We start from the raw sequence: 48,737 nt of genomic DNA on the forward strand, positions 1-48,737 counted from the left end.
CTTACGACCGTGGCCCTCGGTGCGGTCGTAGTACTTCGCAGTGGCCTCCTGCCAGGGCAGATGGCGACAACGGCCGTACAGGGTGGGTTGGTTGAACACCTCAACTGACCAGCCCATTCACAAAATCACGGCGACTTTGCAAGAGCCCTGGGCGGGCACCTCGTCTCATTCCGTCGTCCACAGGCCTTCTATCGCCTGGTGGGTTCAAGCTGAACAACGAGTTTCCGCACATATAAAGTCCTCCGGCCGGATGATCAGACCTTCTGGAGCGAGCTTCAGACACTCGGGGCGATAACGAAATATCCGATGCCTGGCACATACCATTCAACTGTGATCGAAGACACCGATTCTCTAGAGAGTGCTCAGACGGCTGACGCCGCTGGGAGTTCCCTGTCGAGCCGACGCGATCTGCTCAGAACGGCGGTTGCCGCGGCCAGCGCCGCAGGTTTCACCAACGCACTCGCGGGCGGGCAGGCCTCGGCAGTCAATTCCTTGTCCGCGTCAGGCGCCTTTCGGCGCCGTCTGTACCACCCGCATCCTCCACGGGCATCGGGAGGCACACTCGATCCGTCATCTGTACCCAAGTACCGGACGCCGCTGTTTCTTCTCTCGAGGATGCCCGGCAGCGGCCCACACTCCTACCACCTCGCCATCCGCCAGTTTCGGCAGCAAGTGCTGCCGGCCGGGATGCCAGCTACCACAGTCTGGGGTTACGGGGCTGTGGGCCACCAGCGCTCCTTCCATACGCCGGGCCTGACCATCGAAGCCCGTGTGGATCGACCGATCTCCGTGACGTGGGTCAACGAACTCGTCACCTCGCGCGGCTTCTATCTGCCCCACCTGTACGCCGTGGATCCCACATTGCACTGGGCAAACCCTCCTGGCGGAAGAGCCGGGCGCGATTCGCGGCCCAAATTCGCCACCACCCCCGGGCCGTACACAGGACCGGTGCCCATCGTGACCCATCTGCACGGTGGGCACAGCCGGGAAGAGAGTGACGGATACCCCGAAGCCTGGTACCTGCCGGCAGCTCGTGACATCCCTAGTAGCTTCGCCCGGGTAGGCACCTATTATGATCGGTTCGCCGAACAGTTCCGCCACCGTTACGGCGTCCGTTGGCGCCCGGGGACGGCAACGTTCGAGTACAGCAATGATCAGCGTCCCGCAACTCTCTGGTACCACGATCACACTCTGGGCATGACCCGGGTGAATGTCTACGCGGGCCTTGCCGGTTTCTATCTGCTGCGAGGCGGACACGCCGATCTCCCCTCGGGAGTACTTCCCAGCCCGGCGCCGGGGCCAGTCGGTGTTCATGGTGCCACCCCCTACGAAATCCCCCTGGTGGTTCAGGACAAGTCGTTCAACGCGAACGGCTCGGTCTTCTTCCCCACCAGCCGCGCGTTCTTCGGGGACACCCCGCCGGACGGCCCGTGGATTCCCCAGACCGACATTCCGCCCATCTGGAACCCGGAATTCTTCGGCAACACGATGGTCGTCAACGGGAACACGTGGCCGGTATTCAACGTGGAACCGCGGCGGTACCGCCTGCGCATCCTCAATGCAAGCAACGCCCGTACTCTCATCTTGAAGATCGCGCCCAATCCCACGGCCCCCAGACCCGTCAGCCCTTCATTGCCGTTCTGGCAGATCGGGAACGACCAGGGATTCCTGCCGGCACCGGTCCAGCTGGATCGGCTCCTACTGGCTCCCGCAGAGCGCGCCGACGTGGTCGTTGACTTCACCGGCACCTCCGTTGGCACTGGGCTCTACTTGATCAATGAAGGCCCGGACCAGGCGTACGACGGCGGCGAACCGGTCACCGACTTCACGCCGGCGGATACCTCGACCACAGGGCAGGTCATGAAATTCGCTGTCGTTCCCCTTGCCTCCACCGACACCACTGTCCCTCCGCCACAGATCACGCTTCCTCCGGTCCCGGCACTTCCCAGGAGCCGGAGGGTCCGCAGGCTCTCACTCAACGAGGAGGACTCTGCATACTTCGCCAACGCCCCCACGATGGACACACTCGGAACGGTTACGCCGAGTGGCTCAGCCACCCCGCTCATGTGGGCAGACCCGGTCACCGAGACGCCCGTGAAGGACGAAACCGAGATCTGGGAGCTCTACAACTTCACCACTGACGCACACCCTATCCACGTTCATCAGATCGGCTTCCAGGTCCTTGACCACCAAGCCATCGGGGGCGGCACACCGTCCCCCCCGAAACCCGGGGAAAGCGGATACAAGGACACCGTGATCGTACTGCCAGGTGATGTCACCCGAATCAAGGTTCGCTTTGACATTGCGGGACGGTACGTCTGGCACTGTCACATGACGGATCATGAGGACAATGAAATGATGAGGCCATTGCAAGTGCTTCATCGGCGGTAACCGGACAGGTGGCCCTGTAAACATTCACTCAGGCTGAACTGACAGTGTCTGCATGGCTGCTGACGGGCCGTGATCCCTGCGGTATGCCGAGAGGATGAGGTATGCGCAGGCGGGCGGGTACACGCCCGGGGAGCAGGCGGCGCGGGAACGGTTGAGGCTGGAGGCGGCCGAGCGGTTCGCGCGCGGGGATGCGACGGCAGAGTTCGCCAGGGATGTGAGGGTCACCGCTCGTTCGGTGCTGCGGTGGCGGCGGGCGTGGGAGTCGGGCGGGGCGGGGGCGCTGCGCTCGAAGGGGCCCACGCGGGTGGAGAGGCTCTCCAGTGGGCAGTGGGCCCGGTTGGAAGCCGAGTTGAAACGGGGCCCACTGGCCCACGGGTTCGAGGACGACCAGCGCTGGACGCTGGAGCGGATCAAGCTGCTGATCGGCCGGTTGTTCCATCTGGGGTACACGGTGCAGGGGGTGTGGAAGCTGCTGCGCCGGCACGGCTGGAGCTGCCAGGTGCCGGGCCGTCGAGCGGGACGAGGCCGCCATCGAGGTGTGGAAGGAGCAGGTGTGGCCGCAGGTAAAACAGCGGCGGCGGACCCGCGCATCGGCAGCAACAGCGTGGGACAGGAAGGCCCCACGTACTCGCCCGACGGCAAGCAGCTGTGGCTGGGCCAGACCGACGGCTACACCAGGTTCACGGTGAACCCGGACGGCACGGTCACCGATCCGGTGCCGGTCAAGATCCCGGCGGACGGGACCAAGCACGCCCTGGTCGGCGAGGCGGTCTTCTCGTCCGACGGCTCCACCGTGTACTCCGCGGTCAACGGCCAGAACCGGGTGGTCGCCATCGACGCGGCGACCGGCGCCGTCAAGCAGAGCTGGGCCGTGGGCAACGCCCCGCGCGACATGGTCCAGGCAGGCGGCAAGCTCTACGTCAGCAACGAGGGCGGTCGTCCGGCGAAGCCCGGCGACACCACCATGAACTCGTACGGCACTCAGGTTCCGGCCAACCCGAAGACCGGTGCCACCACCACCGGCACGGTCAGCGTCATCGACCTGGCGAACCCGGAGGCCGCCCCGGCGAGCATCGACGGCGGTCTGCACCCGACCTCCCTGTACGCCAAGGGCAGGGCGCTGTTCGTCACCAACACCGCCACCAACGACGTGTCGGTCATCGACACCGCCAAGGACAAGGTCGTGCAGACCATCGACACCCGGCCGTGGCCGGAGGCGTCGGTGGGCTACGAGCCCAACGCGGTGACACTCACCGACGACGGTCGTCTGCTGGTGACCCTCGGCTGGGCCGACGCGGTCGCCGTCTACCGGTACAAGAGCCCGCAGGAGCCGGTCGGTTACGTCGGCCTGCTCCCGACGGACTACTTCCCTGCGGAGATCACCACCGTCGGCAAGCAGGTGCTGGTCTCCAACACCCGCGGCATCGACGCCCGCCGGCCCACCAACAGCGCCGGGCACGGCACCCACGACACCACGTCGAGCGTGCAGCGCTTCACGCTGCCGGACGACAGCGTCATCAGGTCGCAGACGGCCAAGGTCTTCAAGCAGAACGGCTGGAGCCCCGGCTCGGTCAAGCTGGCCAGGGGCAAGAGCCACGCCAGGCCGGTCCCGGTCCCGCAGCGGCTCGGCGACCCCTCGACGATCAAGCACGTCTTCCTGATCGTCAAGGAGAACCGGACCTACGACCAGGTCTTCGGTGACATCGCGGAGGGCAACGGTGACCCCTCGGTGACGCAGTTCGGCGAGAACGTGACGCCGAACCAGCATGCGTTGGTCAACCAGTTCGGGCTGTACGACAACACCTATGACATCGGCACGAACTCAGCCGAGGGCCACAACTGGCTGATGCAGGCCGACGACCCGGAGTACACCGAGTCCTCGGCCGGTGAGTACGCGCGCAGCTACGACACCGAGAACGACGCTCTCGGCCACCAGAAGTCCGGCTTCCTCTGGACCGGTGCACAGGCGGCGGACAAGACCGTGCGGGACTTCGGCGAGTTCCAGTCGATCGAGAGCAAGCCGGCCGACGCGTCCTGGCAGAACCTGTACTGCGACGCCAAGAACATGGACGCGACCGGGCAGGACACCGCCTACCCCATACAGACGGGCTCGGCCATCCCGTCGCTCAACGACGTGTCGGTGCCGGGCTTCCCGATGTTTGACACCAGTGTTCCGGACATCTACAAGTACGAGGTCTGGAAGCAGGACTTCGAGAAGAACGGTCCGGCGAACCTGAACATGTTCTGGCTCTCCAACGACCACACCGGTGGTCCGGCGGGCCCGGCGGCCCAGGTCGCGGACAACGACCTGGCGGTCGGCAGGATGGTCGACGAGATCTCGCACAGCAAGTACTGGAAGGACTCGGCGATCTTCGTCGTCGAGGACGACTCCCAGGCCGGCCTCGACCACGTCGACGGCCACCGCGCCCCGATCCAGATCATCAGCCCCTGGGCCCGGCACCGTCGACAGCCACTACTACTCGCAGATCACGATGATCCGCACCATCGAGCAGATCCTCGGGATCCACCCGATGAACCAGAAGGACAGCGCGGCCAGCCCGATGGCCGGGGCGTTCACCAGGAGGCCGGACTACACGCCGTTCACGGCGCTGCCCAACCGGACGTCACTGACCGATGGTCTGAAGACCCCGCCCTCCTGTGGTGTGGACACCCCCGCGCCGCAGGACCCCAAGGCGGCGGCCGTGCCGTCGTCGAAGGTGCCGTCGGCCATGCAGCAGCTCGCGGCGAAGTGGGAGAGCTGGAAGTCCAGGCAGCGGCTGACCGGGCCCCACGCCGTGCCCGACTACGCGAACCCCGCGCAGATGAACCACCTCACGTGGTAACAGACGCACAACTGGGCCAAGCCGTACCCCGGCGAGAGCAGGATCTACGCCCCGAACGACGTGCCGGGCGCCTACCTCCCGTCGCCGGAGTCCGACGGCTGACGGCTGACTGATCGACTCAAGGGCCCCTGACCGGTGTCACCGCCGGCCAGGGGCCCTTCCATCCCCCGAGCGGCGCACACCGGAGCGGGACGCCCACCGACGTGAGCGAGGCGTTGCCGCTCCCCGTGCCCCCGGCGACGGCACTCGGAGGTGCCATGGCCGCATCTCCCGTCCCGCGCCACGGCCGCGTCTCTCCTCCCGTGCCCCGGCTCCCCCCAGGGCCCTCGGCCGAGCGGGTGTCCTCCGGCGTGCCGGACGCCGGCTTCACGAGAGGAGCCGCGGGCGCCTCCTAGCCTCGGCGGCATGCTGGGGCTTCCTGCTCATGTCCGCGTCTGTCTGTTCGACCTCGACGGCGTTCTCACCCGGACTGCGAAGGTGCACGCGGCCGCCTGGAAGGAGATGTTCGACAGCTATCTCCGCGACCGCGCGACACGTGAGGGCACCGAGTTCGTCCCCTTCGACGCGGTGGACGACTACGACGAGTATGTGGACGGGCGGCCCCGCGAGGACGGCGTGCGCACGTTCCTCGCCGCACGTGGGGTGCACCTGCCCGAAGGAGCACCGGACGACCCGCCGGAGACGGAGACGGTGAACGGACTGGGCAACCGCAAGAACGGCCTGGTGCTGCGGCGGATCCGCGAGGACGGAGTGGAACCCTACGAGGGCTCGGTCCGCTTCGTCCACGCGGCGCGGGACGCCGGCCTGCGGTGCGCGGTGGTGTCGTCCAGCGCGAACTGCCGGGACGTCCTGGCAGCGGCCGGCATCGAGGACCTGTTCGAGGAACGGATCGACGGAGTGGTGGCGCACGAGCGCGGCCTGCGTGGCAAGCCCGCCCCGGACACCTACCTGGAGGCCGCCCGCCGGCTCGGAACGGATCCGGCCGACGCCGCGGTTTTCGAAGACGCCCTGGCCGGCGTCGAGGCCGGGCGAGCGGGACGGTTCGGCGTGGTCGTGGGCGTCGACAGGGTGGGCCAGGCGGATCAGCTCCGGGCGCACGGGGCGGACGTGGTGGTCCGTGACCTGGCCGAACTTCTGGAGTCGCGGTGATCACCCATCCCAGCTTCACGGTCGAGCCGTGGTGCCTGCGCGAGACCGAGCTGAACCTGGACGTGCTCGCCCAGAGCGAATCGGTGTTCGCCCTGTCCAACGGACACATCGGATGGCGCGGCAACCTCGACGAGGGAGAGCCCCACGGGCTGCCCGGCGCCTACCTCAACGGCGTCTACGAGCAGCATCCGCTGCCGTACGCCGAAGCGGGATACGGGTATCCCGAGTCCGGCCAGACGATGATCAACATCACCGACGGCAAGGTCATCAGGCTGCTGGTCGACGACCACCCGTGCGATCTGCGCTACGGTCAGCTGCTGGACCACGAACGGGTTCTGGACTTCCGGTCCGGTGTGCTCAGCCGCACGGCGCGGTGGACATCGCCCGGCGGTCGCACGGTCCGGATCACCTCACAGCGGCTCGTGTCCTTCGCCCAGCGCGCGGTGGCCGCGGTCGTGTACGAGGTCGAGCCGGTGGACGGACCGACCACCGTGGCCGTGCAGTCCGAACTGGTCGCCAACGAACCACTGCCCCGCGTCGAGGGCGATCCGCGCGTGGCCGCGGCCATCGAGTCCCCCCTGAAGGCCGAGGAGCACTTCGCGCAGGACACCCACCTACGGCTCGTGCATTGCACCACGCGCAGCGGACTACGGGTGGCGGCAGCGGCCGACCATCTCGTCGAGGGGCCCGAGAGCACGCGCTGGACGGCGCAGAGCGAGCCCGATGTCAGCCGTCTGACGGTGACCGCGGACCTGGTGCCCGGGCAGCCGCTGCGGCTGGTCAAGTTCGTGGCCTACGGCTGGTCGGGGGAGCGCTCGCTGCCGGCCGTGCACGATCAGGTCGACGGAGCGGTGGCGGCCGCGGTCAGCACGGGCTGGGACGGGCTGGTCGCCGCGCAACGGGCGTACTTGGACCGCTTCTGGGCCGGCGCGGACGTCGAGGTCGAGGGCGACGCGCAGATCCAGCAGGCGGTGCGGTTCGCGCTCTTCCACGTGCTCCAGGCCGCGGCCCGCGGTGAGAACCAGGCCATCCCCGCGAAAGGCCTGACCGGAACCGGGTACGACGGGCACTCCTTCTGGGACACCGAGTCCTACGTGCTGCTGGTCCTGACGTTCACCGCGCCGGAGGCCGTCGCGTCGGCACTGAGATGGCGGCACCGGATGCTGCCGGGGGCGCGGGAGCGCGCGGGCCAGCTGGGCCTGTCGGGAGCGGCGTTCCCCTGGCGGACGATCGACGGTGCCGAGAGCTCGGCCTACTGGCCGGCCGGCACGGCTGCCTTCCACATCAACGCCGACATCGCCATGGCCGTCCTCCGGTACGTCGTGGTGACCGAGGACGAGGACTTCGAGCGCCGTGAGGGGCTCGACCTCCTCGTGGACACCGCCCGGCTGTGGCGTTCCCTCGGACACCACGACGCGGAGGGCGTCTTCCACATCGACGGGGTCACCGGACCCGACGAGTACAGTGCCATCGCCCGCGACAACCTGTACACCAACCTGCTGGCCCGGCAGAACCTGCTGGCCGCGGCGGCGGTGGCCACACGTCATCCGGACCGGGCCGCCGAACTCGGTGTCGACGACGAGGAGACCGCAGCGTGGCGGGACGCCGCTGCTCGCATGGCGGTGCCGTACAACGAGACTCTCGGCGTGCACGAACAGTCGGCCGGGTTCACGAGTTTCCAGCGCTGGGACTTCGAGGCGACCCCGCCCGAGAACTACCCGATGCTGCTGCACTACCCCTACTTCGACCTGTACCGCAAGCAGGTGGTGAAGCAGGCCGATCTGGTGCTGGCGATGCTGGAGTGCCCGCACCTCTTCTCCGACGACCAGAAGGCGCGCAACTTCGCCTACTACGACGCGCTCACCGTCCGCGACTCCTCCTTGTCGGCGTGCTGCCAGGCGGTGCTCGCCGCCGAGACCGGGCATCTGCGTCTGGCGTACGCCTACCTCGGCGAGGCTGCGCTGATGGATCTGGAAGATCTGGAGCACAACACCCGTGACGGGCTGCACATCGCCTCCCTCGCGGGAACGTGGATCGCCCTGGTCGGGGGTTTCGGCGGCATGCGCCGCTACGTCGACGACGGAAAGCCGGACCTGCTGGCGTTCGCACCGCGCCTGCCGGAAGCGTTGTCCAGGGTGGCGTTCACCGTGCTGGTACGCGGACGCAGGCTGAAGGTGGACATCGGCCCGTCCCATGCGAGTTACCGGCTGGTGGAAGGTGAACCGCTGGTCGTGCTGCATCACGGGGAACCGATGACCGTGACCACCGGCGCTCCGGTGGAGCGGCCGGTGCCCCCCGCGCCCGTACGGCCCGAGCCGCAGCAGCCGCCGGGCCGCCGTCCGGTGGCCCGGCTCACCGGGGAGGAGCCGCAGGCGGAGACATCGGACCAGGTGCGCTGATCGGACGAGCCGGTGACGCGGCCCGTTCCGATGTCCCCGGCGCGGCGCAACGGCCTTCAGAATGTCAGTGCCCAGCTGTTGAGCGTGCCCGTGTCCTGCGCGTACGTGTCCTGCACCCGCAGCTTCCAGGTGCCGTTCGCGGTCTCGCCGGAGGCGTTCACCGTGTAGGTGGCCCTGACGTCGTCGGCGGAGTCCGAGCTGCTGGAGGCCTTCAGCCGGTAGGCCGAACCGTCCGGCGCGACCAGGTCGATGACCAGGTCACCGCGGTAGGTGTGGGTGATGTCGACCGCCACCTTGAGGGTCGAGGGGGCGTTTCCCGTCAGCCCGCTGACGCTGAGGGGGGACTCGATCGCCGAGCCCGCGTCGGGAATGGCGATGGCCGGGGTGCTGGTGAAGGTGGCGCCACCCGTGCCGCCGGAACCGCTCACCGCCTGCACCGTCCTGGCCGCGTCGGCCAGGCCGGCACCGCAGCCGCCCGAGCAACTTCCGGGAATCGGACGGGCGTTGGCCTTGATGGCCGACTCGATCTGGGCCGGGGTCAGCGCCGGGTCGGCCGACTTCATCAGCGCGACGAGGCCCGCGATGTGCGGGGTGGCCATGCTGGTGCCCTGGTAGTAGGCGTACGACTCGGTCGAGGGGGTCTTGGTGCCGGAGTTGAGCGTGGACAGGATGCCGTTCGCGGTGCCGGTGCTGGTCTGGCCGCCGGGCGCCGAGATGTCCACGAGGGAGCCGTAGTTCGAGTAGGAGGCCTTGGCGCCGGAGCGGTTGGTCGCGGCGACCGAGATGACGTTGTTGCAGTTGCCCGGGGAGTGGTTCGCGACGTTGTCGTTCTCGTTGCCCGCGGCCACGACGACCGTCGTGCCCCGGTTCACGGCCGCGTTGATGGCGCTCTGGGTGGCCGAGGTGCAGGCGCCGTCGCCGCCGAGGCTCATGTTGATGACCTTGGCGACGTTGGCATTGGCGGGCACACCGGAGACGGTGCCCCCGGACGCCCAGGTGATGGCGTCGATGATGTCGGAGTCGTAGCCGCCGCACTTGCCCAGCACGCGGAGCGGGGAGACCTTCGCACCGTAGGCGATACCGGCAACGCCCTTGCCGTTGTCGGTGACCGCGGCGATGGTGCCGGCGACGTGCGTGCCGTGCCAGGAGGAGGTGCCGGCCGGGACGCCGGAGCCGCAGTCGCCCGCGGCGTACCAGTCGCCCGGGTCGGCCGGGTTGCTGTCGCGGCCGTCGCCGTCCACGGAGACAGCGGTGTCGGAGATGAAGTCGTAGCCGCCGACGACGTTCGCGGCCAGGTCGGAGTGTGCCACGTACCCGGTGTCGATGACGGCGACGGTGACGCCGGATCCGGTGGACAGGTCCCAGGCGCCCGGCACGCGCATACCCGCGGTGTCCTCGGACAGGTCCCACTGCTTGCCGTACTCGGTGTCGTTCGGCGTGGCCATCGGCTTGTTGAGCCGGTCCGGTACGACGTAGGCGACCTGCGGGTCGGCCCGGTACTCGGCGACGACGTCGGCGAGGTCGGCCGTGGTGGCGTTGCCGCCGAGGTCGACGAGGGCGGCGCCCGTGCCGAGGCGGCGCCGGAAGTCGACGTCCTCGCCGGCCTCCTTGCCCTTGGCGACGGCGTCGGCCTCGGCGGCCTTGTTGGAAGTGGCCTCGGAGGCACCCGACTTGTAACCGACGATGAGGCGTTCGGCCGGGGTGGTGGGGGTGGCCTCGGTCCGGGCGGCGGCAACCGCGGCGTCGCCGGTGGCGCCGTCCTGAGCGGTGGCTGCGGTGGCCGTGGCGGCCGTGAGCAGAGCCGCGGAGACCGCGGCGACGGATATCAGCTTCCGTCCGGTGGCGGGAACTGTACGCAAGGGTATGCCTTTCGCGACCGGCTCCGGGCAGCCCGGAGCGGCGGTGGGGATGTGCTTCGGCGTCGAAGCGCAGGGGGGGTGAAACCGAAAAGCGGTGCAGATGGCCGACCGTGTGCGTGTGCGGACCCGTCCGGGGTTACCTGTGGGTCAGCTGTGCAGGAACGATAGGCAAAGCGACGGTCAAAGGGGTACAGGGATAACCCTCGATCTGGCCGGTGATCGACCCTTGATGCCCGGGCTGTCGGCGGTCGACGAGCGCGCCGGTCATGGACGGGACCAGCCAGGGGCGTCGGCCTTGGGGCGGGTTGAGCGGCTGGGTGCGCCGTGTGCGAAGCCGTAGCGTTCGCACCGAGGTTTTGCCGTTCCGTGGTTGCCGCCCGCACGGGTCCGTCAGACTCTTGGTCACCATGCCGTCGGGCAACTGGTTCTGCTGGTCACGGGGGTGCAGAGGCCCCCCGCGCTGAGCGGGGAATGTTCATGCATCTCGAGTTCCGGCACCTCCGTATCCTGCTCACCGTCGCCGAGGCAGGCAGTATCCGCAGGGCCGCCGCACGGCTTCAGCTCTCTCAGCCGGCCACGAGCGCTCAGCTGAAGCGGATCGAACACGAGCTGGGCGGCCCGCTCTTCATCCGCAGTGCCGAGGGCGTGAAGCCGAACGAGAACGGACAGTACGTCCTGCGCTGCGCCCGTGATTTGGTGGACGGCTTCGACCGGCTGCGCGAGCACGCGCGATCGGCGGCCGAGGCGGACAGACAGGCCACCGCCCCGCTGAGGGCGGGCGGAACCGCGGGCCCCCTGGTGTCCCTGCTGGTCTCGGCCCTCTTCGAGCTCGTCCCGGAACGCCGGCTCACCATAGATGCCCGCCGTTCCGTGCACACCCTGGCGAAACTGCTGAGCCTGTCGAAATGCGACATCGCGGTGTTCGGTGAGTTCCCGGGCTTCCCGCTTCCGGTCGGCGAGTCGGTGGCGACGCGCACCCTGCTCCGCGAGCCGGTCTTCGTCCTGCTCGCCGAGGACCACCCGCTGGCGCGCCGGGAGGTGGTCGGCCTCCATGAGCTGGCGGACGAGGACTGGGTCATGCCGGAGGCCGACGAGAGCGGTGTGCACGCGTACCTTCATCTCACCTGTCAGGCAGCCGGGTTCACTCCGCGCATCGCCCATGTGACGCCGGACCTGTCCGTGGCGCAGATCCTGGTTGCCGGCCGGCGTGCCGTCTGTGGCGTATGGCCGACCGCCGAAGTCTCCGCCCAGGGCACCGTGCAGCGGCCGCTCGTGGACGTCCCGTTCCACCGGCGGCTGCTACTGGCCTGGAACACGGAATCGGTTCCGCCCGAGCTCGCGGACGCGGTTTGCGAGCTTCTGCTGGCCGCCTATCTGACGCTGGTGCGGCAGCGGCCGCAGTATCTGGCCTGGTGGGAGGACGGGGGCGAGGAGTTCGCCCTCGGCGAGCGCATGTGACCGGCCGGGCCAAGGCGGCCCCTTGCCCTATAGCTCGGCAGTTATATCCCAGATGAAGTCACGTCAGGGACATGTCACCTACTGAACACTTCGCGTCAACGTCCAAGGACGTCGTCACCCCACGACGAGCGAAGGAATCACCCCACCATGTCCCGTCCTCTTCTTGCCCTTTCCGCGATGGTCGCCGCCGGTGTCATCACCACGGGCGCGATGGCCGTACCCGCGCACTCGCAGACCGACGCGGTGCAGCGCGGAGCCTCCGTCCGCGACACGGCGATATCCCAGGCCAGGGCGAACGTGACCCGGCACGCCGACACCTTCGGGTTCGGCCCCGGCCAGAGACTCAAGGCGAAGGACGTCGTGATCGACGCCGACGGCACGCAGCACGTCCGCTTCGAACGGACCTACCGCGGCCTCCCTGTCGTCGGCGGTGACTTCGTCGTCCACCAGAAGGCCGACGGCTCGCTCAAGGGATCCACCCGCGCCAAGGCCCACAAGGTCGCGCTGAAGTCCGTCGCCCCCGCTGTCGACGCCAAGGGGACCGCGGCCGGCGCCCTGAAGCGCTCGCACGGGTTGGTGCGCAACGCCAAGTCCACCCCCGAGCTGATCGTGTGGGCCGCCGACGGCACCCCCCGCCTGGCCTGGCGCACCACCGTGCAGGGCTTGGGCGACAAGGGCCAGCCGCACGGCGAGGTCTTCGTCACCGACGCCACCACCGGCGCGGCGATCGAGAACTACGACGCCGAGCGCGAGGCGACCGGCACCGGCCACTCCGAGTACACCGGTGACGTCGGCATCGACACGACCCAGCAGGCCGACGGCACCTTCGCCCTGATCGACCCGGTGCGCGGCCACATCACCAAGGACGCGCACAACCTCTCGTCCTCGTCCGTGAAGAGCTCCTCCGGCACCCTGTTCACCGACGCCGACAACATCTGGGGCGACGGCAAGAAGTTCTCCACCGACCGCGCCACCGCCGCCGTCGACGCGCACGTCAACACCGCGAAGACGTTCGACTACTACAAGACGACCTTCGGCCGCAACGGCATCAAGAACGACGGCCGCGGCGCCACCGTCTTCGTCCACGTCGGCACCAACTGGGACAACGCCCAGTGGTCGGACTCCTGCTTCTGCATGCTGACCGGCGACGGCGACGGCACCACCGACCCCGAGCAGGTCGACCTCGACACCATGGGTCACGAGATGACCCACGGCGTCACCTCGGCCACCGCCAACCTGCGCTACAGCGGTGAGTCCGGCGGCCTGAACGAGGCCACCAGCGACATCCTCGGCACCATGGTCGAGTGGTATGCCAACAACCCGGTCGACACCCCCGACTACCTCTTCAGCGACCAGTCCACCCCGCCGTGGCTGCGCCGCTTCGACAAGCCGTCCCTGGACGGGGGCTCCGCCAACTGCTGGTCCAAGTCGGTCGGCCGGCTGGACGTGCACTACTCCTCGGGCGTCGGCAACCACTGGTTCTACCTCGCGAGCGAGGGCAGCGGCGCCAAGACCATCAACGGCGTCTCCTACAACAGCCCCACCTGCAACGGCTCCACGGTCAACGGCATCGGAAACAAGAAAGCCTCCGCCATCTGGTACCGGGCGCTGACCGTCTACATGACCTCCACCACGGACTACAAGGGTGCCCGCACCGCGACTCTCAACGCGGCGAAGGACCTCTACGGCGCCACCAGCCCCGAGTACGCCACCGTGGCCGCGGCGTGGAGCGCGGTCAACGTTCTCTGACGCTCTGACGCTCTGACGCACTGACGCTCTGACGCACTGACGCACTGACGCGCCGCCTGATCCGGCGGGTGCCGGCCCGGACGACGACGAGGACGTATGGCCGTCGCCCGGGCCCATGCGACGCCGGGTTCCCCGTCCGGGCACCTGGTGGGTGCTGATGCCGGTTCCCCTGAGGGCGTGCCGCTCTCGCACGGAGAGCGGCAGCCGGTGCCGAAGTGCTCCTGGGGTCATGTCCTCCGCTTGCCGTCGTCGGGGGAAGCCGGATCAGCCCAGAAGCCGCACTGGTGGTCGGTCGCGAAGGCCGTCGAGGTGTGGGTGTGTCCCGGCGTGAGGGTCAGGACGGTGTGCCGGGCGCGCGCCGGTGGCCATCGGGTTTCGCCGACGACGTCGGGAACGCCGGTGCGGGCGAACGCGGCCCACCGGCGCTTCATGTCGTCGGCGAGGGTGGTCTGCACGGCGGTGAGCGGTCGGTCGGCCATCGTGAAGTCGTGCAGGTAGGCGAGTTCGGCGCTGTGTGCGTTCGCCATGTCCAGGCCCGGGACCTGGGCTCCGAAGAGGGTGGGCGAGTGCGGGTCGTCGAACTCGTACACGTACGTGGGTACTTGACCGGCGAACGTACGAGCCGTGCTGAGGGTGTGGCAGGCGAAGGTGGAGTCGGTGAGTACCGCGGACAGGGCGTCGTACGGACTGGGGTGTGCCGCCACGGGATAGCGGGCCAGGACCTGCTGTGCCGCCGGTCCGTAGGTGGCGTCGATCTGCTCGGTGTACTCCTGCGCGGTGAGCTGTGGCTGCGTGAGCGCGACGAACAACCGGCTCTCGGCCCGGGTGCTGCCGATGAGGATCGGCACCTTGTTCCACCTGCCGGAGGCGATGGCCTCGGACGGTTGGGCGGGCAGCAGGCCGTCGCCGAACGCGGGTCCCGAGGTGGGATGCGTGCGAGCGGCGGCGATGAGACCGGTGGCCGGCGCACTGCGGAGGCAGGCGGCGCGGGTGCCGGGGTCGGGACAGCCGGCCGCGTCCGCGAAGGCCCTCGCCTCCTCGGCGGCCTCGGCGGCGCTGGGAGCCCGGAGCATGTCGCACGGGCCGCTCTGGAGGATGGCCCGGGAGAACAGTCCCGTGGTCTGGGGTGAAGTGAGCATGGCGCAGATGGAGGCGCTGCCCGCGGACTGGCCCCAGAGGGCGATGTCAGCAGGATCGCCGCCGAACGCGGAGATGTTGGCGCGTGTCCAGTGGAGGGCCGCGATCTGGTCCATCAGCCCGTACGATCCGGAGCGCGGAGTGTTGTCGCGGGAGAGTTCCGGCAGGGCCAGGTACCCCGCTTGTCCGAGCCGGTAGTTGATGCTCACGACGACGCTGCCGGTGAGTTCAGCCATGGTGCGGCCGCCGAACTGGGTGCCGGTGCCCTGGCTGTAGCCGCCGCCGTGGATCCAGAACAGCACAGGCAGACGGTCACCGGGGTGCGCGTGGCGCGGCCGGTACACGTCCAGGTAGAGGCAGTCCTCACTGACGTTGTCCGGATCTCGGAGCCCGAAGGGCGAGAACTGCAGGCACGCCGGTGCCTGACGGACGGCATCCCGTGTCCCGCTCCATCGTGCGGGCCGTTCGGGGGGACTGAACCGGAGGCTGCCCACCGGGGGAGCGGCGTACGGGACGCCGAGGAACTCATCGGCCTGGCCGGCGACCTGACCGGCGAGTCTGCCCTGACCGGTGGTGACGACAGGGCGGGGCAAGGGGGCCGCCTGGGCCGGCGTGGCGGTCGCAGGCTGCGCGCAGAGCGCTGCGATGGCGAGTGCCAGAGCCAGAACTGCCGAGGCGAGGGACGAGCGGGACCTTTGCACTTCTCCTCCATGACGTGTGGTGCACGTGACAGTGGATGGGTGGTACGGACGCCGGCTCTCCTCCCGGGCGGGCCGAAATGCCAAGGAGGAGGGGCCGTGTGCGGTGCCCGGCTAGGGGCGCAGTCCGCCGAGCAGGGCCGCGGTCCTGGCGAAGTCGGCAGTGCCGGTGTTCCAGTTGGGGGAGATGGGCGTGATGGACACCTTGTCAGCGCTGATCGCTTCCACGTCACCGCCCTTCCGGGCGGGCTCGGAGACCACGTCGACGTTCACTTTCCACGTTCCGTCACCGGAGTCGGTGTAGTCGGCCTCGAGGACCGGCTGCGGATCCTGGGCGGTGACGGAAACCCCCAGGGCGGTTCCCTTGCCGTCGGGACCGACCACCGGATGGTTGACGTTCAGACCCACGCCCTCGGGCAGCAACCGCCTGTCCTCGGACCGGTTCCTCAGGCGTTCGATGAGCTTGACCGCGAAGTCGTCGGTGGGCCGCATGGCGTTGAGGATCGGCCCCGGCACCGGGGCAGTCAGCCCGCCGGTGCTCACCGCTATGGCGGGCACACCCCGTTCCAGGGCGGCCACCGCGCCGCCCACCGTTCCGGAGTGGGTCGCGAGGGCGGCGACGTTGGGCCCGAAGTTGGTGCCGGAGACCACGAGGTCCGGCGCGCGGTCGGCGAACACCTCGGACAGACCGAAGGACACCGAGTCGCCGGGAGTGCCGTCGACGGCCCACACCCGGGGCTCGGGATGCTTCACCGTGACGCTGGTGCCGCTCATCATCTTCGTCCCGGTGCCGCTCTGGTTGGTGAGCGGGGCGACGATGGTGACGTCGTAGCCCGCGTCGGTGAGCCGCTGCTGGAGCATGCGGATTCCCGGGGCGTCGTAGCCGTCGTCATTGGTCAGCAGGATGCGCAGCGGGCCGTCCGGTGCGGTCTTCGGCGCGGCGCTCGCCGACACCGTTCCGGCGAGGGCCGGTGCGCACAGCAGCAGAGCGGCCAGAGGGAGAGAGCGCGTGCGTCGCAAGGAGGGCTCCTTCGAAGGAGAGAGGGAGAAGAGAAGAAGGGAGGAGAGAGACGGAGGAGTACTGAGGCGGAGGAGTACGAGGACCGGCGGGCACGCCCCCCGGCACGCGCCCGCCGGGGTTCCTGGGGCGGCTGGTGTCAGCGCACTCCGCGGATCGGGAGGATGGCCAGTGCGCCCACCAGGGACAGTCCGCCGCCGATGAGGAACAGCGGGGTGTATCCGCCCAGCGCGGTGACGACCGCCGACGCGACGAACGGGGCGATGATCTGCGGGCCGGCATTGGCGATGTTGAGGACGCCCATGTCGCGGGCGGCGTCCTCCGCGCGGGGCAGGACCAGCGTGACGACCGCGGTGTCCACCGCCATGAAGCACCCGAAGGCGAGCCCGTTCAGCGCACTGAAGCAGAGCATGCCTTGCCAGGTCGGGCTGATGACGGGGATCGTCGTCACGAGGCCGGCGAGCGCGGCCGACAGGCCGACAAAGATCTTGCGCCGGTTCCAGCGGTCGGACAGCAGACCTCCGACCACCGTGGACACGGCCATCGCACCCATGGACACGGGCGTGAGGATCGCCATCGCCTCGGTCGGGGACAGGCCCACGGGCAACTTGATGTGGTCGTCGAGGATGTAGAGCTGGTATCCCACGACGGAGAAGTAGCCGAGCACCATCAGCGCCCGTCCGATGAAAGCCCACCGGAAGTCATGGTTGGCCAGGGCGGACAGGAAGGCGGCCAGGCGTTCGCGCCGCGGGACGGCAGGCAGGGGCTCGCGCCGCGGTACGTCGCGGCAGAAGCCGGTGAGCAGCAGTGCCGCGCCGGCGACCACCGCTCCGAACACCAGGTAGCCCACCTGGAGCCGGCCGGCTGTCTGCGAGGCGATCAGCACGCCGACAGTGCCGCCGATCGGCAGGCCAAGTCCGACGAGGGCGGAAGCGGTCCCACGACGCTCGGGGGCGATCCGGTCGGGCACCACGGCGGTGACGGCCGCCTGGTAGACGTTCATGGTCGCCTGGACCAGGCACCATCCGGTGCCCACCAGCAGCACGGTGCGCACACTGCCGACGAACGCCAGCCCGGCGAACGAGGCGAGAGCGCCACCGAGGATCCACGGGTTCCGGCGGCCGGTGCGGTCCGACAGGGCACCCGCGATCGGGTTGAACGCGGTGGCGAAGACCGAGCTCACACCGCCCACGATGCCCAGGATCGTGACCTTGTGGGCCGGGTCGATCTGGGCGATCTGGGTCGGCAGCAGTACCGCGCCGACGCCCATGTACACGGCGAGCATCGAGGAGTTGGCGAGCAGGAGGAGCAGCATGAGACCACGCCGGCGGGGCTCATGTGCCACTTCCCTCGTCTTCGGCTGGATCAGTTCGTCGGTGGTCATCGTCGACCACCGGTGGTGCGGGCCGCGTATTCCGCGCGGCAGGGCGTGGGGCAGGACATGTCGACTCCTCGAGCGCGGAGCTGAGAGCTGGACGGGGACGTGAGGCGGCGAACGCCGGATGACGTGTGTGCTGGACACCCGAGGAGCGAGCAGTTAGTTACACGTGTTGCTTCCGTCGGGTACGCCTTGTGTAGCAGGTGTGGCGCAATTTGAGTAGTGCTCGGACGGATTTATAGGGCACCTGTGAGAGTCGGTCGCCACTACGTGTGTTACACGTGCAGCTGTCTTCCCGCGCGCTTCTGCACAGCGCGGCAGTAGGGTCGGCGTTGGCTCGAAACCGCTCTCCATGGCGTCCCGTCCGACTGTTCCGCGGCGTCACTGGCGCAGCTGCCGTCCGGCAGGACTCGCCGCGACCCGGTGCCTGCGCCGCTGTGGTGCGGGGTCATGCATACACATTTATTGACGACCGTCGGAAAAGCTGAATAATCTCGCAGTCCGGCGCGGTGCGGTCCTGCCGTGCCCACGACCCGGCCCGCTGTGCGGCCCTCGGTGACGACGCCGACGTGGCCCTCGGCGAGGGCGTCGACGCGTCGGATGAATCGCTGATCAAGGAGGACATGCATGACTGACATGCAAAGTCAGGATCCCCCCGTCGTGCAGTTGTCGACCGGCCGACTGCGCGGGGGCACCGAGGGCGGCGTCGCGGTCTTCAAGGGTGTGCCGTACGCCGCACCCCCGGTGGAGGACCTGCGGTGGCGCGCCGCGCAGCCGCATCCCGGCTGGAGCGGTGAGCGGGACGCGACCGCGTACGGTCCGAGCTCTCCGCAGATGTTCATCGAGGGTGGTGACCCCGTCCTCGGCGGACACGGCTCCCCGCCCTTCGACGAGGACTGCCTCACGCTGAACGTGTGGACACCGGCGCCCGACGACGCCCGCCGGCCGGTGTTGGTCTGGATCCACGGCGGTGGGTTCGTCTCCGGTTCCGGATCGTTGCCCATCTACTCGGGTGAGACCTTCGCGCGCGACGGGGACCTGGTGGTCGTCACCCTCAACTACCGTGTCGGCCCCCTCGGTTACCTGTCATTCGATGACGGGACCAGCGCCGAGGCGCGGCCCGCCAACCTCTGGCTCACCGACCAGCTCGAGGCCCTGCGCTGGGTGCGCGACAACATCGTGCACTTCGGTGGGGACCCCGACAGCGTCACCGTCGCCGGTCAGTCGGGCGGTGCCGTCTCGACGGCCGCCCTGGCCGGGCATCCGGAGGCCCGGACACTGTTCCGGCGGGCCATCCTGCAGAGCCCGCCCTTCGGTCTGCACATCCCCACCCGTGACGAATACCGGCAACGGGTCGAGGCTTACCTGGAGTTCGCCGGCGTGAAGGACGTCGACGAACTCCGTCACCTGCCGTGGCCCCGGCTCGTCGAGGCCGCCGGGAGGCTCTTCGCGCACACCGCGCGCTGGGGATACTGGCCCACCCCGTTCCTCCCGGTACGGGACGACGTCACACTCTTCCGCCATCCCGCGGAGACCCTCCTGCACGACGCGGCGGCCGACATCGACGTCCTCATCGGCTGGACCCGGGAAGAAGCCAACTTCGGCTTCGCTCTCGACCCGGGATACGCGAAGTCGACGCGCGATCAGGTTCTGGGCCGCATCGCGGAGCGCTTCGGGGAAGGTGCGGCAGGCGATGTGTACGACGAGTACGCCCGGACCCGCCCCGGCGCACGGCCTGCCGACGTACTCATGGACCTGATCACGGATGAGCTGTTCCGCGTGCCCTGCGTGGAACTGGCGGAGGCCAGAGCGGCCTTGGGGCGTCCCGTCTGGGCGTACCAGTTCGACCTCCCGACGCCGGCCCACGGGGGCAGGCTCGCCGCCGCTCACTGTCTGGAGCTTCCCTTCGTCTTCGACAACTTCGACAGCTGGTCACATGCTCCGCTCGTCGAAGGGGTGGATCCGGTCGTCGGGGAGGGGCTGGCGAAGGCCATGCATCGGGCGTGGATCGCCTTCGCCCGGACCGGCGACCCGAACCATGCCGGTCTGCCGGCCTGGGAGCCGTACCGGTCGCAGGCCCGTACCACCATGTGTTTCGACGCCGTCACCCTTCCGTTGGGCGACCTCGCCGGGCACGCCCGACGCCTGCACGGTCGACGGGCGCCGACCTCGTAATCACCGCAGTCACCGAAAGGTCTCCCGGATCCGGTGTTACACGTGTAACGTCGCTGTCGGCCGCGCGGAGGGGAGCAGCGGCCAGGCCGGTCCCGAGCGCCTGACCAGCTCGGGACCGGCCTCTTGTCGATACTCAGGCTCACGAAACGGAAGACGTACCCATGGCCCACAACGTGACGGCCCGGCCGCGCACCCTCACCGCTCCCGACGGCACCACCTTCCGTGACCTGAACGGCAATGGGGTGATGGAGCCCTACGAGAACCCGCGCCTGTCGGTGGACGAGCGTGTCGCCGACCTCCTCGGCCGCATGACCCTGGAGGAGAAGGCCGGCCTGATGTTCCAGACCATGATCACGATCAATCCGGACGGATCGCTGGTGGAGCCGGAACCCGGGGCGGCCGACGACGATCCGATGCGAGCCTCCACCCGCGCCATGGTGACCGGCAGGCTCATGAACCACTTCAACCTCTTCGGCGCGGCGGCCCCGCGCCGCATGGCCGAGTGGAACAACCGTCTCCAGGACCTGGCCGCGACGAACCGCCTCGGGATCCCGGTGACGATCTCCACCGACCCACGCCACGGTTTCGTCGACAATCCGGCGGCCGGCGCCCACACCGAGGGGTTCTCCCTGTGGCCCGAGCCGCCCGGTCTGGCCGCGACAGGGGACGAGGAACTCGTGCGCCGGCATGCCGACATCGTCCGCCGTGAGTACCTCGCCGTGGGCATCCGCCTGGCCCTGCATCCCACGGCCGACCTCGCCACCGAGCCCCGGTGGGCCCGCATCCTGGGTACGTTCGGCTCCGACGCCCAGGTGGCCGCACGCATGGTCGCCGCCTACGTCCGTGGCCTCCAGGGCGACACGCTCGGCGTGCACAGCGTGGCGGCCATGACCAAGCACTTCCCCGGGGCGGGCCCGCAGAAGGGCGGAGAGGACGCCCACTTCCCCTACGGCCGCGAACAGGTCTACCCCGGCGGCAACTTCGACTATCACCTGATCCCCTTCGAAGCCGCTTTCGCCGCGGGCACCTCGCAGATCATGCCCTACTACGGCATGCCGGTCGGAACTCAGTACGAAGAGGTGGGCTTCGGCTTCAACAAGGGCGTCATCACCGGGTTGTTGCGCGAGAAGTACGGCTTCGACGGTGTCGTCTGCACCGACTGGGGCCTGGTCACCGACAGCCGGATCTTCGGTTCTCCCTTCCCCGCCCGCGCATGGGGCGTGGAGCATCTGGACCGGCTCACCCGCGTGGAACGGATCCTCGACGCAGGTGCCGACCAGTTCGGCGGCGAGGCCGCGCCCGAGCTCGTCGTGGAACTGGTCCGCACGGGCAGGATCGGCATCGAACGCGTCGACGCCTCCGTGATCCGCCTCCTGCGCGAGAAGTTCCTTCTCGGTCTCTTCGACGACCCGTACGTCGACCCGGACGCCGCCCAGGAGATCTGCGGCTGCGACGAGTTCACCGCCGCGGGGCTGGCCGCCCAGAGCCGGTCGATCACGATTCTCAAGGACCGCCCGAGCGAGGCGGCCGAGCCGATCCTGCCCTTGAGTGCCGGCATCCGGATCTACGTCCAGGGCATCGACCCCGAGGTCGCCGGGCGGTACGCCACCGTGGTGGACCGTCCGGAGGAGGCGGATGTCGCGCTGGTCCGGATCGCCACTCCGTACGAGCCACGGACCGAAGGCTTCGAGAACTTCTTCCACGCGGGCCGCCTCGACTTCACGGAGGAGGAACTGCGGCCGTTGCTGGCGACCGCCGCGGCCGCGCCGACCGTCTTCGACGTCTTCCTCGACCGCCCCGCGATCCTTCCCGAGATAACGGACAGGGCGGCAGCCCTCGTGGCCGACTACGGCGCCTCGGACGTCGCCCTGCTGGACGTCCTCTTCGGCCGGACGAAGGCCGAAGGGCGGCTGCCCTTCGAGCTCCCCCGCACCATGGACGCCGTCACCGCCGGCCATGAGGACGTACCCGACGATTCGCATGACCCGCTCTTCCCGTACGGCCACGGGCTGGACGTGGAACCGCGCACGCAGTGAACGGACTCTGCCGGAGCGGGCGTCGCCGGACGGAAGAGCCGTGTCCGGCGACGCCCTCTTCGCGGGGTGGGCTACCAGCCGCCGAAGGAGTTCCACCATCCCCAGCGCTGTGCCGGCGCCTCTCCCGGCACACGGTCGTCGCGCCGCTTGGCCGGCGCCTCCACGACGGTCGGGGGAGGTGCGACCGTGCCGGGCCCGGCGTCCGCCGGGTGGGGCGCGGAGAACACGACGGGCAGCTCCGTCGGGGCCGCGCTCCACAGTGAAGCCCGCCGGACGGCGCCCTCCGGGAAGGCGGGGCGGATGCCGGGGAGCCGGTCCAGGAGCACCCCGAGCGCCGTCTCGGTGATCAGGCGAGCCGCTTCCTTGGCGGGGCAGCCGTGCGAACCGGTGCCCCAGGCCAGATGCGCCCGCGTGCGGGAGGCCGATGCGTCATCGAGTTCCGGGTCGGTGTTGGCGGCCGCCAGACAGGGGATCACCAGGTCGCCGTCCCGAATGCGGCGCCCTGCCAGGACCACGTCCGCGGTCGCCCACCGGCCGGCCACGTTCGGCACCGGTGCGCCCGAGCGCAGTGCGTGCTCGACGATGTGGGGCACCACGCTCGCGGTGCCCGTCGCCAGGCTCGGCGCGTCGTGGCTGAGGAGAAGCTGTGCAGCGCTGCCGATCCAGCTGATGGTGCTCTCGGCACCGATCAGGACGAGAGCGAGCAGGTTGTGCGCGACCTCGTCATCGGTCAACGGAGTCTCCTGGGCCAGCCATGAGGTGAGGTCGGGTCCTGGCCTGACGCCGCGTTCGGCCACCAGTCGGCCGAGGGCCTCCAGCAGTTCCGCCTCTGCCGACGGGGCCCCGGGGAAGGCGTTCACGACGGTCTGGAGCAGGAGATCGAGAGTGGTGAACGAATCCTCGGACACGCCCAGCAGATGGGCGAACACATGCCACACGAGAGGCCGGGCGTAGTCGGCCATGAGGTCGGCGCCGGCCCGCGCCGCCCAGGCGTCCACCAGTGCGTTCGCCCGGTGCCGGACCAGCCGGTTCAGCTGTCTCATGTCGATGCGGCCGAGAGCCGCGGTCATGGCACCCCGGTGCCGCAGATGCTCTTCCCCGTCGAGCCGGGAGGCGGCGGGGCGAGGACCGAGCAGGGGCAGCAACGGTGTGTCCCTCGGCAGCAGTCCGTGGAAGACGGCGTTCCAACGGTGTGGGTCGCTGGAGTAGAGCTCGGCGTTCCAGATGACCTCCAGCACTTCCCGGTGGTTGAGCACCAGCCAGGCGGCGACGCCCGGGGCGATCTCCACCGCGGCGACCGGTCCACTGCGTCGGCGCAGACAGGCGTACGCGGCGTCGAGGTCCTGTTCCTTCGCCGGGCCGTGCAGCGGGGTGAGGCCCGGGGCGTACGGGCAACCGGGCGCGGAGCCGGTGTGGCTCGATGGTTCCATCGGACTCCTTCGGTGGTGTCTGGGCTGGTCCGGCGGCGTACCGGGAACGCCGCTCAGTAACGCGTGTAACCTGGAGGTGAGCCGGTCGGACGACCGGCAGGAACGTGGAAGGACGTCATGGGCCAGGAGCCGACCGCACCGGCAGCCGTCACGAGCGCGGACGTGGCGCGTCTGGCGGGGGTGTCGCGGGCGACCGTGTCCTTCGTCCTCAACGACACACAGGCGCACCGGGTCAGCGCCACCACACGTGCCCGGGTCCTGGCGGCAGCCCAGCAGCTCGGCTATGTACCTCATGCCGCCGCACGGTCCCTGCGCGCCGGCCGCAGCAACCTCGTCCTCATACCGGCGTCCGTCTCGGCCGTCGGCAGCCTGGTCAGCGCCTGGATCGACGACCTGCAGAGCGAACTGGAACGGCACGGCTACATCACCGTGCTGCATGCCGGGCGCTTTTCCGACGCCGTGAGCGCCGCCCGGGCCTGGGCCGAACTGCGCCCGGCTGCGGTGATGGCCCTCGACGGTGACAGCCTGACCGACCAGGCCGCCGAGGTCCTGAGCAGGGCCGGAGTGCGGGGCGTGATGGCCTTCGCCTCCCGGGAGGTGAAGGGCGTCCACACCATCGACTTCGATCACGCACGCGTCGGCGCACTCGCTGCCGAGCACCTCGTCGCCCGCGGGCGGCGGCACATCGGCGTGGTCATGCCGCGGGAGCGCGGCCTTGCCGCCTTCGCCCGGCCACGCCTGGCCGGCGCCCAGGCCGTCGCCGCCCGCAGCACCGCGGCCGTCACGGCGGTCGAGATGTCCTACACCCACGACTCCGCAGCCGAACTGGCCGAACGGTGTTCCGAGTTGGAACTGGACGGCGTCTTCGCCTACAACGACGAGTACGCGGCGCTGCTGCTGCACGCGCTGCGCAGCAAGGGGTTCTCCGTCCCGGACGAGATGGCCGTGGTCGGCGCCGACGACCTGGTGCTGTCGGCCCTGCAACAGCCGCCCCTGACGACCGTCCGACTGGACCTGCCCACGCCCGCGCGGGTCGCCGACGCCCTGCACGAGCTGGTCGACGGGGGCACGGTGCCCGACATCCCGGGCATGCAGCCGGTCCTTGTCCCCCGTCGGTCCTCCTGATCCGTCGGTCCACCGGCGGCGGCAGGGACAGGTGACCGATCCGCCTGTCCGGCCGGCAGTGGTGTGCACAGCCACCCCGGCATGAGGGCGGCACCCGCGCGATTGTCGTCGGATCTCCGCAGCACCGGCCGCGCCGGGCGGGTGAGCACTGCGGCGGCGAACGCGGCGGTTGACGAGCAGGAGGACCACCCCGAGCGTGAGCGCGCCGCGGTGTGCGGACGCGGAGGCCGGGCGGCCGTGCCACGGGGCAAGGGGAGCCGGAGCCGGGAGTTCAGCCGCCGGAGTGCTGGACATGGGGTACCTCTTGCGGCCGGAGGCCGCCGTCGGCCGGTGGGCACGTGATGGTGGGCAGACTCGCCGGGTGCCGGACTCCTGGGAGCCGGCGTGGTGATCGGAAGCGAGACCGGGCAAGTGGCACCGGACCCTCCGGTCGGCGCCGCCCGCGCGTGCGTCAGCGGTGACGGGTGGTGCCTCCCGGCTCATGCGTCCCGGCTCGTGCGCCCAGGTGGCGGGCGAGGAAAGTGACGCTGTCGGAGACGATGGGCGTCACGTCGGGGGTGCCGAGGAAGATGTGGTCGGCGCCTTCCACCGGCTGCAGGGTGACCTGACCGCCGGCGCGCTCAAGGCTCTCGGCGAGTACTTCGCTCTGGCTGTACGGCACGAGACCGTCGGCCGTCCCGTGGATCAGGAGGAAGGGAGGAGGAGTGGCCGGACCGGCGTAGGTGACCGGGCTGGCCACCCGGGCGAGTTCCGGCAGTTCCGCGGAGGTGCCGCCCAGCAAGGCGGTGAACGGGTTGGGGTACTCGGGGCCGGGTGGGGAGGGCGGCAGAGCGTGCGACAGCAGAGAGCCCAGGTCGGACACCCCGTACCAGTCGACGACGGCCCGCACGGCACTGTCCTCGTCCCGAACGCCCTCGACACCCTCAAGCGCCGTCGCGGCATCGGTGCCGTCGGCGCGGACGAGCCCCGCGAGCGCGGCCAGGTGGCCGCCCGCCGATTCTCCCCAGACGCCGATCCTGTCCTGGTCGATGCCGAGGTCGGAGGCGAAGCGGCGCACATAGCGAATGGCGGCCTTCACGTCGTGCAGCTGTGCCGGGAACGGAGCCTCCAGGCTGTGCCGGTAGTCGATGCTCACCACAGCGAGACCGGCATCCAGGATCATGCCGTACAGCAGCTCGACGGGCACCGTCGGAGGCGGGAAGCGCCGGTCGCCGTCGAGCCAGCCGCCCCCGTGGATCCACACCACGGCCGGCACCGGCTCCGCGGACGCCGGTACCTGCGCATCGAGCAGACGGGGCCGGTATCCAGGCGTGCGTGCGTACGTCACCGCGTCGAAGCGGCGCACACCGTCCTGGCCGACCAGCGGGGGAGGGGGAGTGAGGAAGGAAGGCGGCGGCCATTCCATGTCGACGGCGGCGGTCGGCGGTACGGCCGTCTCCGTAGGGAGTGATGAGGTCATGTCGCCTCTTTCTGCGGGCGTGGGTGGGGCGTCAAGGGGGGGTGGGCACTGGGCAGGCCTGTGCGAAGGCTCGTGAGCTTTAAGGCGTTTCTAAATGAATGTCTGAAATGCCCTTGTGTTCGTCTCGGGGTCGACCTAGGCTGTTACACGTGTAACACGTCAGATGTACCGGAGTAAACGCCTGGGGGTCATTCGGCGATATGCGACCGTGTCGCCGTGCAGAGCTGGCACGTTACACGAGAAACCCAGCGTGCGCTGTGCGCACTTGCCCGGGGAGTCCTCATGCTTGGCCCCACTCCGTCCGCGACCTGTCCGCTGTCGCCGCCGCTGCGCGCGGTGCCCCTCCCGCCCGACCGGTCCCCGGCGCGCCGCCTCGTCCACTGGGCGGTGGAGGCGGCGGCCGTCTCGGTCCCCGAGGTGCGAGCGTCCATGCGCCGCGCGCTCGAGGACTGGCACGTCGCGCCGGAACGGATCGAGGTGCTGCTGCTCGTCGGGTCGGAGCTCCTGGCCAACGCGGTCCGGCATGCGGGCGGCGTGGCCGGCCGCCTGTGTGCCACGGTCACCCTCGCCGGTGGCTGGGTGCAGCTCGACGTCGCCGATGGGGATCCCCGCCTGCCGCACGTCGGCCTCGATGCCGGCGGGGAGGCGGAGGGTGGTCGCGGTCTCGCGATCGTGGACTTCCTGGTCGGCGAGGCCGGCGGTGACCTGGCGGCCTTCCGTGTCCTGTCCGGCAAGGTCGTCCGGGTCCGCATCCCTGCCGCCTGAGCCTCACTCGGGCGCCGTCGTGCCGCCGGGATCGAAGGTCGCCCCTGCCTCGGTCCCGCGGGCCGCCACCAAAAAGTTTGTCGAGAAAACTTGACGCTCGTCAATTTGGCGAAATACTTGCCGCACTCCCTCTGCTGCCCCGAGACCGAGGTGTGCGCCCCATGGAGCTCTCCCCGTCCGCCCACGTGGACACCTTCTGCCGTGACCGACTGCCTCCCTTCCCTCTCTGGCCCCAACTGCCCTTCGAACTGCCCGAGTTGCGTTATCCGGACCGCCTCAACTGCGCTGTGCGCCTGCTCGACGACGCCGTCGCGCTCTGGGGAGCAGACCGGCCCTGCCTGCTCACGCCGACGGACAGCTGGACGTACGGTGACCTGTTGCGCCACGCCAACCAGGTCGCCCAGGTGCTCACCGAGGACCTGGGACTGATTGCCGGGAACCGTGTCCTGCTGCGTGGCCCCAACAACCCCTGGCTGGTTGCCTCCTGGTTCGGGGTGCTCAAGGCCGGCGGCGTCGCGGTCACCACGATGCCTCTGCTGCGGGCCGCGGAACTCGCGGAACTGCATGACATCGCCCGTCCGGCCGTAGCCCTGTGCGACCACCGGTACCTCGACGAACTCGAGGCCGCCGACACACCAGGACTGACCGTCCTCTCCTACGGCGGAGTGGCCGACGACGACCTGATCGGTCGCTGCACGGCCAAGGACGGTGTGTTCGCCGGCGTCGTCACCGCCGCCGACGACGTGGCTCTCATCGCCTTCACCTCCGGTACGACCGGACGGCCGAAGGCGACGATGCACTTCCACCGGGACGTGCTGGCCAACGCCGACACGTTCTCCCGGCACATCGTCAAGCCGCGCCAGGACGACGTCTTCACCGGCACGCCGCCGCTGGCCTTCACCTTCGGACTCGGCGGACTGGTCGTCTTTCCGCTCCACGTCGGCGCGGCGACTCTGCTCATCGAGCAGGCGTCGCCGCAGAGGCTGGCCGAACTCGTCGCCGAGCACGGTGTCACGGTCCTCTTCACCGCCCCCACCGCCTACCGGGCGATCATGGCTGCCGGAGCCGTGGACCGTCTGGCCGGTCTGCGGCGGTGTGTGTCCGCCGGGGAGGCGTTGCCGGCGCAGGTGTGGGAGGACTTCCATGCCGCGACCGGACTGCGCATCATCGACGGCATCGGCGCCACCGAGATGCTGCACGTCTTCATCTCCGCGGCCGACGACGACATCCGCCCGGGGGCCACCGGCAAGCCCGTTCCCGGGTACCGCGCGATGGTCGTCGACCCCACGGGTGCACCGGTAGCCGACGGGGAGCCCGGCCTCCTCGCCGTCACCGGTCCGACGGGATGCCGCTATCTCGACGATCCGCGCCAGACGACGTACGTCAGGAACGGCTGGAACATCACCGGGGACACCTATACACGTGATGCGGACGGCTACTTCTGGTACGTGGCCCGAAGCGACGACATGATCGTCTCGTCCGGCTACAACATCGCCGGCCCCGAGGTCGAGAAGGCGCTTCTCACCCATCCCCGTGTGGCGGACTGCGGCGTCGTCGGTGCGCCGGACGATCGCCGGGGCATGGTCGTCAAGGCGTACGTGGTCCTGTGCGACGGTGTCGCCGCCGACGACGTGACCGTCAAGGAACTCCAGGACCACGTCAAGCAGGCCATAGCCCCCTACAAGTACCCGCGCGCCGTCGAGTTCGTGAGCGAGCTGCCGCGCACCGGCAACGGCAAGCTGCAGCGCGGCGAGCTGCGTCGGCGTGCCGTCGACGCGATCGGCTAGCGCCCTCCCCCTCGCGACGCGGGCACCGCTCGCGTCGGCCTGTCGCCGGAACTCACCGCAGCCGACCGGATCGGCTGACGAAAGGCATCGCCATGGAAACCCCCGACACCCAGCGAGAAACCCCGCTGATCGGCACGTGTGCCGATGGGCATGACCAAGCCTGCGTGGCGGACCTGCCCAGCATTGTCATAGAGCGTCGCGTCGAATGGCCCGACACCGATGCCGCAGGCCACTACCACCATTCCACCGTGGTGCGGTGGGTGGAGGCGGCCGAGGCCGCCCTGCTGCGCCGCCTGGGCCTGGCCCACCTTTTCGGCAGCACTCCGCGTGTCCACTTCGAGGCCGACTACCGGGCGCGGCTGTGGTTCGGAGAGCTCGTGCGCATCGAGCTGCGCGTCGCCAAGGTCGGGACCACATCGCTGCACTACGCCTTCAGCGTGCGTGGCCAGGGCGAGGAGGAGGCGGCCACCGGCCGGATGGTGATCGCCCACTCCGCGGCCCGGGCCTTGGGGGCCACCCCCTGGCCGGATGAGGTCCGCCGTCTCTTGGCCGAGGCGGGGCCGCAGGCTCCCGAATCCCTGAGCTGAGCCGGACGGACCCGTGCGAACTCAACAGCGTTATCGAGTTTTCTTGACGAGCGTAGGAATTGCGGCATACGTTGTTCCTCGGACCACAAGGAGGACGCCGTGCGCGTAGCAGTCATCGGCGGAGGGCCCGGCGGGCTGTACTTCGCGGCCCTGTCCAAGCAGTTGTCCCCGCAGTGGGAGATCACCGTCTGGGAGCGCAACGCGGCCGACGACACCTTCGGATTCGGTGTGGTGTTCTCCGACGAGACCCTCGACGGCATCGCGCAGGCCGACCCGGAGATCTACCGGGCCATGTCGGCCGAGTTCGCCCGCTGGAGCGACATCGACGTGCGCCACCGGGGCCGGACACTCACCTCGGGCGGCCACGGATTCGCCGCACTCGGCCGCAAGCGCCTGCTGCAGATCCTCCAGGAGCGGTGTGCGGCACTGGGGGTGGACGTGCGTTACCGCACGCAGGCACCGCCCGCCGCCGAACTCGCCGACGCCTACGACCTCGTGGTGGCGTGCGACGGAGTACGGTCCCAGACGCGGGGCGCGTACGCCGGCACCTTCGGACCGGATCTGGATGAACGGCACTGCCGTTACATGTGGCTCGCGACCGACAAGGTGTTCGAAGCCTTCACGTTCATCGTCGCCGAACGGGACTTCGGGTCCCTGCAGGTCCACGCGTACCCGTTCGACGACAGCCGCAGCACCTTCATCGTCGAGATCGACGAAGACTCCTGGCGGCGCGCGGGATTCGACGCGTTCGCCAGCCGTGACCTGCCACCCGGGACCAGCGACGAGCAGAGCATCCGGCGGTGCGAGGAGATACTCGCCGACCACCTGGACGGCCATCGGCTGATACCCAACGGTTCCAGGTGGATCCGCTTCACCACCGTGCGCAACAGGACCTGGCGCCACGAGAATGTGGTCCTGCTCGGCGACGCCGCCCACACGGCGCACTTCTCCATCGGCTCCGGCACCAAGCTCGCCATGGAGGACGCCCTCGCCCTGGCGGCCTGCCTCCATGAGCACCCGGACGTGTCCAGTGCCCTCGCCGCGTACGAGGCCGAACGCAAGCCCGTGGTGGAGTCCACACAGCGGGCCGCACAGGCGAGTCTGGAATGGTTCGAGAACGTCGGCCGCCACACCGGGCAGGACCCCCTTCAGTTCGCCTTCAACCTGCTCACCCGCAGCCGACGTGTCACCTACGACAACCTCCGGGTGCGCGACCAGGCATTCACCGACGCGGTGGACACCTGGCACGCGCAACACACGGCGATCGGCGGACGGGCCGACTCGGCGCCTCCGATGTTCCGGCCGTTCCAGACGGGCGGTCTGCGCCTGCGCAACCGTGTCGTCGCACCGCCCATCGCGCTGTACTCCGCGCAGCACGGTGTGCCCGGAGACGTCGAGCTGGTCCATCTGAACACGCAGGCGCTGGGCGGCCCGGGTCTTGTCATGGCAGGTATGACGGCTGTCACCGCCGACGGACGTGCCACACCCGGCTGCCCGGGTCTGTACACCGACGAGCAGGAAGCGGCGTGGCGTCGCATCACCGCCTTCGTCCGCCGGCAGTCGGACAGCTGCCTCGGCATCCAGCTCACCCACGCCGGACGACGCGCCGCGACCAGCACGCCGCGGGCGGACGGCCGCTGCACGCCCCTCGGCGACGACGGGTGGCCGCTGGTCGCGGCGTCCGCCCTGCCCTGGGACGCGGCGAGCACGACACCTCGCGAGGCGACCCGCGAGGACATGGACGCCCTCGTGCAGGACTTCGTCACCGCGGCCCGCCGCGCCGACCGGGCAGGCTTCGATGTGCTGGAACTCCAGTACGGACACGGTCACTTGATGTCGGGCTTCCTGTCACCGCTGACCAACACACGGACGGATGCCTACGGCGGCAGCCTCGCGCATCGGATGCGCTTCCCCCTGGAGGTGCTGCGCGCGGTCCGCGCCGTATGGCCCTTCGGCAAGGCCCTGATCGTCCGGATCTCGGCCAGCGACTGGGCCGACGGAGGGATCGGTGAAGACGACGTGGTCGGCCTCTGCCGCGCCCTCGCGGACGCCGGGGCGGACGCCATCGACGTGTCCACCGGAGAAGTCGTCGCCCACGAGCAGCCGCGCTACGGCCGCAGCTACCAGACGCCCTACGCCGATCTGATCCGCAACACCGTGGGCATACCCGTCATCGCCGTTGGCGCCATCTCCACGTACGACGACGTCAACTCCCTCATCCTGGCGGGCCGGGCCGACCTGTGCGCCGTCGGCCGCGCCCAGCTGCACGACCCGCTGTGGACGCTGCATGCCGCGGCCGCCCAGCAGTACACGGGACCGGCCGCGCCCTGGCCGGCCTCCTGGAAGGCGGGCAGCGGCAGGCCGCCCGGCGCCCGAACCGACCGCGTACCGCCCCGCCTTCAGCTGCTCCGGGACGCTCCCGCCCCCGTGCACCAGCGGTGGCTTCCCAGGCCCGCTGCGACCACCGTCTGACATGGAGGAACAGATGCAGAAACTGCCCCGCTTCACAGCGGCAGCAGTGCAGTCCTCGCCCGTCTTCCTGGACCCGGCGGCCACGGTCGACAAGGCCGCGTCCCTGGTGGCGGAGGCCGCGTCCCACGGCGCCGAACTCGTGGTCTTCCCGGAAGTCTTCGTTCCCGGCTACCCGTACTGGAACTGGACCATGAACCCCGTGCAGGGCTCGCCCTGGTTCGAGCGTCTGTGGCGGGCGTCCGTCGACATACCCGGCCCGCACGTGGACGCGCTGCGCGCCGCTGCCCGACAACACGGTGTCGTCGTGGTCATCGGCGTCAACGAACGAAGCCCCCACAGCCTCGGCATCCTCTACAACACCCTGCTGACCATCGGTCCCGACGGCGAACTCCTCGGCGTGCACCGCAAGCTCGTCCCCACGTGGGCGGAGAAACTGACCTGGACGGGCGGGGACGGAAGCTCCCTCCAGGTCCATTCCACGCGCATCGGGCCGCTCGGCGCCCTGGCCTGCGGTGAGAACACCAACACGCTCGCCCGCTTCACCCTTCTGGCCCAGGGAGAGCTGGTCCACGCGGCCAGTTACATCGCGCTGCCGGTCGCACCGCAGGACTACGACATGGCGGACGCCATCGCCGTCCGCACGGCCGCCCACAGCTTCGAGGGCAAGCTCTTCTCCGTCGTCGCCTGCTCCACGATCTCCCCGGAGATCGTGGACACCGTCGCCGGCGACGACGAGGACGTGCGCCGCATGCTCGCCCGCCCGCGCAGCGCACTCTCGGGGATCTTCGGGCCGGACGGCCGCCCCGTCACCGAGCCGCTCATCGACGACGAGGGCATCGTCTACGGCGACATCGACCTGGCCAGGTGCATCCAGCCCAAGCAGATGCACGACATCGTCGGCCACTACAACCGCTTCGACGTCTTCCGCCTGCACGTCGACAACACCCCACGCACCCCGGTCACCTTCACGACCGACCCCGCACATCACCCCACCGCCCCGCCGCTCTCGACGGACGACACGTGCAGCGACGTCGCCACGAAGGAGGAATCATGACCGCCGAACACGACGACGACAGGCTGGGCCGGGCCCGCGTGTCCGACACCCCCGAGCTCACCGCCTACTACGGCGAACTCGCCGAACTGGACGCCGGCGCCCTGTGGACGGTCGCGAACGACATCGAGCCCTGGTACCCGCAGCCGAAGTCCCTACCGGTCCTGTGGCGCTACGACGCCCTGCGACCCCTGGTACGCAAGGCGCTCGACCTGGTCAAGGCCGACGACGCCGGACGTCGCGTCGTCATGCTCGTCAACCCCGGCCGCAAGGACGTGAGCGCCGCCGTCGGCCTGCTGTACACCGGCCTGCAGATCATGGGACCGGGGGAGTCCATGACCGCGCACCGCCACCAGGCCGCCGCCCTGCGCTTCGTCCACGAGGGCAGCGGTGCCTGGACGATCGTCGACGGCCAGAAGCTGAAGGTCGGCCCCCGTGACTTCGCCATCACCCCCAACGGCACCTGGCACGAGCACGGCAACGACGCCGACGACGCCCCCGTCATCTGGCAGGACGGCCTGGACATCCCTCTCGTCAACGCCCTGGACGCGGGCTTCTACGAGGTCCACCCCGAGCTGTATCAGCAGCCCGGAAAGATGATCAACTCCTCGGTCCTCACCTACGGCGCCAACCTGCTGCCCTACGGGGCCGAGAAGTGGACCCGCCCCTACTCGCCTCTGCTCGCCTACCCGTGGGAGCCCACCTACCAGTCGCTGCGCAACCTCGCCAAGGCCACGGAGGGCTCCCCGTACGACGGCGTCATCGCCGAGTACACCAACCCCGTTACCGGCACCTCCGTGATGCCCACCATGGGCGCCCACATGCAACTCCTGCGGCCGGGCCAGGCCACCAAGGCCCACCGCCACACCGGGTCGGTCGTCTACACCGCGGCGAAGGGCCGGGGCTGTTCGGTCATCGCCGGACAGCGCTACGACTGGCAGCAGGGCGACATCTTCTGCGTCCCCTCCTGGGCCTGGCACGAACACGCGAATCTCGACCAGAGCGAGGACGCCTGCCTCTTCTCGTTCAACGACTTCCCCGTGATGCGTTCCCTCGGCTTCCACCGCGAAGAGGCGTACACCGACAACGGCGGGCACCAGCCCACCGTGTGAACCGCCGCCGCGCCGGGACCGCCGGCCCTGACACCGGTCACCGGCGCGGCGGCCGTGCAACCGGCGGCGATCCCGCCCCGCGCCCCATCGCCACGGCGGCGGGGCGGCGGCGCGCGGACATCAGACGCACCGCCGCCCCGCACCCTCGCTGTCCTTCCCCTCCGTCACCCACCAAGGAGCCCGCATGCGACTCGTGACCTACACGGTCGACTCCGCTGCCGCCCGTCTCGGGGCCCAGATCGACGACCGCGTGATCGACCTCGCCGCCCTGGCCGCCCACCACGCCACCGAACTCCCGCAGGACCTGCTGACGTTCATCGGCGCGGGCGCCGACGTCCACGACACCGCTCGGCGCCTGCTCGACGGCGACGCATCCGAATGGCCAGCCGAAGCCGTGCACAGTGTCGAGCAGGTCGTCCTCAACGCCCCGTTGCGCCCCGGCAAGATCATCGGTGTCGGCCTCAACTACGTCGAACACGTCGAGGAATCCAGCCGCAGCCTGGACACGGACAAGGAACTGCCGCCTCGTCCCGTCCTCTTCAGCAAGCCCGCCACCGCGGTCACCGGCCCAGGCCGGCCGATTCTGCACAACGGCGACCTCACCCAGCAGCTCGACTGGGAGTGCGAACTCGCCGTCGTCATCGGCCGCACCGCCTTCCGCGTCAGCGAGGACGACGCCTACGACCACATCTTCGGCTACAGCATCGTCAACGACATCAGCGCCCGCGACCAGCGACGCTCCGGCCAGTGGTTCTTCTCCAAGGGCCAGGACTCCTACGCGCCCTTCGGACCCGCCGTCGTCACCGCCGACGACATCGACGACCCGATGAGCCTGGACCTCGAACTGCGCGTCAGCGGCGTCACGAAGCAGAAGTCGAACACCCGGCACATGCTCTTCCCCATCGCGCGCCTCATCGCCGACATCTCCTCCGGCGTGACCCTCGAACCGGGCGACGTCATCGCCACCGGTTCACCCTCCGGGGTCGGCGCCGGGATGGTGCCCCCCGAGTTCCTGGCCCCCGGCGACCTCGTGGAAGCCACCGTCGAGCACATCGGCACGCTCACCAACCCGGTCGTCGACGCCCGCTGATCCGCACCCCCCAGTTCCCCGGAGAGACCATGGCCCACCGAACCTGTCGCATCGGCCAGATCGTGCCGAGTTCCAACGTCACGATGGAGACCGAGATCCCCGCCATCCTGCGCGCCCGCGAGAGCGTGGCGCCGGAACGCTTCACCTTCCACTCCAGCCGCATGCGGATGACCCACGTCACGCCCGAGCAGCTCAAGTCCATGGACGCCGACTCCGACCGCTGCGCCGTCGAGCTGTCCGACGCCCGGGTGGACGTCCTCGGCTACGCGTGCCTGGTCGCCATCATGAGCATGGGACTCGGCTACCACCGCACCTCCGAGGAACGCCTGCACGCCCGCACGACGGAGAACGGTGCTCCTGCCCCGGTGGTCACCAGCGCCGGCGCCCTCGTGCACGGCCTGCACACCCTGGGAGCCAGGAAGATCGCGCTCGTGGCCCCGTACATGCGGCCGTTGACCCGGACGGTGGTCGAATACCTGACCCACGAGGGCATCGAGGTCCTCGACTACGAAGCACTGGAGATCGCCGACAACCTGGACGTCGCCGCGCACGACCCCGCCAGGCTGCCCGGTATCGCCCGCGCCCTCCAGTACACCGACGCGGACGCCGTCGTCCTCTCCGCCTGCGTCCAGATGCCGTCCCTCGGCGCCGTCGAGGAGGCCGAACAGCTCCTCGGGAAACCCGTCGTCTCCGCCGCGATCTGCACCGCGCACCAGATGCTGCGCACCCTCGGCCTGCCTGCCGTCGCGCCCGGAGCGGGCCACCTCCTGTCCGGTGCGTACGCCGAGACACCGCTGCCCCCGCGGGAGGCGACCGCCGGATGACCGCTCACCCGAGCCTCGGTCCACCGGCCCGGCAGAACCGGGTGCTCGGTAGGATCGCCACCGCACACGACGGAAGGCGATCATGTCGGACAGTCCCACCAGGCCCAGCTCGTTGATCAACACGGTCTACGGAGCCTTCCTGCGGCGTCTCGGGGGATGGGTCTCCATCGCCGACCTGATCGTCCTGATGGCCGAACTGGACGTCGACGGACCGGCGGTGCGCTCGGCGATCTCCCGCCTGAAGAAGCGGGGCATCCTGGAACCCGAACGGCGCGGCGCCAACGGCTACCGCCTGAGCCCCGCCGTGCACCCCGTCTTCGACGAGGGCGACCGGCGTATTTTCGGCAGCCTGGAGCCGGCGGACCTGGCCGACGGCTGGGTGATGGCCGTGTTCTCCGTGCCGGAGTCCGAACGGTCCCACCGCTACCAGCTCCGCACCCGCCTGACCTGGCTCGGCTTCGGCAACATCACCTCCGGGGTGTGGCTCGCACCCGGGCGCCTCCTGGAGGACGCCCGCGCCACCCTCGACCGGCTCGGCCTCAGCGAGTACGTGCACCTCTTCGCCTCGCAGTACGTGGCGTTCAGCGATCTGCGCACCTCGGTCAGGTCCTGGTGGGACTTCCCGGCGATCCAGGCACAGTACGCGGTCTTCACCGACACCTACGGCCCCGTCGCGGCACGGCTGACGACGCAGTCCGGCATCGACGCCGAGGAGGCGTTCCGCCACTACGTCCCCATGCTCACGCAATGGCGTCGTCTGCCCTACCTCGATCCGGGTCTGCCGAAGGAGCTCCTGCCCGAGGACTGGAACGCCGTCGCGGCGCGCCAGGTGTTCCAGCAACTGCACGCCGTGCTGGCCGAGCCGAGCCTCAGCCATGTGCGGACAGTGACCGGCCGTCAGCCTGAGGAAGCTTCGGACTGACGGCCGTTCGGCCCTCCTTGTAAATCGTGTAACTGACTAGACCCAGCCTTCGAGGGACGCCATGAACCCCTCGAAGTCGTCGCGGTGGATGCAGTGGGCCGTTCCGGGGACTGTGGTGATCTCGAAACCGCGCTGCCGCAGCAGCCCGGCCGTCGCGGGAGTGATCGTGAAGCTGGGGTCCGCCAGCTGGACCAGGGACGGCACCACCGGTCCGGCGGGAAGGTGGTCCCCGGCGAAGGACTCCTCCGTGGCGGCGAGGAAGGCCGGGTCGAAGAGGGCGAAGCCGGCCAGTTCCGCATCGATGTCCGCTTCGGACCAGCGCGGGCCTGCGCGGCGCACACTCCGCCTGTCGGCGTTCTCGACCATTGCTCGCATCGCCGCGACCGCTCCGGGCGGAATGTCTCCGGGCCGGAAGCCCGGATCGCTGTAGACGGCACGCCGCGGGCGGAGCCGGGCGGCAGCCAGCGACAGCGCGAGGCCGCCGAGGGAGTGGCCGATGGCCAGGTCGGCGCCCTGTGGCAGGTTCGCCACGAGATCGTCGGCCAGCAACTCCGGGCCATAGTCCCCGCGTGGGCTGAGGCCGTGGCCCCGCAGGTCCGGCGCGATCACCCGGTACCCGCGGTCCACGAGTCGCCTCTCCACCGCATGCCAGGTGCGGTGGTCCGCCATGCCTCCATGGATCAACAGGGCCAGACGTGGGCCGGCTCCGCGCTCGTGGATGTGGAGTTCCACAATGCCTCCTGTCCTGGATATCGACACGTGTAACTAACTTCGGCTATACATGCCGCAGCAGGCAAGAGGTGAGACGTCCGATCGTCGTACGAACCCCGCGCGCCGCCACCCGTGGCGCCCTGCAGTCCACTTCGAGCCAGCCCTCTCCGTCCGCGTGCCTCCCGGCAGAACCACGGAGAACAAAGTCGTTGCCCGGCACCTCGCATCGGGGTCACTTCTCGGGCCTTCCACTCCGACTCGACGAGCATTCCGTCGAGCCGGACGACCTCTGACGAGGTGAACATGACTACCTTCCGACTGGTGGTCAGACGGCTGCTGTCGTCGACCCCGCTCCTGTTCCTGGTCTCCGCCCTGACGTTCGTGCTGGTGTCCCTCGTGCCCGGGGATCCCGCCCGGACGATCGTGGGGCAGCACGCCACGGTCGAGCAGTACGAGGCCGTCCGCCGCCAGTTGGGCCTGGACGAGCCGTTGCCGGTCCAGTACTGGCACTGGCTCGTGCGGGTGTTCCACGGTGATCTGGGAACCTCGCTCTTCAGCGGCGAGCCGGTGACATCCGTGCTGAACAACCGTCTCCCCGTCTCGCTGTCCCTGATGATCGCCGGAACCGTCGTCTCCGGAGCCCTGGGCGTGCTGCTGGGACTGCTCAGCGCACGACGCGGCGGGCTGCTGGTGAAGGCCGTGGACGGCCTGGCGCTCCTCGGCCTGGCGGTGCCGGCGTTCTGGTTCGCGCTCGTCCTGATCGCCATCGGCTCCGTGCGACTGCGCTGGTTCCCGGTCACCGGCTACGTGCCGTTCGCGGACGACCCCGTCGAGTGGGGCAGATCCCTGGTCCTGCCGGTGCTGTCACTGTCGCTGAGCGCCGTGGCCATCATCGCCAAGCAGACACGGGACTCGGTCCTGGACGCGTTCGGACGGGACTTCGTCCGGGTCATGCAGGCCAACGGATTCTCCCAGCGCTCGATCCTCTACCGCCATGTGCTGCGCAACGCGGCCCTGCCGCTGGTGACGGTGCTGGGTGTGGTGCTCGTCAGCCTCCTGGCCGCCGCCGTGTTCGTGGAGACGGTGTTCGCCATGCCCGGGCTCGGCAGCCTCACCCAACAGGCCACCGTCCAGCACGACATCCCCGTCATCCAGGGAGCCGTCCTGTACATCACGGTCCTCGTCGTCCTCGTCAATCTGCTGGTGGACCTCGCCTACAGCCGGCTCGACCCGAGGGTGCGTGCCGCATGAAGCAGCCCACGACGCCGAGCGCGGGCCGCGCGCCGAACAGACGCCCTCTGATACGGCGCCTGCTGGGCCGCCCCGCCGGTGCTCTCTCCCTCGGCTGGCTGGTGCTGCTGACGGTCGCCACCCTCGCGGCGCCGCTCATCACGGCGCACGGCCCGCTGGACCAGGATCTCGGTCATGTGCTTTCGGGGCCGACGGCGGACCATCTGCTCGGCACCGACAATCTGGGCCGGGACCTGCTCAGCCGTCTGCTTTTCGGCGGCCGCTCCACCCTTCTGGCCGTCGGTGAGGCCCTGGCCGTCTTCCTGGTCATCGGCGTCACCCTCGGCCTGGCCTCGGGATTCCTGGGCGGCTGGGCGGACTGGCTGACCGTACGCACGGCCGACCTGCTGTTCGCCCTGCCCGGGATCGTCATCGTTCTCGTCGTGCTCTCCCTGTTCCCCGGCAATCTGCACGCCGCCATGATCACGTTCGGGGTGCTCGGGAGCCCGGGGATGATCCGCATCCTGCGCAGTCAAACCCTCGGCATCCGCGAGGAGTTGTACGTCGCGGCAGCGAAGGTCGCAGGTCTGACCCGCCTGCAGATCCTGCGGCGCCACATCCTGCCGCGCCTGACCAGCACGGTCATCGTGCAGGCGGCCCTGTTCGCCGCCATCGTCGTCACCATCCAGGCGGGCCTCGGCTTTCTCGGCCTCGGAGCCCAGCCTCCCGCCCCGTCGTGGGGCGGACTGGTGGCCGACGCGTCCCAGGCTCTGGACCGAGCGCCATGGATGCTGGTCCCCTCCGGAGTCCCGCTCGTCCTGACGGTGCTGGCGCTCGGACTGCTCGGGGACGCGGTCCGGGACGCGGCCGTCCAGGGATGGTCGGTCTCCCAACTGGCAACGCCCACAGCCGCGCAGCCGGCCGCCGGTGACGGGGGCGGCCCGAGGACAGCCACCGCCACGAACGGAACGCGCCCGGCGGATCCGAGCGCACTGCTGTCGGTCAGAGACCTGTCCGTGGAGATCGGCGGAGTCCCGGTCGTGCAGGAGGTGAGCTTCGACATCTCCGCGGGAGAGACCCTCGGAGTGGTCGGTGAATCGGGCTGCGGCAAGTCCGTCACCTCCCTCGGGATCCTCGGCCTCGTGCCCGGCGGCGGCCGGATCACACAGGGCCGGGTGGTCTTCGGCGGCACCGACCTCGCCGGTTCACCCGATGCCCGCACCAAGGTGCGCGGGACCGGTATCGCCTATGTCTCCCAGGAACCGATGGTCGCCCTCGATCCCACCTTCACCGTCGGCCGTCAGCTCGCCGAGGCGGTACGACGGCACGAGAACCGCGGCCGCGGCGCGGCACACAGCCGGGTCACCGAACTCCTCGGCATGGTGAACATTCCCGATCCGGCAGCCGTGGCGCGGCGCTACCCGCACCAGCTCTCCGGCGGAATGGCCCAGCGCGTGGCAATCGCACTGGCGCTCGCCGGCCGCCCCAAACTCCTGATCGCGGACGAGCCGACCACCGCCCTGGACGTGACCGTCCAGGGCGAGATCCTCGCGCTCCTGCGCGACCTGCAGGCCGAGACCGGAATGGCGGTGCTCATCGTCACTCACGACTGGGGCGTCGTCGCCGACCTGTGCCACCGAGCCGTGGTGATGTACGCAGGCCAGGTCGTCGAGGAGGCAGACGTCGAAGAGATGTTCGCCCAGCCCCTTCACCCGTACTCGGCGGGCCTACTGGCCGCCAACCCCCACCGGGCGCGAGCAGGCGAACCCCTGCCGACCATCCCCGGGTCGGTCCCCGCTCCGCGCGACTGGCCCGCCGGCTGCCGGTTCGCCCCTCGCTGTGCGCTGGCCGACGACCGATGCACGACGCAGCCGGTGACGCTCACCGAGCCCGCCCCCGACCGGCTCACCCGGTGTGTTCGATCCCAGCAGCTCCTCGCGGAAGGCACCACCCCATGACGCTGCCACCGCTCCTCGCCGTCGAGGACCTCACCGTCGAGTTCCCTCAGGGCCGCCGCACTGCGCCACTGCGGGCCGTGGACGCGGTGTCCCTGAGCATCGCACCCGGCGAGACCGTCGGACTCGTGGGCGAGTCGGGCTCCGGCAAATCCACCATCGGCCGCGCCGTACTCGGCCTGAACCGTGTCCACTCCGGCCGGATCGGCTTCGAGGGCCACGACATCACTCATGCCTCGTCCCGTACACGTCGCGCACTCAGCGCCCGGCTGCAAGTCGTCTTCCAGGACCCGTACTCCTCCCTCAACCCGGCCCGGACCATCGGCCAGACCCTCGCCGAGCCCTTCCTGACCCACGGCAGGGCGCACAGGAACGGGACGCGAGACCGCATCGCGAAGATGCTCGCGCGAGTCGGTATGCCCGCCGACACCGCGGACCGTTATCCCGGCCAGTTCTCCGGCGGACAACGCCAGCGCATCGCCATCGCCCGGGCGCTGATGCCCGAGCCGCGCCTCGTCATCTGCGACGAACCGGTCAGCGCGCTGGACCTGTCCATCCAGGCACAGGTGATGAACCTCCTGGCCGACCTGCAGCGCGATCTCGACCTCAGCTACCTCTTCATCGCTCACGACCTGCCCGTGGTCCGCCATCTCTCGCACCGCATCGTGGTCCTCTACCGCGGTCAGGTCATGGAGACCGGATCCGCAGCTGCGCTGTACACCGCCCCGGTCCACCCGTACACCCAGGCGCTGCTCGCCGCCGTACCCCAGCCGGATCCGCGTGCGCAGCGCGCCCGGACCGCGAACCGCGCGGCAGCGACGACGGCGACCGCGCCCTCACCGGCCGGCTGCGCCTTCACTCACCGCTGTCCCCATGCCATCGAGCTGTGCCGGCGCGAGCGACCACTTCTGCGGCCACTCCCGGACGGCCGCGCCGCAGCCTGCCACCGCACCACGGAACTGCACTCCCACTCCACCACCGACGGTCCCGGCCGCACACGTGAGGAAACGCCATGAGGACAACATCGCTGAACAGAGGGCTGACGACACTGGTGGTGCTCGCCGCCGCAGCCACCGCCTGCGGCGGATCCGACGCCGGCGGGAGCGGTGGCCAGGGGGACACCCTGACCGTCGTCGCCGCCGGTGCGCCCGCCAGCCTCGACCCGGCCAAGGCCAATGTCGGCTCCGACAACTGGTTCGTCAACCTCGCCTACGACACCGTCCTCAGACAGGGCCCGAACGGAAGGACGGGCCCCGGCCTGGCCGCCAAGTGGGGTTACGTCGGCACCGGCAACACCGACTTCACCTTCACCCTGCGCAGCGGACTGAAGTTCGCCGACGGCACGCCCCTGGACGCCGAAGCCGTGGCCGCCTCGCTCGACTACAGCCGGAAGAACGGCCTCAACGTCTCGTGGACCTCTGCCATCGAGTCGGTCACCGCCGCCGGCCCGCGCACGGTACGGATCCACTGTTCGAGCCCACACCCCAACCTGCCGCAACTGCTGACCCAAGTGCTGATGGTCGGCTCGGTCATCAGCCCCAAGGGCCTCGCGTCCCCCGGCACCATGGGCACCCACTCCTACGGCGCGGGACCGTACGTCCTCGACGCGGCGCACACCGCGACCGGCGACCACTACACCTACACCCCCAACCCCTATTACTGGGACAAGAAGAAGATTCACTGGAAGAAGGTGGTCATCAAGATCGTCGCCAACCCCAACTCCGCACTCCAGGCGGTCCGGACGGGGCAGGCGGACGCCATGGCCATCACCGCCAACCAGGCCGGCACCGCCACCTCCGCCGGACTGACGGTGACAGGTGCCCCCAACGTCTTCATGGGCGTCAACCTCGCCGACCGGCATGGCACCATCGCAAAGCCGCTCAAGGACCTCCGTGTGCGGCAAGCCCTCAACTACGCAGTGGACCGAGCCGCCATCACCAAGGCCGTCGTCCAGAATCACGGCCACCCGACCAGCCAGATATCCCTGCCCGGCCTCGACGGTTTCGCGGCCGACTACGACAATCGCTACCCCTACAACCCGGCCAAGGCCAGGAAGCTCCTCGCCGAAGCGGGATACCCGCACGGCTTCAAGCTGAAGATGGAGACCCAGAACCTCTTCGGAATCGACCTGGTCACCCAGGCAGTCGTCCAGCAGTGGAAGCAGATCGGCGTCACCGCCGACCTCACCACCGACACGAGCGTGGGCCAGTGGCTGGCCAACGCCACCTCCAAGAAGTATCCGGCGCTCGGCTTCGGCTACGGAGGCGCGACCAGTTACGCCCTCTCCCTCGACTGGATGCTGCCGCACTCCACCGCCTTCAACCCCTTCGCCACGTCCGACCCCGAGCTCACGCGCATGCTGACCACGGCAGCGGCGGCGCCCGCCGACCGGCAACCCGCGCTCTACCAGGACGTCATGCGGTTCGTCGTGGACCGGGCGTGGTTCGTCTCCGTCCTGCGCATGGACGGCCTGTACGCCTACAACGCCAAGAAGCTGTCCGGCTTCACGGCCGCACCGAGCTACCTTCCGGACCTCGCCTGGAACGTGGCTCCCCGGTGACGGGTGTGGAACGAAAGGGAGGAGGCGGACAGTTCAGCAGAATCTAGCGAGGAACCCTGAGCCTTCAGGCCCGGGAGGAATCGCTTCTCAAGACAGGGGTGACCCGCACGAGCGCACGGGTCTGCACTTTTGACCTCAGTCGGGACGCTTCTGGTTCGCGATGTACTCCTTCACTACGGCGAGCGGTGCGCCGCCGCAGGACGCGGCGAAGCAGGAGGGGGACCAGAAGTGCTCACCCCACAGGTACGTGCGGATGTGCGTGGGGAACTCCTGTGGGAGTCTGCGGGCCGAGACTCCTTTGAGGCTGCCGACGAGCCGGGAGAGGGCGACCTTCGGGGGATGGTGCACGAGCCGGTGGACGTGGTCGTGTTCGCCTTTGAACTCGCGCAGTTCCGCGCCGAAGTCGGCGCACACGTCGCGCATGACCTTCGCAGCGCTTGAGGATGTCGTCGGTGAACGGTCCACGCCGGTATTTGGGCGTGAAGACCAACTGGGCGTGGAGGGTGTAGCCGACCGTACGGCCGCTACGAATGTTGGGGTTTGGCTCCCGGCGCGGTGACATGGATCATCGTTATGATCACGCTCGTGAAGATCGTGACGCAGGTGAAGCTGATACCGGAGGCCGGCCAGGCCGCCGCGCTGTCGGCGACCCTGCGTACGGTCAACGACCTGGCGTGCTGGGTCTCCGAGGTGGCGTTCGCCCATGGTGTGCCGCGCGAGTACGAGCTGCGCAAGCACACGTACGCGCACCTCAAGGCCGAAGGTCTCGGGGCGCAGGCGGCGCAACACGTGATCAAGAAAGTGCGCGATGCGTACACGACGCTGCACGCCAACATCCGCGCCGGAAACTTCGGCAGGCCGAAGTCGAAGCGCCGGATCTAGGCCGGGTCGAAGCCGATCACGTTCCGTCCCGAGGCCGCGCAGCCATATGACGACCGGTGTTTGAGCTGGCAGTACGACGCACGGACCGTGTCCATCTGGACAACTGCCGGGCGCCTCAAGAACGTCCGCTTCGTCTGCTCCGCCGACGCGCTCACGACGCCCCGCGAGTACCGCAAGGGCGAGGCAGACCTGATCGAGCGTGACGGGGTCTTCCACCTGATCGCCACCTGTGAGGTCCCCGAGGCCGAGACGTACGAGCCGGACGGCTTCGTCGGCGTGGACCTCGGCATCGTCAACATCGCCACCACGTCCACCGGCTACCAGGCCGCCGGGTGCAGCCTGAACCGGTACCGCAAGCGTCAGCGTGCCCTGCGGGCCAGGCCCCAGAAGAAGCGCACCAAGTCCGCGAAGCGCCGGTTGAAGGAGCGCTCCCGCCGCGAACAGCGGCACGTCAAGAACACCAACCACATCATCGCCAAGACGATCGTGACCGAGGCTGAACGCACCTTTGCCGGACTCTCCCTGGAGGAACTCAAGGGAATCCGGCAGAGGGTACGGCTCCGCAAGCCCCAACGGGTCGCACTCCACTCCTGGGCCTTCGCCCAGCTCCAAGAGTTCATCGTCTACAAGGCCAGGCGGGCAGGCGTGCCCCTGGTCTTCGTTGATCCCGCGTACACGTCGCAGACATGCGCCGAGTGCGGCCACGTCGGCAAGCGCAACCGTGTCGACCAGGGGCTTTTCATCTGCCGGCAGTGCGGGATCGTTGCCCACGCCGACCGGAATGCTTCCCACAACATCGCCACCCGTGGCGAGACCGTGTGGAATGCGGGGCGTGAGTCACGCGTCCCTGCCACCCCATAAGGGTGTCTGGACGGAGGAGCCGACCCAGCAGCCAGTTGGGCGCTACCTCCAAGCCCGGTCCTTTAGGGCCGGGTCAAGTTGACGGGCCGCCGGAAGGACTCTTCGGTACCGCCACCTCTGCCCAGATCGTCTTCCCCGTGCCGGTGTGGCGGCTGCCCCACCGCTGGGCGAGTTGAGCGACGATGAAGAGACCGCGGCCGCCTTCGTCGAAGATGCGGGCGCGGCGCAGATGAGGGGCGGCGCTGCTGGCGTCGATCACCTCACAGATGATGCTGTCGGGGTCACGGATCAGCCGCAGAAGCCACGGGGGATGGGCGTAGCGGATGGCGTTGGTGACAAGTTCACTGACGATCAGTTCGACCACGAACGCCAGGTCCTCCAGACGCCAGGTGGTCAGCGTGCGGTTGGCGAATGCGCGGGCACGGGCGACGGCAGCAGGATCGGAGGACAGTTCCCACGAGGCGACCAGGTCGCCTCCCAGGACACGGGTGCGTGCCAGCAGGAGAGCGGCGTCGTCGTTCCGGCGGCCGGGAAGCAGGGTTCTCAGTGCCCGGTCGCAGGTCTCTTCCAGGGGACGGTGCGGATCGGCCAGGGCTGCGCGCAGGGTTTCCTGCCCGTCGTCCGCCTCGCCGTCGACGCTCTCGATGAGGCCGTCCGTGTAGAGGGCAAGGACGCTGCCCGGCGGCACGTCGAACTCGGCGGCCTCGAAGGGCAGTCCGCCGAGCCCCAGCGGTGGTCCGGCAGGCATGTCCAGGAAGTCCACCGAGCCGTCCGGGGTGACGAGTGCCGGTACGGGATGGCCGGCGCGGGCCATGGAGCAGCGGCTGGAGATCGGGTCGTACACGGCGTACAGGCAGGTGGCTCCCACCTCGCCCGCACCGGCGTCCAGTGCCTGGCGAGTGCCGTCCGCCGATTCCGCGCGATCCAGGCGGAGTACGAGGTCGTCGAGATGGGTGAGGAGTTCGTCGGGGGGCAGGTCGACGTCGGCCAGGGTGCGGACCGCGGTGCACAGTCGCCCCATGGTGGCGGAGGCATGAATGCCCCGTCCGGCCACGTCGCCGACCACGAGGGCGACTCTCGCTCCCGACAGCGGGATGACGTCGAACCAGTCGCCGCCGATGCCCGCGCCCGGGTCGGCCGGCACATAGCGGGAGGCAACCTCCACGGCGGGCTGGCGCAGCACGCGGTCCGGCATGAGGCTGCTCTGCAGAGCGAGCGCGATCTCACGTTCCCGGGTGTAGCGGCGCGCGTTGTCGATGTACACCGCAGCCCTGGCGGCGAGGTCTTCGGCCAGCCAGAGGTCCTGATCGTCGAAGGGATCAGGGGTGCGATGACGGCAGAAGACGGCGATCCCCAGCCTGATGCCCCGGGCTTGCAGCGGCACGGCCATCAGGGAGTGCGTCCTGTGGGTCCGGATGCGCTCGGCGCGTTCGGGGCAGCCGGAAGCCCATGAGGCCGTGGTGGCCTCATGGGCTTCATGGCGCGAGGCACGCCCGCTGGTCAGCGCGCGGCCCGGTGGTGACTCCTCGAGGTACGTGTGGGTCCCGCCCAGTGGAACCGCCGCCTCCGGGCATCCTGGCAGTACGGAGCGCTGGGCCGCGCGCCGAAGGACCGGGGGGTCGCCGGAGCTGTCCGGCCCTGGGCCCCCGAGGACGCTGTCGAGCAGATCGACCACGACGAAGTCGGCGAAATGCTCCGAGCCGACTGCCGCCAGTTCGTCCGCCGTGCGGCTCAGATCGAGCGTGGTGCCGATCCGCAGCCCCGCTTCGTTGAGGACACTCAGCCGCTGGCGGGCGCGGAACTGCTCGGTGATGTCGGCCGCCGCCTGCGACAGGGCGCAGACCCGCCCGTCCGGGGCCTTCACCGGGGAGAGCGTGAGGAGCCACGCGTGGAGGCGGGACTCGCCCGGTGTCCGGAGGTGAGCTTCCAGCCGTACGGTCTCACCGTTGCGCCACACCCGCTCCGCGGTCTCGGAGATGCCCTCGAGCCCTGCCATCGGCTGCCCGGGGCCGGAGTGGCCGAGGCGTACGCCGATGAGTTCCTCCTGCGGCTTTCCCATGGCAATGGTCGCCGCGGCGTTCACCGCGAAGCACACCCCCTGCCGGTCGAAGAGCGCCATGGTCATCGGAAGCTGATGCAGTGCCCACGCCTTGATGTCCGCCGCATCCTGCTCACCGCCTGTCCTGGCGTCCGCCTCGCCGTCCGAGGGCGGGGCTGCCGTGGCGGTCAGGAACCAGTGCGACTCACCCCCTGCGCCGAGCAGCGGATGCGCCTGCAGCCGTACCTGGAGACTGCCGCCCTCGCGGTGACGTACGGTGATGAGGCCGTCCCACGCCCTCAGCTCGGCGCAGCACCGCCGGGCACTCTCGGGAAGGGGCTCTGCCAGGAAAAGCCCGGCGTCTCGGCCTATGGCCTCGGCGGGATCATGGCCAAGCAGCTCACGGGCTCCGGCGCTCCACGCAGTGACAAGCCCGCGACCGTCCGCTGCGGCCGACGCAGGCTGCGCCCGGGCCGACCGTAGGTCGTTGGATGCAGCCGGCACGTCGACCTCCCTGCGCATCGGACAACCGCCCGCGAGGCACACAAGCAGCCGTCGTCTTCCAGCCTGCCCCTTGCCTCAGCCCATCTCAACCGCCGCGTGCCTGCTCCACACTATTCACGGTAGTAGCGGCCTCCGTCGCAGCCGGCGTCGGCAGCGCGTCCGACATCCGCGATCCGACCCCGAACGCGGCCGAGTCCTGACCGGCCGACCCAGGTCCCGAACGGGCACAGGCATCACGACAGGTCCAGCAGCCCCTTGTGCGAGCCGCCGAAGCCCCGGTGTTCGTCGACCAGGTGGATCTCCAGGATCCAGTGGGCCTGCCATCCGTCCTGGACAGTGCGGCGCAGAGGCCGGTCGTTGTCCGGGCAGAGGAACGAATCCGCCTGCACCGGCGAATCCGCCCGCACCCCGTGGACGTTCGCGGTCGGTGTTGTTCCGGCCAGGCGGCCGATGTGCCGTCCGCCCAGTGTCCAGCCCGCCTTGGCGGCGATGGCCCGGGCCTCGGCGTGCAGTTGTCCGCCCGTGATGCCGGAGTCCGCGTGGAACGCCTCGCGGCCGGCGGCGAACACCTTCGACAGGTCCTCGACGAGACTGTGCTTGCCAGGGTCGCTGCCGAAGGCGACGGTGCGTGCGAAGTCCGCTTCGTATCCGCCGAGGACCGGCCCGAGGTCGGCGACCACGATGTCGTCCTCGCTGATGACCCGGTCCGGCGGCTCCTGTTCGTACGGAAGCACCGTGTGGGGGCCGGAGCGGACGATCCGTCCGGGCCGTCGCGCGGCTCTGCCGAACATCTGCCTCGCCAGGTCCCCGATCCGGTTGCCGGCCTCGCGTTCACTGCTTCCCGGTACGAACAGGCCGCGGGCCATGACATCGGCGAACACGGCCTGCGCCATCCGCTGTGCCTCCACCAGCCCCAGGGCTCGCAGCCGTTCGTCCATCCGGTCGGGTGCTGCCATGGTCCCGTTCCTCTTCTTCCTCTTGCTCTGCCTAGTACTGCAACGGTCCTTGTCGTGACTGCTGGCCAGCTCGGTCGTTGGTGTGGTTATGGGTGGGGACCTTGCTGGTGTCAGGTTGTGGGCCGG

General features: G+C 69.6%; 31 protein-coding genes and 4 pseudogenes. 25 read left to right on the forward strand and 10 right to left on the reverse strand.

Features of this window, described 5'->3' with window-relative positions; translation table 11 throughout:
* Positions 1–330 precede the first annotated feature (330 nt).
* The 5 genes and pseudogenes from ACIRU3_RS42860 (at position 331) to ACIRU3_RS42880 (ending at position 8,782) form a co-directional block, all read left to right on the forward strand.
* Positions 331–2,391: a multicopper oxidase family protein gene (locus ACIRU3_RS42860; protein ID WP_404069035.1), complete on the forward strand. Its 2,061-nt coding sequence runs from the start codon at positions 331–333 to the stop codon at positions 2,389–2,391.
* Between the two features lie 94 nt (positions 2,392–2,485).
* Positions 2,486–2,851, forward strand: a pseudogene (locus ACIRU3_RS42865) (helix-turn-helix domain-containing protein); the annotation flags it as partial.
* Between the two features lie 102 nt (positions 2,852–2,953).
* Positions 2,954–5,336 (forward strand): annotated as a pseudogene (locus tag ACIRU3_RS42870) (phosphoesterase); the annotation flags it as partial.
* A gap of 303 nt (positions 5,337–5,639) precedes the next feature.
* Positions 5,640–6,383 carry an HAD family hydrolase gene (locus ACIRU3_RS42875; protein WP_404069039.1) on the forward strand — a complete coding sequence of 248 codons (744 nt, stop codon included), beginning with the start codon at positions 5,640–5,642 and terminating at the stop codon, positions 6,381–6,383.
* Entirely contained in the window at positions 6,380–8,782 is a 2,403-nt protein-coding gene (locus ACIRU3_RS42880) for a glycoside hydrolase family 65 protein (RefSeq protein WP_404069042.1), read from the forward strand. Before ACIRU3_RS42875 ends, ACIRU3_RS42880 begins: the two co-directional genes overlap by 4 nt.
* 56 nt (positions 8,783–8,838) lie before the next feature.
* Here ACIRU3_RS42880 and ACIRU3_RS42885 read toward each other — a convergent pair whose 3' ends face one another.
* Positions 8,839–10,641, reverse strand: a complete 1,803-nt coding sequence (locus ACIRU3_RS42885; protein WP_404069045.1) for a S8 family peptidase — start codon at positions 10,639–10,641, stop codon at positions 8,839–8,841.
* A 477-nt stretch (positions 10,642–11,118) separates the two neighbouring features.
* Between ACIRU3_RS42885 and ACIRU3_RS42890 the strand changes: the two genes are divergently transcribed.
* Entirely contained in the window at positions 11,119–12,099 is a 981-nt protein-coding gene (locus tag ACIRU3_RS42890; RefSeq protein WP_404069047.1) for a LysR family transcriptional regulator, read from the forward strand.
* A 147-nt stretch (positions 12,100–12,246) separates the two neighbouring features.
* Complete coding sequence (locus ACIRU3_RS42895; RefSeq protein ID WP_404069049.1) at positions 12,247–13,848, forward strand: M4 family metallopeptidase; 1,602 nt, start codon at positions 12,247–12,249, stop codon at positions 13,846–13,848.
* Between the two features lie 227 nt (positions 13,849–14,075).
* Here ACIRU3_RS42895 and ACIRU3_RS42900 read toward each other — a convergent pair whose 3' ends face one another.
* The 3 genes from ACIRU3_RS42900 to ACIRU3_RS42910 form a co-directional block, all read right to left on the reverse strand.
* A complete protein-coding gene (locus tag ACIRU3_RS42900) occupies positions 14,076–15,686 on the reverse strand; it encodes a carboxylesterase/lipase family protein (protein WP_404069052.1) in 1,611 nt (536 codons plus the stop codon).
* A 111-nt stretch (positions 15,687–15,797) separates the two neighbouring features.
* Positions 15,798–16,703: a 5'/3'-nucleotidase SurE gene (gene surE / locus ACIRU3_RS42905; protein ID WP_404069054.1), complete on the reverse strand. Its 906-nt coding sequence runs from the start codon at positions 16,701–16,703 to the stop codon at positions 15,798–15,800.
* 137 nt (positions 16,704–16,840) lie between these two features.
* Positions 16,841–18,085, reverse strand: a complete 1,245-nt coding sequence (locus tag ACIRU3_RS42910) for an MFS transporter (protein ID WP_404069056.1) — start codon at positions 18,083–18,085, stop codon at positions 16,841–16,843.
* A 503-nt stretch (positions 18,086–18,588) separates the two neighbouring features.
* On the opposite strand from ACIRU3_RS42910, the gene ACIRU3_RS42915 reads away from it, so the two are divergent.
* The 3 genes from ACIRU3_RS42915 (at position 18,589) to ACIRU3_RS42925 (ending at position 22,290) form a co-directional block, all read left to right on the forward strand.
* The gene (locus ACIRU3_RS42915) at positions 18,589–18,714 is read left to right on the forward strand and encodes a hypothetical protein (RefSeq protein WP_404069059.1); all 126 of its coding nucleotides are present in this window, start codon (positions 18,589–18,591) and stop codon (positions 18,712–18,714) included.
* On the forward strand, positions 18,707–20,254 hold the full coding sequence (locus ACIRU3_RS42920; RefSeq protein ID WP_404069062.1) for a carboxylesterase/lipase family protein: 1,548 nt from the start codon (positions 18,707–18,709) through the stop codon (positions 20,252–20,254). The genes ACIRU3_RS42915 and ACIRU3_RS42920 overlap by 8 nt, the downstream gene beginning before the upstream one ends.
* Positions 20,255–20,415: 161 nt before the next feature.
* A complete protein-coding gene (locus ACIRU3_RS42925) occupies positions 20,416–22,290 on the forward strand; it encodes a glycoside hydrolase family 3 N-terminal domain-containing protein (RefSeq protein ID WP_404069065.1) in 1,875 nt (624 codons plus the stop codon).
* 71 nt (positions 22,291–22,361) lie between these two features.
* Here the strand turns inward: ACIRU3_RS42925 and ACIRU3_RS42930 are convergent, their stop codons facing one another.
* The gene (locus ACIRU3_RS42930) at positions 22,362–23,720 is read right to left on the reverse strand and encodes a cytochrome P450 (protein ID WP_404069068.1); all 1,359 of its coding nucleotides are present in this window, start codon (positions 23,718–23,720) and stop codon (positions 22,362–22,364) included.
* A 117-nt stretch (positions 23,721–23,837) separates the two neighbouring features.
* Between ACIRU3_RS42930 and ACIRU3_RS42935 the strand changes: the two genes are divergently transcribed.
* Entirely contained in the window at positions 23,838–24,845 is a 1,008-nt protein-coding gene (locus ACIRU3_RS42935; protein WP_404069071.1) for a LacI family DNA-binding transcriptional regulator, read from the forward strand.
* A 451-nt stretch (positions 24,846–25,296) separates the two neighbouring features.
* Here ACIRU3_RS42935 and ACIRU3_RS42940 read toward each other — a convergent pair whose 3' ends face one another.
* Positions 25,297–26,304, reverse strand: coding sequence for an alpha/beta hydrolase fold domain-containing protein (locus tag ACIRU3_RS42940; protein WP_404069073.1), 1,008 nt, complete (start codon positions 26,302–26,304; stop codon positions 25,297–25,299).
* 282 nt (positions 26,305–26,586) lie between these two features.
* Here ACIRU3_RS42940 and ACIRU3_RS42945 point away from each other — a divergent pair, with 282 nt between their 5' ends.
* The 9 genes from ACIRU3_RS42945 (at position 26,587) to ACIRU3_RS42985 (ending at position 36,914) form a co-directional block, all read left to right on the forward strand.
* Positions 26,587–27,069 carry an ATP-binding protein gene (locus ACIRU3_RS42945; protein WP_404069076.1) on the forward strand — a complete coding sequence of 161 codons (483 nt, stop codon included), beginning with the start codon at positions 26,587–26,589 and terminating at the stop codon, positions 27,067–27,069.
* Positions 27,070–27,230: 161 nt separating this feature from the next.
* A complete protein-coding gene (locus ACIRU3_RS42950) occupies positions 27,231–28,856 on the forward strand; it encodes an AMP-binding protein (protein WP_404069078.1) in 1,626 nt (541 codons plus the stop codon).
* A gap of 92 nt (positions 28,857–28,948) precedes the next feature.
* Positions 28,949–29,443, forward strand: coding sequence for an acyl-CoA thioesterase (locus tag ACIRU3_RS42955; RefSeq protein WP_404069081.1), 495 nt, complete (start codon positions 28,949–28,951; stop codon positions 29,441–29,443).
* Positions 29,444–29,542: 99 nt separating this feature from the next.
* Positions 29,543–31,915, forward strand: coding sequence for a bifunctional salicylyl-CoA 5-hydroxylase/oxidoreductase (locus tag ACIRU3_RS42960; protein WP_404069084.1), 2,373 nt, complete (start codon positions 29,543–29,545; stop codon positions 31,913–31,915).
* A gap of 13 nt (positions 31,916–31,928) precedes the next feature.
* Positions 31,929–32,969 carry a carbon-nitrogen hydrolase family protein gene (locus ACIRU3_RS42965; RefSeq protein ID WP_404069087.1) on the forward strand — a complete coding sequence of 347 codons (1,041 nt, stop codon included), beginning with the start codon at positions 31,929–31,931 and terminating at the stop codon, positions 32,967–32,969.
* Positions 32,966–34,078: a cupin domain-containing protein gene (locus ACIRU3_RS42970; RefSeq protein WP_404069090.1), complete on the forward strand. Its 1,113-nt coding sequence runs from the start codon at positions 32,966–32,968 to the stop codon at positions 34,076–34,078. The genes ACIRU3_RS42965 and ACIRU3_RS42970 overlap by 4 nt, the downstream gene beginning before the upstream one ends.
* 184 nt (positions 34,079–34,262) lie before the next feature.
* Positions 34,263–35,168, forward strand: a complete 906-nt coding sequence (locus tag ACIRU3_RS42975) for a fumarylacetoacetate hydrolase family protein (protein WP_404069093.1) — start codon at positions 34,263–34,265, stop codon at positions 35,166–35,168.
* Positions 35,169–35,197: 29 nt separating this feature from the next.
* Positions 35,198–35,992 carry an Asp/Glu racemase gene (locus ACIRU3_RS42980; RefSeq protein ID WP_404069096.1) on the forward strand — a complete coding sequence of 265 codons (795 nt, stop codon included), beginning with the start codon at positions 35,198–35,200 and terminating at the stop codon, positions 35,990–35,992.
* Positions 35,993–36,074: 82 nt separating this feature from the next.
* Entirely contained in the window at positions 36,075–36,914 is an 840-nt protein-coding gene (locus tag ACIRU3_RS42985; protein WP_404069099.1) for a PaaX family transcriptional regulator C-terminal domain-containing protein, read from the forward strand.
* A gap of 36 nt (positions 36,915–36,950) precedes the next feature.
* On the opposite strand, the gene ACIRU3_RS42990 is transcribed toward ACIRU3_RS42985, so the two are convergent.
* Entirely contained in the window at positions 36,951–37,646 is a 696-nt protein-coding gene (locus ACIRU3_RS42990; RefSeq protein ID WP_404069102.1) for an alpha/beta fold hydrolase, read from the reverse strand.
* A gap of 282 nt (positions 37,647–37,928) precedes the next feature.
* On the opposite strand from ACIRU3_RS42990, the gene ACIRU3_RS42995 reads away from it, so the two are divergent.
* The 4 genes from ACIRU3_RS42995 to ACIRU3_RS43010 are packed head-to-tail and all read left to right on the forward strand — an operon-like array spanning position 37,929 to position 43,370.
* Positions 37,929–38,876, forward strand: a complete 948-nt coding sequence (locus ACIRU3_RS42995; RefSeq protein ID WP_404069105.1) for an ABC transporter permease — start codon at positions 37,929–37,931, stop codon at positions 38,874–38,876.
* Entirely contained in the window at positions 38,873–40,813 is a 1,941-nt protein-coding gene (locus ACIRU3_RS43000) for a dipeptide/oligopeptide/nickel ABC transporter permease/ATP-binding protein (protein WP_404069107.1), read from the forward strand. The genes ACIRU3_RS42995 and ACIRU3_RS43000 overlap by 4 nt, the downstream gene beginning before the upstream one ends.
* Positions 40,810–41,826, forward strand: a complete 1,017-nt coding sequence (locus ACIRU3_RS43005; RefSeq protein ID WP_404069109.1) for an ABC transporter ATP-binding protein — start codon at positions 40,810–40,812, stop codon at positions 41,824–41,826. Before ACIRU3_RS43000 ends, ACIRU3_RS43005 begins: the two co-directional genes overlap by 4 nt.
* Positions 41,823–43,370 (forward strand): ABC transporter substrate-binding protein, encoded by a 1,548-nt coding sequence (locus ACIRU3_RS43010; protein ID WP_404069111.1) that lies wholly within the window; start codon positions 41,823–41,825, stop codon positions 43,368–43,370. Before ACIRU3_RS43005 ends, ACIRU3_RS43010 begins: the two co-directional genes overlap by 4 nt.
* Before the next feature lie 135 nt (positions 43,371–43,505).
* On the opposite strand, the pseudogene tnpA reads toward ACIRU3_RS43010, so the two are convergent.
* A pseudogene (gene tnpA / locus ACIRU3_RS43015) lies at positions 43,506–43,932 on the reverse strand (IS200/IS605 family transposase).
* 11 nt (positions 43,933–43,943) lie between these two features.
* Between tnpA and ACIRU3_RS43020 the strand changes: the two are divergent.
* A pseudogene (locus ACIRU3_RS43020) lies at positions 43,944–45,113 on the forward strand (RNA-guided endonuclease InsQ/TnpB family protein).
* 73 nt (positions 45,114–45,186) lie between these two features.
* Here ACIRU3_RS43020 and ACIRU3_RS43025 read toward each other — a convergent pair.
* Both ACIRU3_RS43025 and ACIRU3_RS43030 read right to left on the reverse strand, forming a co-directional pair.
* Positions 45,187–47,655, reverse strand: a complete 2,469-nt coding sequence (locus ACIRU3_RS43025) for a SpoIIE family protein phosphatase (protein WP_404069113.1) — start codon at positions 47,653–47,655, stop codon at positions 45,187–45,189.
* Positions 47,656–47,888: 233 nt separating this feature from the next.
* Positions 47,889–48,611, reverse strand: coding sequence for a M24 family metallopeptidase (locus tag ACIRU3_RS43030; protein ID WP_404069115.1), 723 nt, complete (start codon positions 48,609–48,611; stop codon positions 47,889–47,891).
* Positions 48,612–48,737 lie beyond the last annotated feature (126 nt).

The sequence above is a fragment of the Streptomyces sp. NPDC101151 genome (genome assembly GCF_044768335.1).
GTDB lineage: Bacteria > Actinomycetota > Actinomycetes > Streptomycetales > Streptomycetaceae > Streptomyces.

What these genes read in the sequence shown, in the direction of transcription:
- ACIRU3_RS42875 (WP_404069039.1), top strand. Translation starts at nt 5,640, where the DNA reads ATGCTGGGGCTTCCTGCTCATGTCCGCGTCTGTCTGTTCGACCTCGAC.
- ACIRU3_RS42890 (WP_404069047.1), top strand. Translation starts at nt 11,119, where the DNA reads ATGCATCTCGAGTTCCGGCACCTCCGTATCCTGCTCACCGTCGCCGAG.
- ACIRU3_RS42895 (WP_404069049.1), top strand. Translation starts at nt 12,247, where the DNA reads ATGTCCCGTCCTCTTCTTGCCCTTTCCGCGATGGTCGCCGCCGGTGTC.
- ACIRU3_RS42910 (WP_404069056.1), bottom strand. Translation starts at nt 18,085, where the DNA reads ATGACCACCGACGAACTGATCCAGCCGAAGACGAGGGAAGTGGCACAT.
- ACIRU3_RS42920 (WP_404069062.1), top strand. Translation starts at nt 18,707, where the DNA reads ATGACTGACATGCAAAGTCAGGATCCCCCCGTCGTGCAGTTGTCGACC.
- ACIRU3_RS42925 (WP_404069065.1), top strand. Translation starts at nt 20,416, where the DNA reads ATGGCCCACAACGTGACGGCCCGGCCGCGCACCCTCACCGCTCCCGAC.
- ACIRU3_RS42930 (WP_404069068.1), bottom strand. Translation starts at nt 23,720, where the DNA reads ATGGAACCATCGAGCCACACCGGCTCCGCGCCCGGTTGCCCGTACGCC.
- ACIRU3_RS42935 (WP_404069071.1), top strand. Translation starts at nt 23,838, where the DNA reads ATGGGCCAGGAGCCGACCGCACCGGCAGCCGTCACGAGCGCGGACGTG.
- ACIRU3_RS42940 (WP_404069073.1), bottom strand. Translation starts at nt 26,304, where the DNA reads ATGACCTCATCACTCCCTACGGAGACGGCCGTACCGCCGACCGCCGCC.
- ACIRU3_RS42945 (WP_404069076.1), top strand. Translation starts at nt 26,587, where the DNA reads ATGCTTGGCCCCACTCCGTCCGCGACCTGTCCGCTGTCGCCGCCGCTG.
- ACIRU3_RS42950 (WP_404069078.1), top strand. Translation starts at nt 27,231, where the DNA reads ATGGAGCTCTCCCCGTCCGCCCACGTGGACACCTTCTGCCGTGACCGA.
- ACIRU3_RS42955 (WP_404069081.1), top strand. Translation starts at nt 28,949, where the DNA reads ATGGAAACCCCCGACACCCAGCGAGAAACCCCGCTGATCGGCACGTGT.
- ACIRU3_RS42965 (WP_404069087.1), top strand. Translation starts at nt 31,929, where the DNA reads ATGCAGAAACTGCCCCGCTTCACAGCGGCAGCAGTGCAGTCCTCGCCC.
- ACIRU3_RS42970 (WP_404069090.1), top strand. Translation starts at nt 32,966, where the DNA reads ATGACCGCCGAACACGACGACGACAGGCTGGGCCGGGCCCGCGTGTCC.
- ACIRU3_RS42975 (WP_404069093.1), top strand. Translation starts at nt 34,263, where the DNA reads ATGCGACTCGTGACCTACACGGTCGACTCCGCTGCCGCCCGTCTCGGG.
- ACIRU3_RS42980 (WP_404069096.1), top strand. Translation starts at nt 35,198, where the DNA reads ATGGCCCACCGAACCTGTCGCATCGGCCAGATCGTGCCGAGTTCCAAC.
- ACIRU3_RS42985 (WP_404069099.1), top strand. Translation starts at nt 36,075, where the DNA reads ATGTCGGACAGTCCCACCAGGCCCAGCTCGTTGATCAACACGGTCTAC.
- ACIRU3_RS42995 (WP_404069105.1), top strand. Translation starts at nt 37,929, where the DNA reads ATGACTACCTTCCGACTGGTGGTCAGACGGCTGCTGTCGTCGACCCCG.
- ACIRU3_RS43000 (WP_404069107.1), top strand. Translation starts at nt 38,873, where the DNA reads ATGAAGCAGCCCACGACGCCGAGCGCGGGCCGCGCGCCGAACAGACGC.
- ACIRU3_RS43005 (WP_404069109.1), top strand. Translation starts at nt 40,810, where the DNA reads ATGACGCTGCCACCGCTCCTCGCCGTCGAGGACCTCACCGTCGAGTTC.
- ACIRU3_RS43010 (WP_404069111.1), top strand. Translation starts at nt 41,823, where the DNA reads ATGAGGACAACATCGCTGAACAGAGGGCTGACGACACTGGTGGTGCTC.
- ACIRU3_RS43030 (WP_404069115.1), bottom strand. Translation starts at nt 48,611, where the DNA reads ATGGCAGCACCCGACCGGATGGACGAACGGCTGCGAGCCCTGGGGCTG.